The 55,631-nt window shown below is 74.2% G+C and carries 53 protein-coding genes, 1 tRNA gene and 2 pseudogenes (2 of these 56 only partly in view); 24 read left to right on the top strand and 32 right to left on the bottom strand.

The annotated features are described in order from the left end of the window. A protein-coding gene (locus ACFHW0_RS22365) for a hypothetical protein (protein ID WP_416610485.1) crosses the window boundary here: on the bottom strand, positions 1 to 107 show its 5' portion. 37 nt of this gene lie to the left of the window's left edge; 107 of the gene's 144 nt are visible here — the first part of the coding sequence; its start codon is at positions 105 to 107; the stop codon falls past the left edge of the window. Between the two features lie 766 nt (positions 108 to 873). Here ACFHW0_RS22365 and ACFHW0_RS22370 point away from each other — a divergent pair. Further along, on the top strand, positions 874 to 1,182 hold the full coding sequence (locus tag ACFHW0_RS22370; protein WP_416610487.1) for a hypothetical protein: 309 nt from the start codon (positions 874 to 876) through the stop codon (positions 1,180 to 1,182). 247 nt (positions 1,183 to 1,429) lie between these two features. On the opposite strand, the gene ACFHW0_RS22375 is transcribed toward ACFHW0_RS22370, so the two are convergent. Further along, a complete protein-coding gene (locus ACFHW0_RS22375; protein WP_416610489.1) occupies positions 1,430 to 1,660 on the bottom strand; it encodes a hypothetical protein in 231 nt (76 codons plus the stop codon). 72 nt (positions 1,661 to 1,732) lie between these two features. Here ACFHW0_RS22375 and ACFHW0_RS22380 point away from each other — a divergent pair, with 72 nt between their 5' ends. Beyond that, positions 1,733 to 2,260, top strand: coding sequence for a PadR family transcriptional regulator (locus ACFHW0_RS22380; protein WP_416610491.1), 528 nt, complete (start codon positions 1,733 to 1,735; stop codon positions 2,258 to 2,260). A 190-nt stretch (positions 2,261 to 2,450) separates the two neighbouring features. On the opposite strand, the gene ACFHW0_RS22385 is transcribed toward ACFHW0_RS22380, so the two are convergent. From ACFHW0_RS22385 to ACFHW0_RS22400, 4 genes are all read right to left on the bottom strand, one after another. After that, positions 2,451 to 3,626 carry a Fic family protein gene (locus ACFHW0_RS22385; protein ID WP_416610493.1) on the bottom strand — a complete coding sequence of 392 codons (1,176 nt, stop codon included), beginning with the start codon at positions 3,624 to 3,626 and terminating at the stop codon, positions 2,451 to 2,453. A gap of 207 nt (positions 3,627 to 3,833) precedes the next feature. After that, on the bottom strand, positions 3,834 to 4,304 hold the full coding sequence (locus ACFHW0_RS22390; protein ID WP_416610495.1) for a tyrosine-type recombinase/integrase: 471 nt from the start codon (positions 4,302 to 4,304) through the stop codon (positions 3,834 to 3,836). Positions 4,305 to 4,401: 97 nt separating this feature from the next. After that, positions 4,402 to 4,950, bottom strand: a complete 549-nt coding sequence (locus tag ACFHW0_RS22395) for a TlpA family protein disulfide reductase (protein WP_416610497.1) — start codon at positions 4,948 to 4,950, stop codon at positions 4,402 to 4,404. Between the two features lie 201 nt (positions 4,951 to 5,151). After that, positions 5,152 to 5,235 (bottom strand) — tRNA-Tyr (locus tag ACFHW0_RS22400). A 148-nt stretch (positions 5,236 to 5,383) separates the two neighbouring features. Between ACFHW0_RS22400 and ACFHW0_RS22405 the strand changes: the two genes are divergently transcribed. Further along, positions 5,384 to 5,878, top strand: a complete 495-nt coding sequence (locus tag ACFHW0_RS22405; RefSeq protein WP_089003198.1) for a YajQ family cyclic di-GMP-binding protein — start codon at positions 5,384 to 5,386, stop codon at positions 5,876 to 5,878. A gap of 248 nt (positions 5,879 to 6,126) precedes the next feature. Here the strand turns inward: ACFHW0_RS22405 and ACFHW0_RS22410 are convergent, their stop codons facing one another. The 8 genes from ACFHW0_RS22410 to ACFHW0_RS22445 form a co-directional block, all read right to left on the bottom strand. Next, positions 6,127 to 7,386 carry an MFS transporter gene (locus ACFHW0_RS22410; protein ID WP_416610499.1) on the bottom strand — a complete coding sequence of 420 codons (1,260 nt, stop codon included), beginning with the start codon at positions 7,384 to 7,386 and terminating at the stop codon, positions 6,127 to 6,129. A 142-nt stretch (positions 7,387 to 7,528) separates the two neighbouring features. After that, positions 7,529 to 8,404 carry a zinc metalloprotease HtpX gene (gene htpX / locus ACFHW0_RS22415; RefSeq protein WP_416610502.1) on the bottom strand — a complete coding sequence of 292 codons (876 nt, stop codon included), beginning with the start codon at positions 8,402 to 8,404 and terminating at the stop codon, positions 7,529 to 7,531. Between the two features lie 170 nt (positions 8,405 to 8,574). Further along, on the bottom strand, positions 8,575 to 10,101 hold the full coding sequence (locus ACFHW0_RS22420) for an NADH-quinone oxidoreductase subunit N (protein WP_416610593.1): 1,527 nt from the start codon (positions 10,099 to 10,101) through the stop codon (positions 8,575 to 8,577). Positions 10,102 to 10,147: 46 nt separating this feature from the next. Continuing rightward, positions 10,148 to 11,653 carry a complex I subunit 4 family protein gene (locus ACFHW0_RS22425; RefSeq protein ID WP_416610504.1) on the bottom strand — a complete coding sequence of 502 codons (1,506 nt, stop codon included), beginning with the start codon at positions 11,651 to 11,653 and terminating at the stop codon, positions 10,148 to 10,150. Further along, positions 11,650 to 13,596 (bottom strand): NADH-quinone oxidoreductase subunit L, encoded by a 1,947-nt coding sequence (locus tag ACFHW0_RS22430; protein ID WP_416610506.1) that lies wholly within the window; start codon positions 13,594 to 13,596, stop codon positions 11,650 to 11,652. The genes ACFHW0_RS22425 and ACFHW0_RS22430 overlap by 4 nt, the downstream gene beginning before the upstream one ends. Further along, positions 13,593 to 13,916, bottom strand: a complete 324-nt coding sequence (gene nuoK, locus ACFHW0_RS22435; RefSeq protein ID WP_121399908.1) for an NADH-quinone oxidoreductase subunit NuoK — start codon at positions 13,914 to 13,916, stop codon at positions 13,593 to 13,595. Before nuoK ends, ACFHW0_RS22430 begins: the two co-directional genes overlap by 4 nt. Beyond that, positions 13,913 to 14,524: an NADH-quinone oxidoreductase subunit J gene (locus tag ACFHW0_RS22440; RefSeq protein WP_416610508.1), complete on the bottom strand. Its 612-nt coding sequence runs from the start codon at positions 14,522 to 14,524 to the stop codon at positions 13,913 to 13,915. Before ACFHW0_RS22440 ends, nuoK begins: the two co-directional genes overlap by 4 nt. Beyond that, positions 14,521 to 15,147, bottom strand: a complete 627-nt coding sequence (locus tag ACFHW0_RS22445) for a NuoI/complex I 23 kDa subunit family protein (protein WP_416610510.1) — start codon at positions 15,145 to 15,147, stop codon at positions 14,521 to 14,523. The genes ACFHW0_RS22440 and ACFHW0_RS22445 overlap by 4 nt, the downstream gene beginning before the upstream one ends. 93 nt (positions 15,148 to 15,240) lie before the next feature. Between ACFHW0_RS22445 and ACFHW0_RS22450 the strand changes: the two genes are divergently transcribed. Continuing rightward, positions 15,241 to 15,813, top strand: a complete 573-nt coding sequence (locus tag ACFHW0_RS22450; protein ID WP_416610512.1) for a Uma2 family endonuclease — start codon at positions 15,241 to 15,243, stop codon at positions 15,811 to 15,813. Here ACFHW0_RS22450 and ACFHW0_RS22455 read toward each other — a convergent pair. Next, on the bottom strand, positions 15,794 to 16,228 hold the full coding sequence (locus ACFHW0_RS22455; protein WP_416610514.1) for an ester cyclase: 435 nt from the start codon (positions 16,226 to 16,228) through the stop codon (positions 15,794 to 15,796). The two genes, ACFHW0_RS22450 and ACFHW0_RS22455, sit on opposite strands and share 20 nt — an antisense overlap. 222 nt (positions 16,229 to 16,450) lie before the next feature. Here ACFHW0_RS22455 and ACFHW0_RS22460 point away from each other — a divergent pair, with 222 nt between their 5' ends. Beyond that, positions 16,451 to 17,464 (top strand): glutathione S-transferase family protein, encoded by a 1,014-nt coding sequence (locus tag ACFHW0_RS22460; protein WP_416610595.1) that lies wholly within the window; start codon positions 16,451 to 16,453, stop codon positions 17,462 to 17,464. A 5-nt stretch (positions 17,465 to 17,469) separates the two neighbouring features. On the opposite strand, the gene ACFHW0_RS22465 is transcribed toward ACFHW0_RS22460, so the two are convergent. Together ACFHW0_RS22465 and ACFHW0_RS22470 are read right to left on the bottom strand one after the other, a co-directional pair. Next, positions 17,470 to 18,432: a complex I subunit 1/NuoH family protein gene (locus tag ACFHW0_RS22465; protein ID WP_357883232.1), complete on the bottom strand. Its 963-nt coding sequence runs from the start codon at positions 18,430 to 18,432 to the stop codon at positions 17,470 to 17,472. 287 nt (positions 18,433 to 18,719) lie between these two features. Further along, a pseudogene (locus ACFHW0_RS22470) lies at positions 18,720 to 19,316 on the bottom strand (NADH-quinone oxidoreductase subunit C); the annotation flags it as partial. Between the two features lie 346 nt (positions 19,317 to 19,662). Here ACFHW0_RS22470 and ACFHW0_RS22475 point away from each other — a divergent pair. Beyond that, positions 19,663 to 20,709 (top strand): glucose 1-dehydrogenase, encoded by a 1,047-nt coding sequence (locus ACFHW0_RS22475; protein ID WP_416610516.1) that lies wholly within the window; start codon positions 19,663 to 19,665, stop codon positions 20,707 to 20,709. Positions 20,710 to 20,716: 7 nt separating this feature from the next. Here ACFHW0_RS22475 and ACFHW0_RS22480 read toward each other — a convergent pair whose 3' ends face one another. After that, positions 20,717 to 22,033: a DUF2252 domain-containing protein gene (locus ACFHW0_RS22480; protein WP_416610518.1), complete on the bottom strand. Its 1,317-nt coding sequence runs from the start codon at positions 22,031 to 22,033 to the stop codon at positions 20,717 to 20,719. A gap of 59 nt (positions 22,034 to 22,092) precedes the next feature. After that, positions 22,093 to 22,683 (bottom strand): NADH-quinone oxidoreductase subunit B, encoded by a 591-nt coding sequence (locus ACFHW0_RS22485; protein WP_132231313.1) that lies wholly within the window; start codon positions 22,681 to 22,683, stop codon positions 22,093 to 22,095. 223 nt (positions 22,684 to 22,906) lie between these two features. On the opposite strand from ACFHW0_RS22485, the gene ACFHW0_RS22490 reads away from it, so the two are divergent. The 3 genes from ACFHW0_RS22490 (at position 22,907) to ACFHW0_RS22500 (ending at position 25,765) form a co-directional block, all read left to right on the top strand. Beyond that, positions 22,907 to 23,836, top strand: coding sequence for a hypothetical protein (locus ACFHW0_RS22490; protein ID WP_416610520.1), 930 nt, complete (start codon positions 22,907 to 22,909; stop codon positions 23,834 to 23,836). A 182-nt stretch (positions 23,837 to 24,018) separates the two neighbouring features. Further along, entirely contained in the window at positions 24,019 to 24,585 is a 567-nt protein-coding gene (locus ACFHW0_RS22495) for a SigE family RNA polymerase sigma factor (protein WP_416610522.1), read from the top strand. Beyond that, positions 24,578 to 25,765, top strand: coding sequence for a hypothetical protein (locus tag ACFHW0_RS22500; protein ID WP_416610524.1), 1,188 nt, complete (start codon positions 24,578 to 24,580; stop codon positions 25,763 to 25,765). The genes ACFHW0_RS22495 and ACFHW0_RS22500 overlap by 8 nt, the downstream gene beginning before the upstream one ends. 40 nt (positions 25,766 to 25,805) lie before the next feature. Here ACFHW0_RS22500 and ACFHW0_RS22505 read toward each other — a convergent pair whose 3' ends face one another. From ACFHW0_RS22505 to ACFHW0_RS22515, 3 genes are read right to left on the bottom strand one after another with little or no spacing between them, the layout of a single operon-like run. Further along, positions 25,806 to 27,341 carry a pyridoxal phosphate-dependent decarboxylase family protein gene (locus ACFHW0_RS22505; RefSeq protein ID WP_416610526.1) on the bottom strand — a complete coding sequence of 512 codons (1,536 nt, stop codon included), beginning with the start codon at positions 27,339 to 27,341 and terminating at the stop codon, positions 25,806 to 25,808. A 27-nt stretch (positions 27,342 to 27,368) separates the two neighbouring features. Further along, positions 27,369 to 28,772: an MFS transporter gene (locus ACFHW0_RS22510; protein WP_416610528.1), complete on the bottom strand. Its 1,404-nt coding sequence runs from the start codon at positions 28,770 to 28,772 to the stop codon at positions 27,369 to 27,371. A gap of 32 nt (positions 28,773 to 28,804) precedes the next feature. Further along, positions 28,805 to 29,116, bottom strand: a complete 312-nt coding sequence (locus ACFHW0_RS22515; RefSeq protein WP_416610530.1) for an MGMT family protein — start codon at positions 29,114 to 29,116, stop codon at positions 28,805 to 28,807. A gap of 13 nt (positions 29,117 to 29,129) precedes the next feature. Here ACFHW0_RS22515 and proB point away from each other — a divergent pair, with 13 nt between their 5' ends. The 8 genes from proB (at position 29,130) to ACFHW0_RS22555 (ending at position 34,746) form a co-directional block, all read left to right on the top strand. After that, a complete protein-coding gene (gene proB, locus ACFHW0_RS22520) occupies positions 29,130 to 30,287 on the top strand; it encodes a glutamate 5-kinase (RefSeq protein WP_416610532.1) in 1,158 nt (385 codons plus the stop codon). 11 nt (positions 30,288 to 30,298) lie between these two features. Beyond that, positions 30,299 to 31,543 carry a glutamate-5-semialdehyde dehydrogenase gene (locus tag ACFHW0_RS22525; RefSeq protein WP_416610534.1) on the top strand — a complete coding sequence of 415 codons (1,245 nt, stop codon included), beginning with the start codon at positions 30,299 to 30,301 and terminating at the stop codon, positions 31,541 to 31,543. Between the two features lie 129 nt (positions 31,544 to 31,672). Continuing rightward, positions 31,673 to 32,071, top strand: a complete 399-nt coding sequence (locus ACFHW0_RS22530; protein ID WP_416610536.1) for a YbaB/EbfC family nucleoid-associated protein — start codon at positions 31,673 to 31,675, stop codon at positions 32,069 to 32,071. Positions 32,072 to 32,073: 2 nt separating this feature from the next. Beyond that, positions 32,074 to 32,400, top strand: coding sequence for a WXG100 family type VII secretion target (locus ACFHW0_RS22535; protein WP_416610538.1), 327 nt, complete (start codon positions 32,074 to 32,076; stop codon positions 32,398 to 32,400). A gap of 27 nt (positions 32,401 to 32,427) precedes the next feature. Continuing rightward, on the top strand, positions 32,428 to 32,922 hold the full coding sequence (locus ACFHW0_RS22540; protein ID WP_121399926.1) for a hypothetical protein: 495 nt from the start codon (positions 32,428 to 32,430) through the stop codon (positions 32,920 to 32,922). Beyond that, positions 32,915 to 33,532: a hypothetical protein gene (locus ACFHW0_RS22545; protein ID WP_416610540.1), complete on the top strand. Its 618-nt coding sequence runs from the start codon at positions 32,915 to 32,917 to the stop codon at positions 33,530 to 33,532. Before ACFHW0_RS22540 ends, ACFHW0_RS22545 begins: the two co-directional genes overlap by 8 nt. After that, positions 33,529 to 34,149 carry a hypothetical protein gene (locus tag ACFHW0_RS22550; RefSeq protein ID WP_416610542.1) on the top strand — a complete coding sequence of 207 codons (621 nt, stop codon included), beginning with the start codon at positions 33,529 to 33,531 and terminating at the stop codon, positions 34,147 to 34,149. The genes ACFHW0_RS22545 and ACFHW0_RS22550 overlap by 4 nt, the downstream gene beginning before the upstream one ends. Before the next feature lie 81 nt (positions 34,150 to 34,230). After that, positions 34,231 to 34,746 (top strand): SUKH-4 family immunity protein, encoded by a 516-nt coding sequence (locus ACFHW0_RS22555; protein ID WP_416610544.1) that lies wholly within the window; start codon positions 34,231 to 34,233, stop codon positions 34,744 to 34,746. 145 nt (positions 34,747 to 34,891) lie between these two features. Here ACFHW0_RS22555 and ACFHW0_RS22560 read toward each other — a convergent pair whose 3' ends face one another. From ACFHW0_RS22560 to ACFHW0_RS22585, 6 genes and pseudogenes are all read right to left on the bottom strand, one after another. After that, a complete protein-coding gene (locus ACFHW0_RS22560) occupies positions 34,892 to 35,782 on the bottom strand; it encodes a prenyltransferase/squalene oxidase repeat-containing protein (RefSeq protein ID WP_416610546.1) in 891 nt (296 codons plus the stop codon). A gap of 30 nt (positions 35,783 to 35,812) precedes the next feature. After that, positions 35,813 to 36,994, bottom strand: a complete 1,182-nt coding sequence (gene moeZ, locus ACFHW0_RS22565) for an adenylyltransferase/sulfurtransferase MoeZ (protein ID WP_416610548.1) — start codon at positions 36,992 to 36,994, stop codon at positions 35,813 to 35,815. A gap of 110 nt (positions 36,995 to 37,104) precedes the next feature. Then, positions 37,105 to 37,830, bottom strand: coding sequence for a DUF3152 domain-containing protein (locus ACFHW0_RS22570; protein WP_416610550.1), 726 nt, complete (start codon positions 37,828 to 37,830; stop codon positions 37,105 to 37,107). 238 nt (positions 37,831 to 38,068) lie between these two features. Then, positions 38,069 to 38,920: a DUF3152 domain-containing protein gene (locus tag ACFHW0_RS22575; protein WP_416610552.1), complete on the bottom strand. Its 852-nt coding sequence runs from the start codon at positions 38,918 to 38,920 to the stop codon at positions 38,069 to 38,071. Between the two features lie 104 nt (positions 38,921 to 39,024). Further along, positions 39,025 to 39,999: an alpha/beta fold hydrolase gene (locus ACFHW0_RS22580; protein ID WP_416610554.1), complete on the bottom strand. Its 975-nt coding sequence runs from the start codon at positions 39,997 to 39,999 to the stop codon at positions 39,025 to 39,027. Between the two features lie 38 nt (positions 40,000 to 40,037). Further along, positions 40,038 to 41,411 (bottom strand): annotated as a pseudogene (locus tag ACFHW0_RS22585) (hypothetical protein); the annotation flags it as partial. A 2,007-nt stretch (positions 41,412 to 43,418) separates the two neighbouring features. Between ACFHW0_RS22585 and ACFHW0_RS22590 the strand changes: the two are divergent. Both ACFHW0_RS22590 and ACFHW0_RS22595 read left to right on the top strand, forming a co-directional pair. Continuing rightward, positions 43,419 to 44,057: a TetR/AcrR family transcriptional regulator gene (locus ACFHW0_RS22590; protein ID WP_088998297.1), complete on the top strand. Its 639-nt coding sequence runs from the start codon at positions 43,419 to 43,421 to the stop codon at positions 44,055 to 44,057. 65 nt (positions 44,058 to 44,122) lie between these two features. Further along, on the top strand, positions 44,123 to 44,350 hold the full coding sequence (locus ACFHW0_RS22595; protein ID WP_088960194.1) for a DUF3107 domain-containing protein: 228 nt from the start codon (positions 44,123 to 44,125) through the stop codon (positions 44,348 to 44,350). A 60-nt stretch (positions 44,351 to 44,410) separates the two neighbouring features. Here the strand turns inward: ACFHW0_RS22595 and ACFHW0_RS22600 are convergent, their stop codons facing one another. Then, on the bottom strand, positions 44,411 to 45,064 hold the full coding sequence (locus ACFHW0_RS22600; RefSeq protein ID WP_416610556.1) for a ferritin-like fold-containing protein: 654 nt from the start codon (positions 45,062 to 45,064) through the stop codon (positions 44,411 to 44,413). A 316-nt stretch (positions 45,065 to 45,380) separates the two neighbouring features. Between ACFHW0_RS22600 and ACFHW0_RS22605 the strand changes: the two genes are divergently transcribed. The 4 genes from ACFHW0_RS22605 to ACFHW0_RS22620 all read left to right on the top strand — a co-directional run bounded on the left by ACFHW0_RS22605 (position 45,381) and on the right by ACFHW0_RS22620 (position 49,967). Beyond that, positions 45,381 to 47,042 carry a DEAD/DEAH box helicase gene (locus tag ACFHW0_RS22605; protein WP_416610558.1) on the top strand — a complete coding sequence of 554 codons (1,662 nt, stop codon included), beginning with the start codon at positions 45,381 to 45,383 and terminating at the stop codon, positions 47,040 to 47,042. Positions 47,043 to 47,217: 175 nt separating this feature from the next. Beyond that, positions 47,218 to 48,420: a class I SAM-dependent methyltransferase gene (locus ACFHW0_RS22610; protein ID WP_416610560.1), complete on the top strand. Its 1,203-nt coding sequence runs from the start codon at positions 47,218 to 47,220 to the stop codon at positions 48,418 to 48,420. Between the two features lie 112 nt (positions 48,421 to 48,532). Continuing rightward, positions 48,533 to 49,378: a DUF4328 domain-containing protein gene (locus tag ACFHW0_RS22615; protein WP_416610562.1), complete on the top strand. Its 846-nt coding sequence runs from the start codon at positions 48,533 to 48,535 to the stop codon at positions 49,376 to 49,378. Positions 49,379 to 49,550: 172 nt separating this feature from the next. After that, positions 49,551 to 49,967 (top strand): helix-turn-helix domain-containing protein, encoded by a 417-nt coding sequence (locus ACFHW0_RS22620; protein WP_091627481.1) that lies wholly within the window; start codon positions 49,551 to 49,553, stop codon positions 49,965 to 49,967. Positions 49,968 to 50,153: 186 nt separating this feature from the next. Here ACFHW0_RS22620 and ACFHW0_RS22625 read toward each other — a convergent pair whose 3' ends face one another. Beyond that, positions 50,154 to 51,233 (bottom strand): hypothetical protein, encoded by a 1,080-nt coding sequence (locus tag ACFHW0_RS22625; RefSeq protein ID WP_416610564.1) that lies wholly within the window; start codon positions 51,231 to 51,233, stop codon positions 50,154 to 50,156. Between the two features lie 264 nt (positions 51,234 to 51,497). Further along, positions 51,498 to 53,696 (bottom strand): DEAD/DEAH box helicase, encoded by a 2,199-nt coding sequence (locus tag ACFHW0_RS22630; RefSeq protein ID WP_416610566.1) that lies wholly within the window; start codon positions 53,694 to 53,696, stop codon positions 51,498 to 51,500. 287 nt (positions 53,697 to 53,983) lie between these two features. On the opposite strand from ACFHW0_RS22630, the gene ACFHW0_RS22635 reads away from it, so the two are divergent. After that, positions 53,984 to 54,829, top strand: a complete 846-nt coding sequence (locus ACFHW0_RS22635) for a hypothetical protein (protein WP_416610597.1) — start codon at positions 53,984 to 53,986, stop codon at positions 54,827 to 54,829. Positions 54,830 to 54,987: 158 nt separating this feature from the next. On the opposite strand, the gene ACFHW0_RS22640 is transcribed toward ACFHW0_RS22635, so the two are convergent. Then, positions 54,988 to 55,631, bottom strand: the 3' portion of a protein-coding gene (locus ACFHW0_RS22640) for a branched-chain amino acid ABC transporter permease (RefSeq protein ID WP_416610568.1). 484 nt of this gene lie beyond the right edge of the window; the window shows 644 of its 1,128 coding nt (coding positions 485–1,128); the start codon falls outside the window, past its right edge; the stop codon is at positions 54,988 to 54,990.

Consider the following 55,631-nt stretch of genomic DNA (forward strand, 5'->3'; position numbering starts at 1 on the left):
GTCTGGAGGTCTCCGGTGTCCAAGAGGTCACCGCCCAGGGCGACGCTCGCGAGAGCGGCGAGTGCGAAAAGCGAGCCAAGCAGCCGGCCCAGCCTTCGACCAGACATGTTTGCTCCTGTCGGGGAAGTGTCACGGGGATGGTGGAGGTTCCACGATCGTGCCACAAGGCAGGTACCCAGAAAAGCGGTGCGCGTACCGCCGGACCGAGCGTCGGCGACGTTCCGCCGTTCGGCCCAGGGGCCGCCCCGACCGAGCCCTGATCACGGGGGCTGAGTGGGCACCGTGCACTTCGCACATTGCGGATTGCGACCTTCCACGCAATTGGGGGAAGGTCCGGGAGTCCGGGCGTACCCACCTTCACCGTGGGTGACCCCCTGCGCAGGAGGAGGTTCGACCGGACATCGACCACCATACTCGTTCTGCGCCAGCACGCCAGGGTTGAGACGACGGACCGACAGAGCTTCTCCGCGAGCCCGCGCCGACGCCGGGTCCGACGCCGGTGGCGACCGCGCCCCGACGAGCGGCTCATCCTCCGGTCGAACTCGCGGCCGTACGCCTCGTGGGCCGCTGCCGACCCGGGGCCGGCGGTCCGGCGCGACGCTGCGGTGCGGCACGGCACGGCACCGCCGCCGGCATCGGCGGCGAAGGCAGCCGATGCCGGCGTTGTCAGGCCCACCATTCCGGGCGATGCGGACCCTTCATGAAGCGGGTCCAGGCTCGATCGACTGAGGAGACCGGGTCTCGAAGGCCGCGATGGCGTACGGATGGCAGCGGGACCGGGGGCGCTCCGGCACGGTGGAGCCCAGCGAGGATCAGGGTCCCGCGGTGCTTCCCGCCGACTGAGATCCGACAACCACAGCGGAGGGGGGCCGGATGGAGACGTGGCGTGTCCTGGCGGCAGTCGTCACGGGCCCGGCGGTGAGCCTCGTAGGCGTCGCCCTGGCCACCAACTTCCGCGGCGTGACGGAGTGGCACGTGCGGCGGTCGATGTCCACCGCGAGTGCGCTGCGGCGGGTTCCCCCTTGGCGGTGGCTACCAGAAGTCCCGCACGAGGAGCGTCTTGCCCGCTTCGTCCTGCTGGAACGGGTGATTGGCGTGGCCTTCGCAGTGCTCGGCGTCATGATCTTGGTGACCGTCGGCCACAGCATCTTGACCGGCCAGCCGATGCGTACGGTGAAGTAGCCCCCGCCGCGATCAGTCCTTGACCTCCATTGGAGCAACGGGACGGCAGCAGGTGAGCCCTCGTGGGCTGCTATCTGCCGCAGGCTGAGCACCGCTCGTGCACCGGTACCGCCGGAGTATCGGCCGTCGCGCGGGAACGTGCGCGGATCGCGAGCGCCGCAGCCAGAGGCGTCGCGCCCGTGATGAAGACGGCGACGGCGGTCGGCGGCGGCCCAGAAGCCAGCGAGAGCGATCGCGGTGAGGTAGCTCAGAACAGCGGCGAGGCGTACGCCGGGGATGAGGTCGGCAACGCCGGCAGCGCGCAGGCGCTCATGGCCACCCCCAGCCAGGACGTCCACCACGTCGAGGATCGATGGCCAGCGGCGGTCGGGTCCGGCCAGGTCGAGGTACGTACCCACGATCTCGCCGCCCGTGCCCGGCGGTAGCCGGCGGGGTACGCCCGCAGCAGTTGCCGGTAACGGCGTTCCAGCTCCCTCACGCCAGTCCTCCCAAGGCACGCGGGGTGATGGGCCGGGCGGCGGGCGCCTTCGTAGCCGATACATTCCGAGTCGTGGACACACCGCTGCGGGAACCGACCTTCTGGATCCTGGCCGCTCTCGCCGGCCCACCGCCGCACGGCTACGGGATCATCAGGACAGCGGCTACCGTGTCCGAGGGCCGGCTGTCCATGCGGCCTGGCACCTTGTACGGCGCGCCTGATCGGTTGGCGGAGGCGGGCCTCATCGAGGTCGACCGAGCGGAGGTCGTCGGCGGCCGCCTGCGCCGCTACTACCGCCTCTCCGCCACCGGAAATGCCACCCTCGCCGGTGCGGCCGACCGCCTGCGGCGCAACGTGGAGGCGGCGACCGCCAGCCGGAGCAACCTGGCCATTCGACCGCGGAACGGCCATAGCCGGGCGTTGGGTGTGCGTCAATCGCGCCTTGACGGCGTTGCCACAGGAGCCCTCAGCGGCAAGATCGACCGTCCACAACCAGTCATGATCCGCTGGACTGAGCCGGACTCGGCCGGGCAGACGACAACGGCCCCCGATCAGCATTCCTGCTGGTCAGGGGCCGTTGGTGCTCCTGGTGGCGGGTAGAGGATTCGAACCTCTGTAGCTTTCGCAACGGATTTACAGGGCACCCGCGATCATGGCAGCGCCTACACCCGTGACCTGGTGTTTCAGTCCCTCAAGCGGGGGCCGTCCGGTCTACCGCCCACCATCTGCCCACGCCCACGGGTTCCCGTTCCGTCAGTCGCCCCTTGGCCGCGGCCACACGTTCCGGTGTCTATCGAGCATCGATGATGCGGAGTACGTCCTTAGCGGCGAAGACGCGAGCGTAACGTCGCCCAGTCCGCTCCTGCAGGATCCCCAGGCCTTCCAGCCGACGGATGGCGGTGTTCACGGCTGGATAGGAGACGCCGTACATCTGGGAGGCAGTCGTCGGGGTGATCATCGGGTAGCCGATCAGATCTTCCACGATCCGGGCGGCCACTCCACGTACATTCGCCTCCCTGAGTCGCTCAAGCGCATGCTCCTTCCAATCGAGAAGGGCATCGATGCGCTCAACGGCCAGAACGGCCTGCGCTCGTACCGCCTCTGAGAAGAATCGGATCCATGGATCGAAGCTGCCCGTCATGCTGATGCGCAGGAGATGGTCCTGATACTCACGCCGCCGCACCTCAAGCCATGGCGAGATGTTCAGAACGGGCACTCGCAGCTCACCCTCTGCGGCCAACTGAAGCACGCAGACCAGTCGCCCAAGCCGACCGTTTCCGTCATTGAACGGATGTAACGTCTCAAACTGGTAGTGGCCGAGCGCCATCTTCACGATCAGCGGGAAGTCGTCCTTGGCGTTGATCCAGGCCTCCCACGCCTCAAAACCCGCCGTCAGCTGGTCCCCCGGCGGCGGAGGGACAAAACGAGCCTCCTTGACCCGACCGGCGCTGAGACCGATGAAGACCTGGATGCTCCTAACATCGCCAGCGTCGGCCGTGTCGCCGCGGGTTCCCCTCACGAGAACCTTCTGAAGCTGCCGAAGCATGCCGATGGTGATCGGCCGTTCCTTGATCCACTCATACGCCATCTCTGCGGCGCGGACGTAGTTCACGACCTCAGCGACTGGCGCTGAGACCTCACCCGCCTCCAGGAAGTCAGCCTCAAGCACGTCATCCAAAGCGGCGTACGTGCCCTCAAGGGCGGAGGTGCTGACAGCCTCGCGCCGGATCGCTGGCCTGGCCAGGAGCATGGGATTGGGAAGCCGGATCGCCGCCTGATCAAGCCTCGCGACCGCAGCCGTCGCCATAGTCAGGTCTCGGAACGTCTCCTGCTGAAGGTCAACCCGGCTGGGCAAGGGGTTCGGCAGGAACGCCTTGTGATCGTAGGGCTCGTCGTACCGAGCGTCATGTCCGTTGATCGGCACCAGGACACCAGCGGGAGACGAAGCGAACGCCTCAAGATCCACGGTTTGTAAGCCATCCTCTGAAAACTTTAATTCCAGCGCTGTAATTCAAAGTCTAGCTCTGCATCCGAGGCAGATCTAAAGCACCTGGCCCCAAACTTACATTTGGAACCTCGGTTTGTAACTACGGAGCGCTAGCACGACACCCACAGTCGCGCAGGTTCAGCTACTCTACGTGTCCACCGCTGGGTTGAAAGTCCTAGCTTCTACTCATCCGAGCGCGTCGCCGATCTTGTCGTTCATGGTGTCGTCTCCCCCGTCGATGCAGTCGGCGTACACGCGGAGCAGGACGGCGACGCCGTGGCCCAGGCGTCGGGCGACCTCGGTCGGCGGGACGCCGGCATTCAGCCAGAGCGAGGCCGCCGCGTGCCGCAGGTCGTAGGGACGGCGTACGAGGGGCGGAGCGACCTGCGATTCAGTCAGTGCCTTCTCGCGGGCGAGCTTCCACCACCGGTCGTACACCGACTCGGAGAGCGGCCCGCCGTGCAGGCCACGGAAGAACCGACCATCCGGCCCGACGCCGTGATTCTCGACGTGCGCGCACAGCAGTTCGACGAGCCGAGGCGGGATCGGGACCGTGCGGGTTTCCTGCCGGCCCCGGTGCTTGAGGCCGCGTCGCTCGTGCGATCCGCCGTCATCGGTCCAGTGCGACCCGGCGCGCGGAGCCGTCCCGGCGAGCACCAGGCGACCCCACCGATATTCGATCTTCTCGTGATCGCAGGACGCCGAGCCTGGCCCGCTCCGCGGTATGGGGTCGGCGGTAGACGGGGTGGCAGCGTTAGTTGCGCTCGGTGGCGAGCTGCGCCACGACTTGTTCCAGCTCCGACTGGACAACGGCTCTGCGAATCACCACGGCGATACGCCCTTTGCGATCGAGGATCACGGTTGCGGGGATCGTGTTGGGCGGTAGATCACGGAATTGCAGCGCCACCCGACCAGGTGGATCGAACAAGCTGGGATAGGTCACCCTTCCCTGGGCAAACGCGCTCGCGGCGTCCTTGCCGTCACGGGTGTTGATCCCAAGGAACGCCACTCCAGCCTCGCGAGTGGCCCGGTACACCGCTTCCAAGTCGTCAGTCTCAGCCCGGCACGGCGCGCACCACGAGGCCCAGAAGTTGGCAACGACAACGTTCCCTCTCAGGGGTGCCCAATCGAAGCGCGACCCGTCGAGCAGCGTGCCGACTAACTCCGGGCCAGGGAGACGCTCCTGAACCGGAAACTCGACCCTTGGCAGGGTGGCGTCGCCGCGGTCGACGGCTTGACCGCACCCGACGGCTGTTGTGGCCAACATGGCCATCGTTCCGATGATCACGGTTCGACGGTGCATCGGTACCTCTGTCTGCTGACGCGCTAGCACTCTCCATGTCCTGGCAGGCCCTTTGCCATCCTACGGCCGCCACAAGATCAAGCGTTCCCGCCATGTTCCCGCAGACGCCGGTCTAGCGCCGGATCGAGCTGGACTCTGCTGGACTGAACGAGAACGGCCCCGTGAGCGCGTTTCCGCAGCTCGCGGGGCCGTTCGTGCACCTGGTGGCGGGTAGAGGATTCGAACCTCTGTAGCTTTCGCGACGGATTTACAGTCCGCTCCCATTGGCCGCTCGGGCAACCCGCCAGGGCACCCCACCGCGTCGTAACGCGGCAGCGGAAGCAAGGATAGCGGCTGCCCCCGGCATCGGCGCAACCGGGTACCGTCAGGGGGTCGTACCGCTGGTCAGCGGGGGACGAAGGACCACAGACCGCCGGACAGCAGGAGCATGAGCATGGCAGCGAACCCGTCGTTCGACATCGTGAGCAAGGTCGACCGCCAGGAGGTCGACAACGCTCTCCGCCAGGCGGAGAAGGAGCTCGCGACGCGGTTCGACTTCCGGGGCACCGGCGCCGAGATCTCCTGGTCGGGCGAGGAGGCCATCAGCCTCCAGGCGGAGACCGAGGAGCGGGTGCGGGCGGCGCTGGAGGTCTTCAAGGAGAAGGTCATCAAGCGGAACATCTCGCTGAAGTCGCTGGACGCCGGCGACCCCCGGTCGTCGGGCAAGATCTTCAAGATCGACTGCAAGGTGATCCAGGGCATCGACTCGGACAAGGCCAAGGCGATCAGCAAGAAGATCCGCGACGAGGGCCCGAAGGGCGTCCAGGCCCAGATCCAGGGCGACCAGCTTCGGGTCACCGGCAAGAAGAGGGACGACCTCCAGGCCGTCATCGCGCTACTCAAGGGCGAGGACTTCGGCGTCGCCCTCCAGTTCACCAACTACCGCTGACGGGTTCCCGGTCGGCCCTGCCGCGACAGGGCCGACCGGACGAGCGGGGCACCGCGATCGACGCCGAGGCCTGATCGGCCCGACTCCCGGCCCAGAGAGGATCCCGCCGGGTCAGCGGGAGAAGACGAGCAGCAGCACCACCGTCAGGATCGCGCTGATGAGCAGCGAGCCGAGGCAGCCCACCCGGTTCGAGAAGAAGACGAACATGACCGGGTGGTACCCCGCCAAGGCGGCGGGAATCCGGGGCCTCAGGCCGGCAGCAGCTCTTCGGTGCGTACCGCCGTGGCCTCCGCGCGGGCGATGGGCCCGGCGGGCAGGGCCGCGACCCCGGCCCCGACGGCGACCGCGGCCCCGGCGAAGACGAACGCCCAGGGCACGCCGCCGGCGTGGTCGACGATCAGGCCGGCCACCGCGCCGCCGGCGGCGCTGGCCCCCACCGACATGGTCACCACCCAGGTGTACGCCTCGTTCAGCATGCTGGTCGGGGAGATCCGCCCGACCAGGGTGTTCTCCAGGGTGAGTGCGGGCGCGATCGTGGCGCCCCCGATCACCAGGGCGGTGCCCAGCGCCACGGGGGTGGGCATCACCGCGAAGACGGCGAAGCTGGCGGCCACCGCGCCCAGCAGCAGCGAGAACTGCCGGGTCATGTTCCGGGCCGGCTTGCGGACACCGAACCAGAAACCGCCCACGGCGCTGCCGACGCCCCAGACGGCCAGCAGCACCCCGGCGAGGCTGTCGGGGTCGTCGGCGGTGTAGGCGGTGGCGAACGCCGGCACGGTCACGCCGGCCGCGCCGAAGGCGATGCCCAGGCTGGCGACGCAGAGCAGCAGCGCCGGGAAGCCGGGCACGCGCAGCGGGCCGAGCCCCCTGGTCTGGTGCTCGCGCGGGTGCGGTCGCCAGCCGCGCATGACCCGGCCGAGGGCCACCGCCATGGTGCCGACCAGGGTCACCACGGCCGAACCGACCAGGGCGGCCCCGGCGTCGGCGAACAGGATGAAGCCGGCGACCAGCAGCGGACCGAGCACGAAGACGATCTCGAAGAGCGTGGTCTCGGCGGCGAGGGCGGTGTTGCGCAGGTGCCACCGGCCGGACGACGGCGAGGTCAGCTCGTTCCAGGCGCCCCGGATCGCGGCGGTCAGCGGCGGGTAGGTGGCGCCGGCGACCCCGGAGGCCACGAAGACCAGCGCCAGGCTGCCGGCGTCGGAGCGGGCGGACCAGAGCAGGCCGAGCAGGGCGAACGGGTGGGCGACGGCGGTGCCGACGAGCACCGGGGTGGGGCCGATCCGGTCGGCGATCCGGCCGGCCACGGGGCTGAGCGCGGCACCGGAGAGGGCGTAGATGCCCCCGGCGACGGCCGCCAGCGAGTAGCGGCCGGTGACCTGCTCGACGACCAGCAGCAGCGCCAGCGGCGTCATGCCGATCCCGAGCCTGCCGATGATGCCGGTGAGCAGCAGCATCGGCGCTCCGGGGATCCGCCAGACGCCCAGGTACTGGCGCAGTGCGGCCACGATCGACCTCCAGGGGATGTAACGAGCGGGGAACCTTTCGACCCTAACGCCGCCGGAGGCGTGGAAGGAACGGTTAACGCGCTCACACGGCGTTCCGCCCGTGTCCGGCGGACCGGACACGGGCGGAAAGGTGATCAGCGCCTCAGCGCTGGAACTGCACGGGGCCGCTGTTGGCGGCCATCCGCTCCAGCCGCGCGACCCGCTCCTCCATCTTGGGATGGGTGGAGAAGAGCGCCGCCACGCCGCCGCCCTTGAACGGGTTGGCGATCATCAGGTGGGCGGTGCTGGTGAGCTGCCCCTGGGCCGGCAGCGGCCGGCGCTGGGCACCCAGGTGGATCTTCTTCAGGGCGCTGGCCAGGGCCAGCGGGTCCTTCGTGAGCCGGGCGCCGGAGGCGTCCGCCTGGAACTCCCGGCTGCGGCTGATCGCCAGCTGGATGACGGTGGCCGCGATCGGCCCCAGGATGATGGTGAGCAGCAGCACGGCCGGGTTCGGGGAGTCCTCGTCGTCGCCCCCGCCCAGCGGGATGAACCAGGCGATGTTCGCCAGCATGGTGATGATGCCGGCCAGACCGGCCGCCACGCTGGAGATGAGGATGTCGCGGTTGTAGACGTGCGACAGCTCGTGTCCGATCACGCCCCGCAGCTCGCGGTAGTCGAGGATCTCGGTGATCCCCTGGGTGACGCAGACGGCCGCGTGCTGCGGGTTCCGCCCGGTGGCGAACGCGTTGGGCTGCGACGTCGGGCTCACGTAGAGGCGCGGCATGGGCTGCCCGGCCTCGGTGGCCAGCTCGCGGACCATCCGGTACAGCTCGGGGAACTCTGCCTCGCTGACCGGTTGCGCCCGCATCGAGCGCAGGGCGAGCTTGTCGGAGTAGAAGTAGGTGACGCCGTTCATGACCAGTGAGACGACGACGGCGATGACCAGGCCGCCACTGCCGCCGAACCAGTAGCCCACCGCCAGGATCAGCGAGGTGAGCAGGCCGAGCAGCGCGGCGGTCTTCAGACGGTTGTGGTGCACGATCACTCCTTCGGTGCAGCACGGATCGCGCGGGATCCGCTGACCGGTTCAACAACCCGGTACCCGCCAACCATCCGTCTCATGACTGTGAGTTGCCTGGGATGTCCGAAGTGCCCGTCGGGCCTACCGCCCCGGAAAGTGGGAAGCACCGCCCCGGCGGAACCGCCGCGTCAGCGGGCGGCGACGTCGAGCACGAGCTGCGGGGCGAAGCCGAGCACCAGCGCCGCCGCCGTCGCCACGGCCAGCACCACGCCGACCGTCCGGGCCCGCACGGGGACCACGGCCGGGGCGCCGCCGGACCCGCCGTCCGGCGCGGCGACCCCGCCCACCGGAACGGCCCGTCCGTCGGCCGGTGCGGCCCACAGGGCGGCGGTGAGGCGCAGGTAGTAGGCGAGGCCGATCACCGCGTTCACGGCCACCACCACGGCGAGCCAGCCCGCGCCGCCGTCCAGCAGCGAACGGACCACGGTCACCTTCGCGAAGAGGCCGGCCAGGCCCGGCGGCAGGCCGGCGAGCCCGATCAGCGCCAGCCCGAGCGCCGCAGCCCGCCACGGGTGTCGCCGGGCCGCCCCGCGCAGGTCGTCGACGGTGCCGCCGTCCGCGCCCGCCGGGCGCAACGCCACCACGGCTGCGAAGGCCGCCAGCTCCAGCACCACGAAGAAGACGGCGTACGCGACGGCGGCCGCGTACGCGGCGGTGCGGGCGTCGGCGGTGCGCCCCGAGGCCAGCGCCAGCGCGCCGAGCGGGGCGAGGATGTAGCCGGCCTGGGCGACCGAGGACCAGGCGAGCAGCCGGACCGTACGCCGCTGGCGCAGCGCCACCAGGTTGCCGACGGTCATCGTCAGCGCCGCGAGCAGGGCGAGCACCGGACCGGTCACGTCGGCCGGCAGCGCGTACTGCACCACGGCGAGCAGGGCCACCACGCCGCCCAGCTTGGAGGCGGTGGAGAGGTACGCCGCCACCGGCAGCGGCGCGCCGTCGTAGGCGGCCGGCGCCCAGGCGTGGAACGGCACCGCCGCCACCTTGAACGCCAGCCCCAGCACCACCAGCGCCACGGCGGCCGTGGTGAGCGGCAGGTCCAGCAGGTCCGGCCGGTCGGCGAGGATCGCGCCGATCCGGCCCAGGTGCAGCCCGCCGGTGGCCGCGTAGAGCAGCGCCGCACCGAGCAGCGTCAGCGTGGTGGCGACCACGCTGACCACGAAGAAGGTGACGGCCGCCTCGGCGCTGGTCAGGCTGTCCCGGCGCAGCCCGACGAGGACGTACAGCGGGAGGGTGAGCGTCTCCAGCGCCACGATCAGGGTGATCAGGTCGCCGGCCGCGCCGAGCACCACGCCGCCCGTCATCGAGCAGGCGAGCAGGAAGCAGTACTCCCCCGCCGGCGACTGCCCCGCCCGCAGCAGTGGGCCGGACAGCGCGAGCACGCCGAGGGTCAGCAGCGCGACGACGACGGCGACCAGGGCGGCCCGGCCGCCGAAGACGTACGAGCAGTCGGGGCCCACGCAGAACGTCCGGCGCTCGTTCCCGGCGCCGACCAGGGCCGCGCCCAGCGCCGTGGCCGTCGCGCCCACGGCGGCCGTCGCCAGCGTGACCCGGGCACGGGCCACCAGCAGGTCGGCGAGCAGCACCAGCACGGCCGTGCCGGCGGCCAGGTACGCCGGGAGCAGCGCCACGTTGTCGACGCTCTGCACCACGCTCATGCTCATGCCGGCACCCCCGCACGTCCGTACCGCCGGCCCGGTTCGCTCACCGCAGCACCTCCACGAGGGCGTCGACGGGGGCCTCGGCGACGCCGAGCACCAGGGTCGGGGCCAGGCCGACCGCGAGGGCGAGCAGCACCAGCGGCGCCCACGCGACCAGTTCCGCGCCGGCCAGGCCCGGGGTGAGCCGCCCGACCGCCGGGCTGGGCCGCCCGTGCGTCACCCGGCGCAGCAGCCGCAGCAGGTACGCGGCGGTGAGCGCCCCGCCGATCGCCGCCAGCACGCCCAGGGTGGTCCAGAGCGCCCCGCCCACCTCGACGGCGGCGACCACGGCGAACGCCTCGCCCCAGAAGCCGGCCAGCCCGGGCAGGCCGAGCGAGGCGACGGCGGCGAAGCCGAGCAGTCCGGCGAGTCGGGGGGCGGTCTCCCGCAGCCCGGACAGCTCGTCCAGCGACCCGGTGTGCGTACGGTCCTTGATCGCGCCGGCGAGGAAGAAGAGCAGGCCGGTGATCACCCCGTGCGCGACGTTGCCGATCAGGGCCGCCTGGATGCCGGTGGTGGTGAGCGTGGCGACCCCGAGCAGCACGAAGCCCATGTGCCCGACGCTGGAGTACGCGATCAGCCGCTTCAGCTCGCGCTGCGCGAGGCAGACCAGCGACCCGATCAGGATGGCCGCCACCGCCAGCACGCCGAGCACCGGGGCGGCCCAGCGGGCGCCCTCCGGGGCCACCCCGACCGCGATCCGGATCAGCCCGTACGTGCCCATCTTGAGCAGCACGCCGGCGAGGACCACGCTGCCGACGGTGGGCGCCTGCGTGTGCGCGTCGGGCAGCCAGGAGTGCAGCGGCCAGAGCGGGCTCTTCACCGCGAAGGCCAGCGCGAGCAGCGTGAACGCCGCGAGCTGGGTGCCCCGGGACAGCCCGGTCCCGCCGGTGAGCGCCACCACGTCGGCCGTCCCGGCGGCGGCCACCACCACGTAGACGCCGACCAGCAGCAGCACCGAGCCGAGCAGCGTGTAGAGGGCGAACTTGCGGGCCGCCCGCCGCCGGTCCGCGCCGCCCCAGCCGGCGATGATCGCGTACATGGGGAGCAGGACGACCTCGAAGAAGACGAAGAAGAGCACGAGGTCGAGGGCGAGGAAGGTGCCGAGGATGCCGACCTCGACGACCAGCAGCAGGGCCACCAGCGCCCGCCCGCTGCCGCCGTCGGGCACCTTCCACAGGGTGTAGGCGCAGCAGAGCAGGGTGAGCAGGGCGGTGAGCACGACCAGCGGCCAGGAGATGCCGTCCACCCCGAGGTGGAAGCGCAGGTCGAGGCCGGGCACCCAGGGCAGGTCGAGCCGGTGCCACGGGCGCACGGCGGGGGCGTCGGCCGCGTAGGTGGTCCAGCCGCGGTCGCCGAGGAAGAGCAGCGCGGCGGCCAGCAGGGTCAGCGCGGCGACGGCAGTGCCGACCGCCCGGGCCGCGCGGTCCCGGGGCGTCGCCGCCACCGCCAGCGCGCCGAGCGCCGGCAGCGCCAGCACCGCCACCAGCAGGAACTCCCCCGTGGTCATGCGGAAACTCCGATCACGACGGCCGCCAGGCCGATCAGCAGCGCCCCGGCCAGCACGCCGACCGCCGCGCGCGGCAGCGCCGCGCGGTGCAGCGCCGCCAGGCCGCCGCCGAGGCCGAGCGCGGCCCGGCCGCTGCCCTCGACCGCGCCGTCCACCACCACCTCGTCGGCGGTACGCGTCGCGCGCGCCAGCGCCTTCGTCGGGCGTACGACCAGGGCACGCTGGGCGTCGTCGAGCCGGAACGCGGCGGCGAAGACCGGCCGCAGCGGACCCAGCGCGGTCGCCGGGTCGGCGGCCGGCTCCCGCCGCCAGCGGAGCCAGGCGAGCCCCGCCCCGGCGGCCAGCAACGCCAGCGGCAGCAGCAGTTCCGGGCCCACGTGGATCAGCAGGTGCTCCCCGGCCGGCGCACCGGAGGTGGGCGTCAGCAGCAGCCGGCGGGCGAAGGCCTGGACGAAACCGGCGAGGCCGAGCAGGGCGGCCGGCACGGCGAGCAGCAGCAGCGGCCAGCGCATCACGGCGGGCGGGTCGTGCGGGTGGGCCAGCGGCATCCGCGCCTCGCCGAGGAAGGTGCGCAGCAGCAGGCGGGTGGCGTACCAGGCGGTGACCGCGACCCCGACCAGCCCGGCCAGCCAGACCAGCCAGCCGACCCAGGACGGGGCCGGACCGGTCCCGTGCAGGGCGGCGTCCCCGGCGACGGTGAGTACGCCGTCCTTGCTCCAGAAGCCCGACAGCGGCGGCACCCCCGCCAGGGCGCCCAGCCCGACCACCGTGCACCAGAAGGTGACCGGCATGCCCCGGCGCAGCCCGCCCATCCGCGACATCAGTGTGGTGCCGACCGCGTGGATCACCGCGCCGGCGGCGAGGAAGAGCAGCGCCTTGAAGGCGGCGTGGGTGAGCAGGTGGAACAGCGCGGCCGGCGGCGAGCCGACCGCGAGCGCGCCCGTCATGTAGCCGATCTGCGAGACCGTCGACCAGGCCAGCACGCGCTTGAGGTCGTCCTGGGCGGTGGCGGCGAACGCGCCGAGCAGCAGGGTGACCGAGGCCATCACGCCGAGCACGGCCAGCGCCACCGGGGTCGCCCCGAACAGCGGGTAGAGCCGGGTCACCGCGTACACGCCGGCGGCGACCATGGTGGCGGCGTGGATCAGCGCCGAGATCGGCGTCGGGCCGGCCATCGCGTCCGGCAGCCAGGTGTGCAGCGGGAACTGGGCGCTCTTGCCGGCCACCCCGGCCAGCAGCAGCAGGCAGGCGGCGGTCAGCGTGCCGGCGGCGTGGTCGTGGGCGAGCACGTCGGCGATCCGGAAGCTGCCGGCCGAGACGCCGAGGAGCGCGATGCCGAGCAGGAAGCCGACGTCGCCGACCCGGGTCACCAGGAACGCCTTCATCGCGGCGGCCGGCGCCTCCGGCAGCCGTCGGTCGTGGGCGATGAGCAGGTAGGAGCAGATGCCCATCACCTCCCAGCCGACCAGCAGCAGGATCAGGTCGCCGGCGACCACCACCAGCAGCATGGCGGCGGTGAAGAGGCTGATCTGCGCCGCGTACGGGGGGTAGCGGTGGTCGGTGTCGACGTCGTCGTGCGGGCCCCGGCGCAGGTAGCCGACCGAGTAGACCTGCACGGCCAGGGCCACCGCGGCGACCGCGACGGCGACCAGGGCGGCGGCGGAGTCCAGCCGCACCCCGAGGCTCACGGTCAGCCCACCCAGGTCCACCCAGGTGGTGGACGCCTCGGCGGGCCGGTCGAGGGTGACCAGCAGGGCGACGGCGAGCGCCAGCGCACCGGCCGCACCGGCCACGCCGAGCCAGATCGCCACCCGCCGGGCCCGGTCCTCCCCGGTCCGGACCCCGTCGGCGTCGCGCGGGGCCGGCGGCAGCAGCAGGCCGGCCAGACCCGCCACCAGCGGTACGGCCGGCAGCAGCGCGCCGAGCAGGGTGGTCGTGCTCACCGTTCCCCCTCCGGGCGCTCGGTCAGCGGCACCTCGTCGACGGCGACGGTGGTCCGCAGCCGGTAGAGCTGGAGCACGATCGCCAGGCCCACCCCGATCTCGGCGGCGGCCAGCACGATCACGAAGAGCGCGAAGACCTGCCCGCCGTGCGGCAGTTGCGCGCGCACGGTGGTGTCGGCGGTGACCAGGATCAGGTTGACCGCGTTGAGCATCAGCTCGACGGCCATCAGCACCAGCACCGCGTTGCGCCGGCGCAGCACGCCGTAGACGCCGAGGCCGAACAGCAGCGCGGCGGTGACGTACGGGATGACGGGTCTCACCGCGACCGCCCGCCGTCGTCGTTCGGACCTCCGTCGACGACGGCCGCGCCCGACCGTCCGGCGCCCGGTCCGCCGGTGCGGGACCGGTCGGTGCCCGACCCACCGGTCCTCGGCCGGCCGATGTCGGGGCGGGAGATCACGATGGCGCCGACCAGGGCGGAGAGCAGCAGCACCGAGAGCACCTCGAAGGGCAGCACCCAGCTGCGGAAGATCTGGTCGCCCAGGCGTTCGGCGGTGCCCGCGTCGGGCAGCTCCACGGCCGTCCACCGGTACGCGTCGACCAGCAGGGCGGCCAGCCCGAGCCCGGTGCCGCCACCGACCAGCGCCGCCGCCCAGCCGGGCCGGTCCAGGTCGTCGGAGGCGCCGATCGGGGCGCGGGTGAGCATCACCGCGAAGAGCAGCAGCACCACCACCGCGCCGACGTAGATCAGCACCTGCACCCAGGCCACCAGCTCGGCGGTGAGCACCAGGTACATCCCGGCCAGCGCGCCGAGGCAGAGCACCAGGTAGAGGCCGGCCCGGACCAGGTGCCGGGTGGCCACCACCAGCACCCCCGAACCGACCGCCAGCGCGCCGAGGGCGAGCAGCAGCACGTCCGCACCGGTCATGCGCCGGCCTCGGGCTCGGGGCGTACGGGCGAGGCGGCGGGACGGGCGGCGGACGCGGCCGGGACCGCGGCCTTGCGCGCGGCGGCGGTCTCCTCCTTCGCCGGCTCACCGTTCGGATCGTGCGCGGGCGGCGGCGGCACGGTGCCCATCCACTGCCCGAGGTGCTCCTTGTCGTGCAGCAGGTCCTTGATGTCGTACTCGGAGTATTCGAACTCCGGCGACCAGTAGAGGGCGTCGAAGGGGCAGACCTCCACGCAGATGCCGCAGTACATGCAGAGCGAGAAGTCGATGTCGAACTTGTCGAGCACGTTGCGCTGGCGGGGGCGGGCGGCGCCGGGCACCGCCACCTCCTCCTTGTGCGAGTCGATGTAGATGCACCAGTCCGGACACTCCCGGGCGCAGAGCATGCAGACCGTGCAGTTCTCCTCCAGCAGCGCGATCACCCCGCGCGAGCGGGGCGGCAGCTCGGGGGCGACGTCCGGGTACTGCTGGGTGGTCGAGCGGCGGGTCATCGTCTTCAACGTGACCGCGAGCCCCTTCACCAGGCCCGCGCCCGGCAGGCCACGGTCTGCGCCGGCGCCGCCCGGCTCGCTGCGCTCGCTGCGGTCGGTCATGCCGACCATCCTGCCCTGTGGCCGCGGCGCGCGCGACCACCACCCGGGGTCTGCCGGCGGTACCGTGAGGCGGGGAGAACGACGCACCGGAAAGGGCCCGCCATGACCGCCGCGCTGCAGGGCGACCATCCGCCGCCGGGCGGGTGGACGGTCGACGACCTCGACCGCCTGCCCGACGACGGCCGCCGCCCCGAACTCCTGGACGGAAACCTCATCGTGTCGCCCTCCCCCACGCGACTCCACCAGTCCATCGCCGGTCGCCTCATGGCCGCGCTCGACGAGACCTGCCCGCTCGACCTGGACGTCACGCAGGGCGTCGAGGTGCGGCTCTCCCGCACCCGGGCCTTCATCCCCGACGTGCTGGTCACGGAGCTGGACGCGGCCTCGCGCAACCCCTCGCACTACCGGCCCCACGAGGTGATGCTGGTGGTCGAGATCGTCTCCGAGGGATCGCGGAGCATCGACCGGGTGCTCAAGCCCGCGCTCTACGCCGAGGCGGACATCCCCTACTTCTGGCGGATCGAGACCGAGTCGGGGATCGTCGTGCACGCCCACAAGCTCGACCCGGCCAAGCGGGTCTACGTCGAGCAGGCCCGGATGACCGACGGCATCCTCGTCCCGGAGCCGTGGGAGATCGACATCCCGCTCGCCAGGATCACGCCCCGGTCCCGCTGATCCCGCCCGCCGTGGGCGGGAGCATCTCGACGCCGAGCTGCTGGAGGAGCTGGAAGAGCTCGTTGCAGCTCCACACGTCGATGATCTGGCCCGCGTCGTCGAAGCGCAGGAAGCTCGCCCCCGAGTAGCTGACCACCTGCCCGGTCGGCGGCACCGGGCCGAACGGCCCGGCCTGGGTCCCGGCGGCCCGCCAGTGCACCGCCACCCGGTCCCCGGCGGCCACCACGTCCACGATCTTGTAGCGCAGGTCGGGGAAGGCCGCGCGGCGTTCCCGGTGCCACGCCAGCGTCGCCTCCGGGCCGGCCCCGCCGAGCCCCGGGCAATCCGGCCCGACCAGTTCGTACGCGGACTCCTCCCGCCGGGCGTTCCACACGTCGGCGATAAAGCGCCGGGCCGCCGCCTCCACATCGATCATCGCGGCAGCCTATCCGCCGGCCGGGGCCGAGCCTGGGCGGCGGAGTCGGCACTCGGCGCGCCCGAGGGCGGCGCAGCCGCCATGATGGGACGAGCGACGGGCGACGGCGGAGGGGCGGGCATGGGCGGCACGACCGAAGGCGGCACGACCGGAGGCGGCGCGGCGGGCGGCGGCGCGGCGGCACACGCGGGCGGCACCGCCGGCGGCGGCGACGAGGTGCTGATGCGCACGGGCGGCAGGTACGTCGAGCCGGGCCGCGAGTTCACCCGGGACCAGCGCTACATCGCCACCCGGATCACCGCCGACGGCCGCGACGGCTGGCCGGTGGAGCCCGGCCGGTACCGACTGGCGGTCAGCCGCGCCTGCCCCTGGGCGAACCGGCTGATCATCGTCCGGCGGCTGCTCGGGCTGGAGGACGCGATCTCGATGGCGGTGGCCGGCCCGACCCACGACAAGCGGAGCTGGACGTTCGACCTCGACCCGGGCGGGCGCGACCCGGTGCTCGGCATCGAGCGGCTGGCCGAGGCGTACTTCGCCCGCTTCCCCGGCTACGAGCGGGGCATCACCGTGCCGGCGATCGTGGACGTGCCGTCCGGTCAGGTGGTCACCAACGACTTCGGGCGGATGAGCCTCGACCTCTCCACCGAGTGGACGGCGTACCACCGCGACGGGGCGCCCGACCTCTATCCGGAGCGGCTGCGCGACGAGATCGACGAGGTGAGCGCGCTGCTGTTCCGGGACGTCAACAACGGCGTCTACCGGTGCGGTTTCGCGGGCGACCAGGCGGCGTACGAGAAGGCGTACCACCGGCTGTTCGACCGGCTGGACTGGCTGGGCGAGCGGCTGGCCGGACGGCGTTACCTCGTCGGGGACACCATCACCGAGGCGGACGTGCGGCTGTTCACCACGCTGGTCCGCTTCGACCCGGTCTACCACGGGCACTTCAAGTGCAACCGGAGCAAGCTGACCGAGATGCCGGTGCTCTGGGCGTACGCCCGGGACCTGTTCCAGACGCCGGGCTTCGGCGACACGGTCGACTTCGACCACATCAGGCGGCACTACTACGAGGTGCACCGCGACATCAACCCGACCGGGATCGTGCCGCTCGGCCCCGACCTGGCGAACTGGCTGACCCCGCACGGCCGGGAGGCCCTCGGCGGCCGTCCCTTCGGCGACGGCACCCCGCCGCCCCCGCCCGCCGAGCGCGTCGACCCCGCCCACACCCCGCTGCGCTGACTGCCCTACAGCGCGACGCGGACGGCGGCGGTGAGGACCAGCTGGCCCAGGGAGACGGGGACCAGGACCAGCCAGCAGAGGCGCTGGAGCTGGTCCTCGCGCAGGCGGGGGTAGGACACCCGGAGCCAGATGATCAGGAACGAGACGGCGAAGACCTTCAGCAGGGTCCACAGCCAGCCGAGCTGCGCGTCCGCGAACGGGCCCTGCCAGCCGCCGAGGAAGAGCACGGTGGTCAGCGCGGCGATCACCACGATGCCGACGTACTCGGCGAGGAGGAAGAACGCGAACCGCAGGCCCGTGTACTCCGTCATGTAGCCGAAGACCAGCTCCGAGTCGGCGACCGGCATGTCGAACGGCGGGCGGCGGATCTCGGCGAGCCCGGCGAGGAAGAAGACGACCATGGCGGGGGCCTGCCAGAGCAGCCACCACGGCTGCCACGCCTCGACGATGCCGGAGAGGCTGAGCGTGCCGGCCGCCATCGCCACCGACGCGGCGGCCAGCACCAGCGGCAGCTCGTAGCCGAGCAGCTGGGCCGCCCCGCGCAGGCCGCCGAGGAGGCTGTACTTGTTGGCCGACGCCCACGCCGACATCAGCACCGCCACGACGCCCACGCCCACGACGGCCAGCACGAAGAACAGGCCGATGTCCAGCGGCTGCCCGACCAGGTCGTCCGGGCCGAGCGGGATCACCAGCAGGACCAGCAGGTAGGGCACGAGGGCGACCGCCGGGGCGAGCCGGAAAACCGCCCGGTCCGCCTCCCGGGGCGTGACGTCCTCCTTCTGCACGAACTTCACGCCGTCGGCGACGAGCTGGGCCCAGCCGTGGAAGCCGCCCGCGTACATCGGACCGAGCCGGCCCTGCATGTGCGCCATCACCTTGTGCTCGGCCTGCCCGACGAGCAGCGGCAGGGTGAGGAAGGCGACGAGCACGCCCCCCACCCGGATGACCAGCTCCAACCACAGTGGCATCAGGGCGTACCTCCGTCGTCGCCGGAACGCTCCGACGCCGGCCCCTCCGGTGCGGGCCGGTCCGCCGCCGGGTCGGAGCGGGCGGTCCGGCCGCCGGGCGCGCCGGGCGGCGGACCGGCGTCGGCCGCCGGGTCGGCGGGTCCGGTGGCCGCCGGGTCGGCCGGCGCCGGGCCGTCGGCGGTGGCGGCGGGCCGGGCGGTACGGGGTGGACGGGCCCCCGGGGCCGGCCGGGCGGGCCGCTCCCGGGCCGGACGGGCCGGCGTGCCGCCGCGCGGCCCCTCCCCGACCCCGCCCGCACCGGCAGGTGTCGGCGTCGTCCCCCACTCCCCCGGCGCGGGTACGCCCGGCGGGCGGATCGGCCGGCGCCCGCCGCCGGCCTCGGACTCGCCCGGTTCCTTCGCGCCCGGCCAGGGCTTCGCCACCCGGGAGGCGAGCACGAACTCCTTGCGCAGCGGGTGCCCCTCGAACTCGGGCGGCAGCAGCAGCGGCGCCAGCCCGGGGTGGCCGGGAAAGTCGATGCCGAACATCTCGTGCGTCTCCCGCTCGTGCCATGCGGCACCCGGGTAGACGTCGACCACCGAGGCGACCGCCGGGGCCTCCCGGGGCACCCGGGTGCGCAGCAGCAGCCCGTGCCGGCGGGTGGTCGACCAGAGGTGCGCCACCACGTCGAAGCCGCCGGCGAGCTCGTCGACGGCGGAGAGCCAGTCGAAGTAGTCGCAGGCCAGCCCGGCGTCGTCGCGGGCCGCGCGGAGCGCGTCCGGCCAGTTCGCCGGGGGTACGTCGACGGTGGCGCGGGCGTGCGCCTGGCCGCCGGAGACCGACGGGGTCACCTCGGCGGGCGCGAGCAGCGCCACCATCCGCTGCCCGACCTCTTCCGGAGTCATGCCGCTGATCCTAGGTCCTGCCCCGCGCCCCCCACCCAACCGAACGCCCCACCACCCCCACCCACCCACCCCCCGCCCCCACCCCACTCCCCTCCCGGGACACCCCCCACCCGGCCGATCATGCAGTCGTGGTGCCCACTTCAGCCCGGTACGCGACCTCCGTCCCCCACCACAACTGCATGATCGCGGGGGTGGGGGCGGGGGGTGAGGGCGGGGAGGTGGGGGGTGGGGAGGTGGGGGGGAGGTGGGGGGTGGGCGGGAGCGGGGAGGTGGGGGTGGGCGGGGGCGGGAGGGGGATGTGAGCGCTTTGGCGGCGGGAGGGCGGGTGGCGGGGAAGGATGGGGGCGTGCGCGCTGTGACTGTCAACCCGGGGGTCGCCGACTCCCTGCGGCTGGCCGACGACCATCCGGAACCGCCGCCCGAGGAGGGCGCGATCCTGGTCGAGGCGCTGGCGGTGGGGATCTGCGGCACCGACCACGAGATCATCGCCGGTGAGTACGGCGAGGCGCCGCCCGGCGCGGACCGGCTGGTGCTGGGGCACGAGTCGCTGGGCCGGGTGCTGGAGGACCCGTCGGGCACGCTGCAACCCGGCGACCTGGTGGCGGGCGTCGTCCGGCACCCCGACCCGGTGCCCTGCCCGAACTGCGCGGTCGGCGAGTGGGACATGTGCCGCAACGGTCGGTTCACCGAGCACGGCATCAAGGCCCTGCCCGGCTTCGCCCGGGACCGCTGGCGGCTGCAACCCCGGTTCGCCGTGGGACTGGACCGGGCCCTCGCCTCGGTCGGCATGCTGCTGGAGCCGACCAGCGTGGTGGCGAAGGCGTGGGAGCACATCGAGCGCATCGGTGCCCGCGCCGAGTGGCAGCCGCGGACCGTACTGGTCACCGGGGCCGGGCCGATCGGCCTGCTGGCCGCGCTGCTGGCCACACAGCGCGGGCTCGCCGTGCACGTGCTGGACCGCAACACCACCGGGCCGAAGCCGGACCTGGTCCGGGCGCTCGGGGCGACCTACCACACGGTGCCCGTCGGCGAGCTGGACTTCGAGCCCGACGTGGTGCTGGAGTGCACCGGGGCGCCGGTCGTCGTCCTCGACGTGATGTACAAGGCCGCGCCGACCGGCATCGTCTGCCTGACCGGCGTCTCCAGCGGCGGGCGGACCATCGACCTCGACGCCGGGGCGCTCAACCGCGCGCTCGTGCTGGAGAACAACGTGGTGTTCGGCTCGGTGAACGCCAACCGCCGGCACTGGGACCTCGCCGCCGCGGCGCTGGCCCGCGCCGACCGGTCGTGGCTCGACTCGCTGATCACCCGCCGGGTGCCGGTGGAGGCGTACGCCGAGGCGTACACCTCCGAGCCGGACGACATCAAGGTGGTGCTGGAGTTCGGCTCCTGACTTCCGCTCAGAGGCCGGGCAGCCGGCCGTTGCGGAACAGGTCGACGAAGAGCTGGTGGTCCTGCCGGGCGCGGACGCCGTACGCGTGGGCGAAGTCGACCAGGTGCGCCACGAAGCCCGCCTCGTCGGCGTCCACCGCCGCGACGATCGCCTCCTCGGTGGAGTAGTCGACCAGGTCGTGGCTGGACTCGTCGTCGGCCACCGAGTGCATCCGGGCCACCGCCCGGCCCAGGTCGGCCAGCACGCCGGCCAGCTCCTCCGGCTCGTTCACGTCGGCCCAGTCGAGGTCGGCCGCGTACGGGGAGACCTCGGCGACGAGCTGGCCGGCCCCGTCCAGCTCGGTGAAGCCCAGCCACGGGTCGGCGTGCGCCTGGAGCGCGCGCTGCGACTCGGCGGTGCGGTGCCCCTGGTGCTGGAAGTAGCCCGCGACCGTCTCGTCGGCGATGTGCCGGGCCACCGCCGGCACCTGGGCCTGCTTCATGTAGATGACGACGTCGTTCTCCAGCGCCTGGGTGTGCCCCTCCAGCAGCAGGTTGTACGACGGCAGCCCGGCCGAGCCGATGCCCACCCCCTTGCGCAGCACCACGTCCTTGATCTGCGTGGCGACGGGACGGAACCGGGCGGAGGAGGCGGGCAGCGTGCCGAGGTAGTCCTCGAACGCGGCGCAGACCCGCTCCCGGGTCTCGGCGTCGATCTCGAAGACGCCGTCGCCCAGCGAGAACCGGCGTTCGTAGTTGTCGATGGTGGTCTGCGTGGCGAGCAGGTCGACCCGGGTGTTGAGCCGCGCCTGCTGGAGCACCCGGCGGAGCACCCCGTCGGCGTTGTCCAGGGTGATCGAGCCGATCGCCTCCTCGCCACCGGCGGCGATGGCGCGCAGCTCGGTCAGGTACGACCCCGCGAAGCCGGCGACCAGGCCGCTGATCGCCCGGTCCGAGAGCGCCTTGGCGTAGCCGAGCAGCGCCACGCTCGCCGCCAGCCGCTTCAGGTCCCAGCTGAACGGCCCCACGTACGCCTCGTCGAAGTCGTTGACGTTGAACACGAGCTGCCCGGACGCGTTCATGTACGTGCCGAAGTTCTCCGCGTGCAGGTCGCCGTGGATCCACACCCGGCTGGTCCGGTCGCCGAGGAACCGGTCGTCGGCGAAGTCGCCGACCTGGTCGGCGTAGAAGAGCGAGGCGCTGCCCCGGTAGAAGGCGAACGGCGACGCGGCCATCTTGCGGAACTTGCGCCGGAAGGCGGCCGGGTCGAGAGCCATCGACGCGCCGAACTCCTCGGTGAGCACGTCGACGATGTGGGCGGAACGCTGGTCGGCGGAGTGGTTCATGGTGCGCAGGCTAGCCCTCACCGGCCAACCGGGGCCCTCGTCCGACCGGACGGTACGGCTCAGGGGGTGGGCGGGCGGACCGGCGGGGCGGTCAGCGACTCCGCCGAGCGCGGGAGCACCCCGGTGGAGCCGGCGTCGGCCGGCGGGGCGTCGACCGGCGGGGCGAGCGCGTCCGGCCGGGGCACCCCGCCGATCCCGGACTGCTCGGCGGCGATCTTCTCCTGGAGGCGCAGGATGCCGTGCAGCAGCGCCTCGGGCCGGGGCGGGCAGCCGGGCACGTAGACGTCGACCGGGATGAGCTGGTCGACACCCTTGGTCACCGAGTACGAGTCCCAGTAGGGGCCGCCGCAGTTGGAGCACGCGCCGAACGAGATGACGTACTTCGGCTCGGGCATCTGGTCGTAGAGCCGCTTGATGGCGGGCGCCATCTTGTCGGTGACCGTCCCGGAGACGACCATGAGGTCGGCCTGCCGGGGCCCGTGCGCGAACGGGATCACGCCGAGGCGCATGAAGTCGTGCCGGCCCATGCTGGTGGCGATGAACTCGATCGCGCAGCAGGCCAGGCCGAAGTTGAAGACCCAGAGCGAGTAGCGGCGGCCCCAGTTCAGCACGAACCGGATCGGCTCACCGAGCACTCCCGGCACCTGCACGACCGCCCCCTTCCCGAGCATTGCCACCAGTCAACCACAGCCGCCGTCGACGCCGACCGGTCGCTCGGTCCGCGCGACCCCGGCCACAGCGCCGTCGGGTGAGCGACACCGGTTCATGTCCATCGCTCGCAACCGCTCCCGGCGGTGAGGGGTGTCCTACCCGTACCACCGCCCGGCGGCAGAGGCTGCGGGCGGAACCACGGGGATCTGGAGGACACGCACAATGGCACGTACCATCGCCCGCCGGCTCGCTGCCGGCGTCCTGGGCGCGGGGCTCGCCCTGCTCGGCATGGCGGCGCCCGCCGCGCAGGCCGCCGCGCCGGCCGACACGTCGGTGTCGGTCGGCCGGCTGGTGCTCAACCCGACCGACCGGGGGTACGTCGGCAGCCTGCCGGTGACCGTCGACTACCGAGGGGAGCAGCCGGCGTACCTCGACCTGACCGTGACCGAGCCGGTGCCGGGCGCCAACACCGGCATGACCCCGTCGGCACCCTGCATGTACGGCCGCGAGCAGCCGCTGCGGAACATCTACTGCACGGTCCCGGGTGACGCCCTGCAACCGGGTGAACGGCGTCGGTTCACGATCGAATTCCAGGTGCTGACCACCCCGCGGGCCCACGCCATGTCCACCCCCGGCGGCCGGGTGACGGTCGGGACCGGGGACGCGAACCCGGCCGACGACAGCCGGGCGTTCGACACCCTGTTCCGCTCCACCTCCGGCTCGCTGCGCCACCCACGGCCGTACGTCTGGGACACGCGGACCGACGCGTCGCTGACGGTCGGACCGGCGGCCGTCCTCGCCCGGCAGGGGGACGGAAGCTGGCTGGGCCGGCTGCCGGTGACCGTGCGGGTCGCGGGCGACGCCGCGCACGACGGGTACTCCCTGGATCCGACGCTGCCGGCCGGGGTGCACGTCGCCGGCATCGAGCCGGTGGACGTCTGCACCGGCACCTGCTCCGTGCCGGGCGGGCGGTTCATGCCGGGCGAGGAGCGCTCGGTCTCGCTGCTGCTCCGCGCGCCCGCCGAGGTCACCCCGGGCGACCTGGGCACGGGCTCGTTGCGGCTGTACGCGATGTTCGGCTGGAACAACGAACTGGTCGACGTCGACCCGGCCGACAACACCGCCGCGTTCACCGTCAGCGCCACCGGCTGACGAACCACGGATCAGGCGGACGCGCGGCCGTGGGCGACCCCCACGGCCGCGCGCCGCTTCCCGCGCGACCCGTCGTCGGCCGCCCGCCGTCGGATCCACGACCGCGCGGGCCGCAACCGGCCGCGGCCCGGTGGAGTGTTACCGCCGCCAGACGCCCACGGTGGCTCGAACGGGGAGGGACAGTGACAGTGACGATGGGGGCCCGCGCCAACGAACCACCTCCGACGGTCGACGCGCCGGCCGGCGGGGGCGGGGCGGCGATCACCTTCGACGACTTCTACCACGCGCACTTCCGGAGCGTGACCGCGCAGCTCTGCGCGTACACGGGAGACCTGGGCCAGGCCCAGGACCTGGCCCAGGAGGCGTTCTGCCGGGCGCTCGCCCGGTGGGACCGGCTGGTCCGCTACGACGACCCGGTGGCCTGGGTCCGGCGGGTGGCCTGGAACCTCGCCCGCAGCCGGTGGCGTCGCCTGCGTACCGCCCGCAGTCACCTGCTGCGGCAGCGGCGGGTGGAGACGCAGGTGCCGGGCCCGACGCCGGACCGGGTGGCCATCGACAGGGCGCTCGCGGCGCTGCCCGAGAAACACCGGCGGGCCGTCGTCCTGCACTACCTCGCCGACATGTCCGTCGCCCAGATCGCCGTGCAGGAGGGGGTGGCCGAGGGAACGGTCAAGTCGTGGCTGCACCGGGGCCGCGCCGTCCTGGCCACCCTGCTCGACGAGAACCCGGAGGGAGTCGGTCATGCCTGAGCAGGACCCGCTGCGGGCGCGCTTCGCCGCGTACCGCGGAGACGTGACGGACCGGATCGACGGTCCGGGCCCGGACGCGGCCCGGCGTACGCTGCGACGTCGCCGCCGCGCCACCGTCGCGACCGGGGCGCTCGCCGTCGCGCTGGTGGTGGCCCCGATCGCCGCTGTCGCGGCACTGCGGGAGACCCCGCCGCCGGGACCGCCGGCGGCCACGCCGACGGCCGACCCGAGCTGGTCCCCGTCGCCCGAGCCCTCTCCCGACGCGTCGCGGTCGCCGTCGTCGCCGACCGCGCCGGACGGCCGGATCACCGAACGGCAGCTGCGCGCCGCCGCGCTCGACCTGCCGGCCTGGGCCGGCCGCAACTGCGCCGACACCACGCGGGTCTCCCTGCTGCCGGCCACCACGACGGAGGTGGACCGGCCCTACCTGATCAGCGTCACGCAGGGCGACGTCGACGCCGACGGCGCCACCGAGACGCTGGCCCTGCTCGGCTGCCGCATCGGCGAGGCGTCGGCGAAGCAGGTGGTCGCCTTCGACCGGGACGCCGCCGGGCGGATCGTCACGCTGGGGCGGGTGGCCCGGACGCACGAGGGGGGTGACGGCGGCTTCGAGGACGTCCGCACGGTCGCCGTGGCCGGTGGGAAGGTCCGCGTCCAGGTCGCCGACATCCAGCCCTGTTGCAGCATCCCGGCGTACTGGGCGCGCCAGCAGTGGCGGACGTACGGCTGGGACGGCGAACGGTTCGCCCAGACCGACGGGCCGACCACCTGGGGGCGGGACACCCGGCTCACCGACCTCGCGATCTCGGCCGGGCCGCTCGTCCTCGGCGCGGCGGACCAGCTCGGCCGGCGGCAGGCCACGGTGACCTTGACCGTGACCAACCGGGGACCGGTCGACGCGGACCACGTCGCCTTCCACGAACTGGAGGGCGTCGGCACGCCGGACGGCGGCGACTGGGACCGGTGCGAGCCGGCCCGGGGACGGTCGGACTGGCCGCCGTGCCTGACCGACGGGGTGCCGGCCGGGGAGCGCCGGAGCTGGACCTTCCGTTTCCGCGTCGGACCGGAGGGTCCCGGGGCGGACGTGTCTGCCCGGGTGGTCCACCACGGCGCCGATCACCGCCACTGGCCGGACCTCGCACCCGGCAACAACCAGGTCGACGTCCGCGTGGAGGGGTGATCCGGCGGCGGCGTCCACCCGACGGGGTGGACGCCGCCGCTCACCAGGTGGGACGTTGCAGCAGGCCGACGAACTCCACCAGCAGGCGTTCCCGCAGCGCCGGCGGCGCGGCGTCGAGCAGGGTGTTCACCACCGCCATCCGCCCGGGCGGCGAACCGCCGGGACCGGCCGCGTCGGCGGAACCGGCGGGACCGGCCGCTCCGGCGGGGGTGGGGCCGGTCAGGCCCAGGCCGGCGGCCAGGCCCGCGACCAGGTCCGGGGTGAGCGCGTCGGGGGTGAGCGTGGTCGCGAGGGCGAGCAGCTCGGCGGGGAGCGTCACCGGCCCGGCGGCCCGCGTGGCGGCCACGGCGTCGGCCAGGTCCGGGCCGAACTCGGCCACCCGGGGCGCCACCGCCGCGGTCACCGTCAGGTGCACGCTCGGCGGCAGGTCGGCGTACGACAGCTGGGGCTGGGTGTGCCAGCCGCGGGCGGCCAGCTCGTCGACCAGGGCGAAGAGGTCGAGGCCCGGATCGGTGGCGGTGAAGCAGACGACGGTCGACTCCGGCTCGGCCATCAGCCGCAGACCGTCGACCGCGCGGACGGCGTCGGCCAGGCCGGCGACGGCGTCCCGCGTGGCCGCCGCGAGCCGCAGGTACCCGTCGTCGCCGAGGTGCCGCAGGGTGGCGTACGCGGCGGCGATCGGCCCACCGGAGCGGGTGGAGGCGATGACCGGGTTGACCATCGTGTAGCCGGGCCAGTCCGCGTACGCGAAGTACTGCGGGGCGCGCAGCGCCGGATCGCGGTGCAGCAGCACCGACACGCCCTTCGGGGCGTACGCGTACTTGTGCAGGTCCACCGAGATCGAGGTGACCCCCGCGACCGCGAAGTCGAACGGCGGCACGTCCGCCCCGAGGCGGCGCAGGTACGGCAGGGTCCAGCCCCCGAAGCACGCGTCCACGTGGCAGCGCACCCCGGCGGCGGCGGCCGCTCCGGCGATCTCGGCGACCGGATCGACCACGCCGTGCGCGTACGAGGGGGCGGAGCAGGCCACCAGCACGGTCTCCGGGCCGATGGCGGCGGCCACGTCGGCGGCGGCCGGCCGGAGGGTCAGCGCCGACACGGGCACCGTGTCCACGGCGACCCGCAGGTAGTGCGCCGCCTTGGCGAACGCGGCGTGGGCGCTGGCCGGCACCACGATCCGGGGTGCCTCGATCTCCGGGTGGGCGTCCCGGGCGGCCTTGACGGCGAGGATCAGCGACTCCGTGCCGCCGCTGGTGACGCTGCCGACGACGTCCGGCGCGGCCCTGCCGGGGCCGCCGCCGAGCAGCCGGGCGGCCGCACCGACCAGCGCGTTCTCCATCGCCAGCAGCGACGGGAAGGCGGTCGGGTCGAGCCCGTTGACGTGGGCGCTGCCGGCGTACGCGGTGGCGGCCAGCTCGTCCAGCCCCGGCACCGCGGGGTCGTAGACGTACGCGAACAGCCGCCCCCCGTGCGTGGGCCGGTCGCCGCCCCGCAGGGCGCGCACCTCCGCCAGCACCCGCTCGGCGGGCAGCCCGTTGCCGGGCAGCGCCCGCCGGTCAGCTTCGTCGTCGATCATGGAGTCGTGGTGCCCTTTCCATGGGGTTCAGCGGCTTTCGTCCCCCACCACAACCGCATGATCGGCGGGGTGGGTACGGGCGGCGGCCAGGCGGGCCGGGGTGAGGTCGTAGGGGCGCAGGGCGAGGACCGCCAGGCCCACCAGGAGGGCGGGGAGGACGGTGAAGCCGATCAGGATGCCCAGCCGGGCGGTGTCGGACTGGGTGGCCGCCGTGCCGGTGTCGGAGGAGACGTAGCCGCTGAGCTGGAGCACCAGGCCGAAGATGCCCGGCCCGAGGGCCAGCCCGAAGGTCTCCCCGGCCGTCCAGAGCCCGGTGAAGACGCCGGCCTGCCGCCGGCCGGTGCGCGCCGTGTCGTACGCGATGCAGTCCGGGAGCATGGCGAGGGCGAACACCTGCTGCCCGGCGTAGCCGACGCCGATCAGCGCGACCAGCAGGTAGACCGCGGGCGGGGGCAGCACCGGGGCGGCGACCAGGGCCAGCGCACCCACCGCGAAGATCAGCGAGGCGGCGACCAGGGCGGCGAGCTTGCCGACCCGTGCCCCGACCCGGGTCCAGAGCGGCATCACCAGCAGCGCGGGCCCGACGAAGCAGGCGAACAGGACGGTCGGCCCGCCCTTGGGATCGCGCAGGATCTGGTCGGCGAAGTAGTTGACCCCGGCAAGGACGGTGGCCACCCCGGCGGACTGCACCACGAAGCAGACCAGCAGCGCCCGGAACGGCCGGTTACGGGCGGCGACGGCGAGCTGGGCGCGCAGCGTCGGCTCGCTCTCCCCCACCGTGCCGCCGGGCGCGGAGCGGGTGCCGAGGAACGCGCCGAGCGCGCCGAGCACGATCAGCGCGGCGACGAAGAGCCCCATCCAGCGGTGCCCGGGGACGCCTCCCCCGCCCGCGTCGCGCACCAGCGGAGCCACCGCGCCGGAGACCAGGATGGCCAGCGCCAGCACCGCGATCCGCCAGCTCATCAGCCGGGTACGTTCGGCGTAGTCGCCGGTCAGCTCCGCCGGCATCGCCACGTACGGCACCTGGAAGAAGGCGAACGCGGTGGCGGTGGCGAGGAAGGCCACCGCCACGTACGCCCCGGCGGCCGGCCCGGCGCCGAACGGCGCGGCGAAGATGGCGGCGAAGAGCACGCCGAGGGCGAGCCCGGCGCCCAGCAGGTACGGCCGGCGGGCGCCCCAGCGCGACCGGGTGCGGTCGGAGATCCGGCCGGCGACCGGGTTCACCAGCACGTCCCACGCCTTCGGCAGGAGCACCAGCAGGGCCGCCGCGCCCGCCGCGACGCCGAGGGTGTCGGTCAGGTACGGCAGCAGGAGCAGGCCGGGCACGGTGCCGAACGCGCCCGTGGCCAGCGATCCGAGCGCATAACCGGCGTGCACCCGGCGCGGCAGCACGCCAGCGACCGGAGCAGCTCCACCCGAGGGCGCGTCCATGACGCCGAATGTTACTCACGTTATGGCACGGGTCACATCCCCTCCCCGGGGGACCAGCTCGCCCTCATGTCCACCCCGTCGCCGCGCAGCGGCGTCCCCTCGGCGCGCAGCCGGTCCCGCGCCTCCCGCTCGTGACCGGGTGGCAGGCGGCCGGCCGCGTTCACCACCCGGTGCCACGGCACGCCCCCGCCGTGCCGCGCCATGATCGAACCGACCAGCCGGGCCGACGCCCGCCCCGAGCGTTCGGCCAGCGCGTCGGCCACCGCCCCGTACGACATCACCCGGCCCGGCGGGATCCGCTCGACCAGTTCCAGCACCGCCTCGACGTACTCGTCAGGTCTCACGACCGGCCACGATATGAGAACGCGCCGGGGCGCGCCGGCACCGACCACGCAGAATGGGCGGGTGCGCGACATGGTCACGGCGGCCCGGCGGGTCGTCGTCAAGATCGGTTCCTCCTCGTTGACCACCGCCGAAGGCGGGTTGGACGACGGGCGGGTCGACGCGCTCGTCGGCACCCTGGGCGCGCTCGCCGCCGGGGGCCGGGAGGTCGTGCTGGTCAGTTCCGGCGCGATCGCGGCCGGCCTCGCGCCGCTGGGGCTGTCCCGGCGCCCGCGCGACCTGGCCACCCAGCAGGCCGCCGCCAGCGTCGGGCAGGGCCTGCTGATCGGCCGGTACGCCGCCGCCTTCGCCCGGCACGGGCTCACCGTCGGGCAGGTCCTGCTCACCGTCGACGACGTGACCCGGCGGGCGCACTACCGCAACGCGTACCGCACCCTGCGCAAGCTGCTCGACCTGCGGGCGGTGCCGATCGTCAACGAGAACGACACGGTCGCCACCGAGGAGATCCGGTTCGGCGACAACGACCGGCTGGCCGCCCTCGTCGCCGCACTGGTCCACGCCGACCTGCTGGTGCTCCTCTCCGACGTGGACGCCCTCTGGACCGGCGACCCCACCCGCCCGGGCTCCAGCCGGATCAGCGAGGTGCTCGACGAGCGGGACCTGACCGGGGTCGACATCGGCGGCGCCGGCCGGGCCGGCGTGGGCACCGGCGGCATGGTGACGAAGGTGGAGGCGGCCCGGATCGCGACCGGATTCGGCATCCCGGTGGTGCTGACCGCCGCGCCCCTGGCCGCCCCGGCGCTGGCCGGCGAGCCCGTCGGCACCCTGTTCCACCCGAGCCGCCGGCGCCCGACGGCCCGGCTCTTCTGGCTGGCCCACGCCACCACCCCCCGGGGGCGGCTGCACCTCGACCCGGGCGCGGTCGCGGCGGTGGTGGGCCGGCGCAAGTCCCTGCTGCCCGCCGGGATCACGGCCGTGGACGGGGCGTTCACCGCCGGCGACCCGGTCGACCTGGTGGACGTCGAGGGCGCGCCGGTCGCCCGGGGACTGGTCAACTACGACGCGGTCGAGCTGCCCGGGCTGCTCGGCCGGTCCACCACGGAACTCGCCGCGGCGCTCGGCCCGGCGTACGAACGGGAGGTCGTCCACCGCGACGACCTCGTACTGCTGTGAGGAGTGCGGCGATGAGCGTGAGCGAACAGGCCCGACGGGCGCGTACGGCGGCGGAGGCGCTGGCCGTCGCCACGCGTACGGCCAAGGACGCCGCGCTGGTGGCGATGGCCGACGCGCTGGTGGCGCGTACGCCGGAGATCCTGGCCGCGAACGCGACGGACCTGGCGGCCGGGCGCGAGGCCGGGCTGAGCGAGGCCGTGCTGGACCGGCTGGCCCTCGACGCGGCGCGGGTGGCCGGCATCGCCGACGCGCTGCGGCAGATGGCCGCGCTGCCGGACCCGGTGGGCGAGGTGGTCCGGGGCTCGACCCTGCCCAACGGGCTGGAGCTGCGCCAGATCCGGGTGCCGTTCGGCGTGGTGGGCATCGTCTACGAGGCCCGGCCGAACGTGACGGTCGACGCCGCCGGCATCTGCCTGAAGTCCGGCAACGCGGCGCTGCTGCGCGGCTCCTCGTCGGCGGCCAACTCCAACGCCGCCCTGGTCGCCGTGCTGCGGGACGCGGTGGGCGACGCGGGCCTGCCGGCGGACGCGGTGCAACTGCTCGACGCCACCAGCCGCGACTCGGTCAAGGAGCTGATGCGCGCCCGGGGCCTGGTCGACGTGCTGATCCCGCGCGGCGGCGCGTCCCTGATCCGCACGGTGGTGGAGGAGTCCACCGTGCCGGTGATCGAGACCGGCGTGGGCAACTGCCACGTCTACGTCGACGCCGCCGCCGACCTGTCGAAGGCCGTCGCCGTCGCGCTGAACGCGAAGACCCAGCGGCTCTCCACCTGCAACACCGCCGAGTCGCTGCTCGTGCACGCGGCGGTCGCCGACGCCTTCCTGCCGCCGATGCTGGCCGCCTTCGCCGAGGCCGGCGTCACCGTGCACGGCGACGACCGGGTCGCCGCCCACTCCACCGCGGTGCGGCCCGCCACCGACGAGGACTTCGCCACCGAGTACCTCTCGGCCGACATCTCGGTCGCCGTCGTCGACTCGCTCGACGCGGCGGTCGCACACATCCGGCGGTACGGCACCGGGCACACCGAGGCGATCGTCACCGACTCGGCCACCGCCGCCCGGGAGTTCGTGGCCCGGGTGGACGCGGCGGCCGTGATGGTCAACGCCTCGACCCGGTTCACGGACGGGGGCGAGTTCGGCTTCGGCGCCGAGATCGGCATCTCCACGCAGAAGCTGCACGCCCGCGGCCCGATGGGCCTGCCCGAGCTGACCTCCACCAAGTACGTGGTGACCGGGAACGGCCACCTGCGCGGCTGACCCTCCCCGCGACGCTCGCATGTGCCCGGACGGCCGGAGACGTGACCGCCGGGCGGCGGGGCCACCGCCGGATTGCGGGTGACCGCTAGTCTGGGTCGGGTTCGGCACGGCTTGTCTTGGGGAGGCGGCATGCTGGGCGAGAGTGCCCTGGAACAGCAACTGGCGCAGGCGCGGGCCGCGCTGCGCGAGGTCGGTGGCGCCGCCGCACCCCGGGAGCGTTCGGAGTCGGTGGCCGAGGCCGCCGACGGGCGGATCCGGGTCACGCTCGGCACCGACGGCCGGGTCAGCGCCGTCGACATCGACCCGCGGGTGCTCCGGGAGGGCTCGGAATACCTCGCCGCCGAGCTGCGCCAGGCGGTCAACGCCGCGCTCGACGGCCAGGACGACGGGGCCGCCGCCACCGAACCGATGCCCGACCTCGCCGCGATGACCGCCACCATCGAACGCCTCCAGGACCAGGGCCTGCGGCAGATGCGGGAGATCAGCCAGGCCGTCAGCGAGACAATGCGGAAACTGCACGGGAGCTGAGCGTGGAGAGCCTCGACGTCGACATCGACGCGCTGGGTCGCGGCGCGGACGAGCTGGAGCAGGCCAAGGAGTCCGTCCGCCAGGTCTTCGAGAGCTTCCAGGCGGCGGTCGGCGGCTACGCCGCGGCCTTCGGCGGCGACGACATCGGGTCGCTGCTGGGCGTCGCCCACCAGGCGTGCGTGGACGCGCTGGCCGAGTGCCTCGGCACCAACATCACCGAGCTGGAGAGCTACGTCGACGGCCTGCGCGGGATGGCCGACGGCTACCGCGCCGCCGAGGAGAACGCGGCCGCGTCCTTCCGCTCGATCCTCGGCTCGCTGGGCGGCTGAGCCGCCCGACCTACGAAAGGAGTCGCGGTGGGCCTGACGCTCCCGGGTGAGCTCGCCTCCCTGCTCTCGATGCTCGGCTACGAGTGGCCCCAGTCGGACGAGACGGCGATCTTCCAGCTCGCCGGGGAGTGGACCGGCATGGCCGGCCAGATCTCCGGCTCGGTCGCGCAGCTGGAGTCGGCGGCGCGCACGGTGCTCGACAACAACCGGGGCGAGAGCTTCACCGCCTTCGCCGGCGAGTGGAACGACAAGGAGTCGGCCGCCCGCAACGTCGCCGACGTCGCCCGCCCGGCCACCGTCATCGGCGTCGGGCTGATGGTCGCGGCGGGCGTGGTGCTGGCCCTGAAGATCCAGGTGATCGTCCAACTGGCCCTGCTGGCGATCCAGATCGCGCAGGCGATCGTGACGGCGGCGGTCACCTTCGGGGCGTCCCTCCTCCAGATCCCGATCTTCAAGATGATCACCGGTCTCATCATCGACCAGCTCATCGGCATGGCCGTCGAGACGGTGCTCAATGGCTAGGAAGCGGACCAGCCCGCCCCGGCAGACGCAGGCCAAGGGCGCCCGCGTCGTCTCGGCCTACCTGGAGAACGCCGACGTCTTCCGCACCGCCAAGTCGGTTGGCACGAAGCCGAAGGGCCCGGCGGTGCTGGTGCTGAAGAACCGGCCGGACTTCGACAGGCGGGACTTCGACCGCAAGGCCCGCGACCTGCAACGGCTCGGCCAGGACGGGGCGCTGAAGAAGGCGCCGTCGGACCGGGACAGCAACAAGGTCTACGACCCCGCCACGGGCAAGCGACGCACCCGCACCAACGTCTACCGGGACCGGATGATCCGCAGCCTGACCAAGGACGGCCGTCTCACCCAGGACATGGGCACCCCGGAGACGAACAAGTACCTGGCCAACAAGAACGTGGTCGAGCGCCTCTACGCGGGCAAGGGGCCGATCACCGCCCGGGGCCAGGGTTACGACCCCGACCACATCCAGGAGCTGCAACTGGACGGAACGGACACGTACGATAATCTCAGGCCGATGGACGCCTGGACGAATCGCCAGCTCGGCAGCGACATCTCCGTCGCGCTGCGGGACGTTCCCGAGGGCACCCCGGTCATCGTGAAGGTGATCCCGTGACCGGCCCGCAGGACCCGGCGCGCCTCGACCGCATCCGCGAGAAGCTCGCGCTGCTGCGGCGCCTGGAGGCCGAGCGCGGTTTCGGCGTGGTCATCGGCGAGCCGACCCCGCTGGAGCCGATCCCCGACCTGCCCGGCGTGGCCGAGGTCTACGCTCTCTTCGGCCGGCTGGCCGGCGACAACTTCCGGTTCGAGACGCCCGAGGAGATCCGCAGCCCGGCGGCCTGGGCGGCCCGCACGGTGGACGAGGACGACCCGATGGGCAGCCCGCTCGCGGTCGGCCACGAGGTGCACAGCATCCCGCCCCGGCTGCGCGGCGAGATCGGGGCGGGGGCGCCGATCCGCCTCGACACCGAGGATCTCGACGTCTACTGGATGGAGCCGGACGACTACGTCTTCCAGTACGAGCACCCCGACGAGGACGTGGAGTTCACCGTCATCGCACCCGACGTGGCCACGTTCTTCGACGAGCACGTGCTCGGTCCCGCCTACCCGGAGCTGGTCGCCGTCGTCCTCGGGCCCGGCGTCCGGGACCAGCGGCTCCGCAAGGGCCGGCACGCCGGTGAGTACGCCGACAACTGGCGGCGCCTGCTGATCGCCGCCGACCTGTCGTCCTGACGCCGCCACGCACCCGGCGTCCCGGCGCCGCAGCTCGCGGCGCCCGCACACCGTCCACACCCGAGACGCGAAGGACCAACGATGGCCGCTGACCCCCGGTTCCGCTCACTGTGGAACGAGGACGAGCTCATCCCGTACCCGCGCGAGGCGTGGCTGGAGGGGGGCTTCGATCCCGACATGCTGCCCGCCGGCGACGAGATCCCGCTCGACGTGGCGGTCGTCTACACGGCCTTCCTCGAAGGCGACATCGAGCTGTTCGACACGATCCAGCTCAGCACCGAGGACGGCTCGCTGGACATCCGGCTGATCGTGGTGGGCGCGGTCGCCGACAACCCCGACCTGCTCTACGTGCTCGACCCGGGCACCGGCGAGATCCTCCAGTTCGACCTGGAGCAGCAGGACGTCCAGGCCGTCAACAGCAACTTCCGCACCTTCGTCGAGTTCCTCTACCAGTTCGCGCTCTTCGTGGAGGCCGACGAGGGCAAGCCGGGCCGGGCCGAGCGGGCGGAGACGCTGCGCACCGTCCTGGAGAGCATCGACCGCGCCGCGTTCGCCCCGGACGCCTGGTGGCCGCTGGTGATCAGCCAGCTCAGGTGAGGCCGGGCGGTCCCGCGCCCGGCTGACCGGGAGTGCGTTCCGGGGGTCCACGCCGGCGACGCCGACGTGCGCCACCCCGGGCCGGCGACGCCGACGTGCGCCACCCGCGGCGACCCGGCCGGGCCGACGGCCGGCGGATCGAGGCTCAGCGGCAGGCCCGGATCGCGCTCAGCGTGGCGTGCACGTCGAACTGGTGCCCGTCGTCACTGGACCACCCGCCGTCGCTGCGCTGGGTCTCGGCCAGCCGCCGCCGCGCCCGCGCCAGCAGCCACTCGTCGCCCTCGATGCCGACGCGGCGCAGCGTCGCGGCCAGCCAGGCCACGTCGCCGGGAGACATCTCCGGCACCCGCTCCGCGAGTATCACCTGGATCCGCGCCGCCTCGTGCAACATGTCCTGCCGGTGCAGGACCGCCGCGCTGAGCCAGCCGGCGGGCAGGAAGGACGGCCAGCCGCCGTCCGGGCGCAGCCGGGCGACGAGCGACTGCGCGGCGGCGTGCACGACGCCCGCGTACGCGCCGCCGACGCGGTGGTCGAGCGGTCCGGCCGCCCGCGCGTCCAGGCCGGCGACGGTCAGCCAGAACCCGGCGTTCGCGGTCAGGTGGAACCCCGCCTCGGGGTCGCCCGGCCGGGCCCACTCGGGGGCGGCGTCGGCCAGCGCCGGGTCCTCCTCCCAGCCGCCGTCGGACAACTGCCGCGCGGCCAGCCAGTCCAGGGCCCGGCGGGCGGCCGGACGGCCGAGCGCACCGAGATCGTCCAGCTCGGACAGGCGGAAACACGTGGCGTCCACGGAGGAGATCTCCCCGCCCAGCGTCGCCGGCCAGCCGCCGTCGGGCGCCTGGCCGACCTCGGCGGCGTCGAGCAGTTCGGAAGGTGACGGCGCGCCGGTGCGCAGCCGGGACAGACGGGCGCGGTCCACCGCGTCCCCGTGTGCCACGACGAACCCGACCGCCGCATCGATGTCGACCACGGCGGCAACGCTACCTGCGGAAACGTGATCGCGCCTCGGCGAATCGGCCGAGGTCGCGGGGGTCGGCACGGCCCGCCGCGACCTCGGCCGACGGCGCGGTCAGTACGCCGGCAGCGACGGGTCGATCTGCTTGATCCAGGAGAGCACGCCGCCCTGCACGTGCACCGCGTCGCGGAAGCCGGCCGCCTTGAGCGCGGCGAGCGCCTCCGCCGAGCGGACCCCGGACTTGCAGTGCAGCACGATCTGCCGGTCCTGCGGGAGCTTGGCGAGCGCCTCGCCCGAGATGATCTCGCCCTTGGGGATCAGCGTCGCGCCGGGGATCCGGACGATCTCGTACTCGGCCGGCTCGCGGACGTCGACGAGGAAGATGTCCTTGCCCGCGTCCTGCCACTCCTTGAGCTCCAGCGCGGTGATGGTCGCGTCCACCACCGCCTCCTGGGCCTCCACCGACACCGCGCCGCAGAAGTCCTCGTAGTCCTCCAGCAGGTCGGTGACCGTGGGGTTCTCGCCGCAGAGCACGCAGTTCGGGTCCTTGCGGACCTTGATCTTGCGGTAGCTCATCTCCAGGGCGTCGTAGACCATCAGCCGGCCCACCAGCGGCTCCCCGATGCCGGCGAGCAGCTTGATCGCCTCGTTGACCTGGATGGAGCCGATCGACGCGCAGAGCACGCCGAGCACGCCACCCTCGGCGCAGGAGGGGACCATGCCGGGCGGCGGGGGCTCGGGGTAGAGGCAGCGGTAGCAGGGGCCGTGCTCGGCCCAGAACACCGACGCCTGGCCGTCGAAGCGGTAGATCGACCCCCAGACGTACGGCTTGCCGAGCAGCACCGCCGCGTCGTTGACCATGTAGCGGGTGGCGAAGTTGTCGGTGCCGTCGACGATCAGGTCGTAGCGGGAGAAGATGTCCCGCACGTTCTCCCGGTCCAGCGCCGTGTTGTGGATCTCCACGTGCACCAGCGGGTTGATCTCGCGGATCGAGGACGCGGCCGACTCGGCCTTGGAGCGGCCGACGTCGGAGACGCCGTGGATGATCTGGCGCTGGAGGTTGGACTCGTCGACGGTGTCGAAGTCGATGATGCCGAGCGTGCCGACCCCGGCGGCGGCGAGGTACATCAGGGCCGGCGAGCCGAGGCCGCCGGCGCCGACACAGAGCACCCGGGCGTTCTTCAGCCGCTTCTGCCCCTCGACCCCGACGTCCGGGATGATCAGGTGGCGCGAGTAGCGGCGGATCTCGTCAACGGTCAGCTCGGCGGCGGGCTCGACGAGCGGGGGCAACGACACGGTGGACTCCCCGGGATCGGCTGAAGGCGAACCGAGCCATTGTCGCTCGCACCGACCTCGATCGGCCATGAGGAGCGACACGTCGCCCGAACTGCGGGAAGGGGAATAACTCAGGTTCCGGGAACGACCTCGCCGTCGTAGCGCGAGCCGTCGACGTACGGCCAGGCGTTGGCGGCGCAGCCGTCCAGCCCGTACGTCTGCTGCTGCATCACCGGGGCCGGCTCGCCGGGCCCCGGGCAGGCCTGGTGCACCTCGCCCAGCTCGTGGCCCACCTCGTGGTTGACCACGTAGGCGCGGTAGATCTCCAGCGGCGCCCCGTAGTCGGGGACCGCCTCCAGCCAGCGCGCCAGGTTGATGATCACCTCTCCGGGAAGCCGGCAGGAGGTGTAGCCCTCGGTGCTCAGCCCGCCCTCGGCGCACATCCGCTCCGAGGTGCCCGGGGTGGCGAGGTAGACGGTGAAGTCGGCGTCGGCCGCCTCCGCCACCCGCCGCAGCCGCAGCTCCTCCGAGGCGATCCAGCTGCGGGGGTCGCCCAGCACCTCGTCCACGGTGGCGGCGAAGGCGGCGACGTCCTGGCCGGTGCCCCGCTCCACGGCCACCCGGTAGTACCGGACCGGCCCGTCGGTGCCCCGCACGGGAGAGTCGCCGGGCGCGGCGGTGAAGTCGCCCGTACCCGTGCGGGGGTAGGCGGGCGGCCGTGCGGGCTTGTCCGCCCCCGCCCCGTACGACGTCCGGCTCCCGTCGCCGGAGGTCGGCACAGCCGCGCGGTCGCCGGCCCGGGTCAGCGTCACGGCGGCCGTCGCCGCGAGCAGCAGGGTCACGCCGAGCCCCACCACCCGCCGGTCCCGGAGCGGGGCCGGCGGTCGCCGCCACCGCGCCGGCACGTGTGACGATGGCCGGGGTGGCGTCGGGCGGCGTGCCGGGCCAGGCGGGCCGGAAGGGGACGACGACGTCATGAACCGAGCGTCCCAACCAATCGGGCATTACGCCGCGAAAACGCGAATTACGCTCATCCCCGAGGGTGGATCCGGGCCGTTCCTCCCGGCCCGCGCCCGATGCGCGATCGCCGCCGGATCAGAGCCGCGGGCCCGCGTACCGGCGACCGTCGCGGTACGGCCAGGGATTGGCCACGCAGCCGTTGAGGAAGAGCGTCTGCTGCATCATCACCGGCGCCACCCGGCCCCTGCCGGGGCAGCGCTCGTGCCGGTGCCCCAACTGGTGCCCGACCTCGTGGTTCACCACGTACGTCCGGTAGACCGAGAGCGGCACCTTCGCGCTGACGTAGTGCGGCACCGAGAGCCGCCAGCGGTCCAGGTTGATGATCACCTTCCCGGGCGCCCGGCACGACGTGTAGGGCCGCCCGCCCACCCGGATGTCCACCCCTCCGGCGGCACAGAGCCGGCCCGCCGTCTTCGCCGTGGCGAGGTAGACCGTGAAGTCGTGCCGGGAGGCGGCGCGTACCTGCTGCAACCGCAGCCCGCCGTCGACCCAGCTCCCCGGCCCGGTGAGCGCCCGCTCGACGGCGGCGGCGAACTCGCCCGCGTCCTCGCCGGCGCCCGACTCCACGGCGACCCGGTAGCGGCGCAGCGTGCCCGCGTCACCCAGCACCGGGCCCACCCGGTCGTCGTAGCCGAAGCTGCCCCGGCCGGCCGACGGCACCGGCCCGGGCAGCCGGAGCACGGCCGGCGGGGGCTCGACGGCCGAGGGCGACGCGGCGGGCGACGACGGCAGCGGCGAGGCCGCCCCCGGCGCGAGCATCGGCGCGGAAGCCAACTCCTCGGCGGTGAGCGTCTCCGCGCCGACGTCGGCGCCCCGCCGGTCGGCGATCACCGCCACCGCCGCGCCGACCGCGAGCACCAGCGCGACCAGCTCCACGAGACGCCGCCGACGCGGCGGACGGCGGTGCCGCGGGCGGGTCAGATCCACGCCGCCGTCCCGTGGCGGCGACCCGGCCGGGGCACGACGGCGGCCCTCGGTGGGGGCCGGGGAATGGCGGGACGGGGTGGGGTGACGGGCAGGGGACATCCCGGTCAGCCTGCCATGTCGGACCGCCGGGCGGTGTCCCCCGTTTCGGTGAGCAGGCCCAGCACGGCCCTGGCCACCAGGCGCGGCACCTCCAGTTGCGCCACGTGGCCGACCCCGTCGAGCATCAGCAGCCGGCTGTCCGGGACGACGCGGGCCGTCTGCGGGGCCACCCGCACGTCCACCAGCCGGTCGGCCCGCCCGCCGACGACCAGGGTGGGCGCCTCGACCGTCGCGGCGAGCCGCCACAGCGACCCCGACCCCGGCAGGTACGACCGCAGGAAGCTGGAGACCAGGCCCCGGAACGTCCGGACGTACGCGGCGGCGTAGTGCGCGGCCTCGTGCCGCACCCGGATCTCCTCCAGCGCCTCCTCCCGGCGCTGGTCGCAGATCCGGCTGAGGTCGGCGACGCAGGACTCCATCACCTGCTGGGCCATCACCTCGGGCGCGATCTGGGCCAGCCGCCAGGCGGCGAGGCGCTCGCCCCGGGGGATCGCCAGCAGCGGCAGCATCCGGCCCTGCAACGAGCGCCGGAAGTCCAGGAACGGCAGCGCCGGCGAGATCAGGGTCAGGCTCCGGACCAGGTCCGGCCGCGTCCCCGCCACCTGCACCGAGATGGCCCCGCCCAGCGAGTTGCCGAACAGGTGCACCGGCCCCCGGCCGGAGTGTTCGATCCAGCGGATCACCCGGTCGGCGAAGGCCGGGACGGTGTACCGGCGACCCGGCTCGCTGCGGCCGAACCCCGGCAGGTCGATGGCCTGCCCGTCGAGGTGGTCGGCGAGCAGGTACGCCAGGTCGGTCCAGTTCTGCGACGAACCGCCGAGCCCGTGCACGTAGAGCGCCGGCTCCGCGCCGGGCGCGGTGGCCGGGGTGTCCCGGACGTACGTCACCGTGCCGTCGAGGCGTACCTCCCGCCCCGGCCAGGGCGGTGGGACGGAGTGCTCGGGAAGGAGGTGGTCCGGCCGGAGGGTGGCGCGCTTCATGACTCCAGTCTGCCCGGGGCCGCAACGACCGGCAGCGCTCAGGCCAGCAGCGCCTCGAGCCGGCGGTTGACCGCGGCCAGGGTGGCCCGGACGACCGCCTGCCGGGGGTCACCGGCGACCAGCGCGGAGCCGACGAGCTGCTCCACCCAGCCGTCGCAGACCAGCAGCACCACGACCGTGGCCACGTCGCAGTTGCCGAAGGGCACCACGGCGGCGTGCTCCACGAAGCAGCGTCCACGGTCGGGGCCGGCGTCGGGGCCGGGCTCGCCGCCGCGCAGCAGCTCGTCCACCGCCGCCGCCGCGGCCACCGCGCAGAGCCGCAGCACGTACCCGTCGACGGCCGGCCCGGTCGAGTAGCCGGCGGCGCTCTCCCCACCGGCGAGCAGGCGCACCTCCACGGTGGCGTCGAGCCCGAAGGTGCTCACCTGGACGTGGTCGATCACCACCCGGGGGCCCACCGCGCCGCCGGTGTCCAACGGCCGGGACGGCGCGGTCTCCGTCGTGGTCACCTGCCCACCGGAGTACGACGTGCCGACGGTCGCCGGGGCACCGGCCGGAGTCCCGGCCGGGGCGGCGGAGACCGAGCCGGGCTCCTCCACCGTGGCCCGGCCCCGGTGCGGGGCGACGGGTTGCCGGCGCCGGCGCGGGGTCTCGGGCGCCGCCTCGGGCCGCTGTTCGGCGCGGGTCGCGGCGGCCTCCGACGCGCTGCCGGGCACCCTGCCGCCGGGCACCCGGGGCTCGGCGGAGGACGGCTCGGCGGGGCGTGCCGCGACGCCCGCCGACCTGGGATCGGCGTCGCGCGGCTCCGCCGAGCGACGGCGCACCGGCGGGGCGGGGGCGGGCGGCACGCCGGGCAGGTTCTGCGGCGCGGCGGCCAGCCCCATCCGGTCCTGGAGCAGGCGGGCGACCTGCCGACTCACCTCGGCCGGGTCGGCCCCGTCGGCGAGGTCGAGCCGCAGGCTGTGCGCGCCGGCCGGGGTACGGCGCAGCGCCGCGCCGCGGACGCCGGCCACGCCGCGGACGGCGTCGAGGATGGCGTTGACGTCGAAGCCCTCCGGGCGCTCCCGCAGCGGGGCGGGCTCGTCGTCGCGACGCAGATGGGTGGCGATGCGGGCGAGTTCGGGGGTCTCGGCGGGTGGCTCCACGGCTGGCGGCTCCGGCACGACGGGCACGTCCGGCTCGGCGGGGACGCGCTGCGGCAACACCGCCGATGCGGGGTCCGGCGCCTGGTCGACGGCGGCCGGCTGGGCCGCCGGTGCCGGTTCGGGGGCGGACCGGCGGGCCGCGTACGGGGGCGCGCTCGCCGGGGCGGGCGCGGGCGGAGTGGACTCACGCCGCCCGAACCCGCTGGTGGCGGCCTCGGCGACGGGTCCGGCGGCGCTCTGCGGGCCGCCCGGGGACCTCGGGGCCGGCTCCGCGCTCTCCGGCCGGAGCCGGAACGGCCGGGTGACCCCCCGGTCCGGGGTGTCCTCGGCGCGGGGCGCCGTGGCGGCGCCTTCCGGGGCGTACGCGAGCGGGGGCGCGCCCGCCGGCGCGGGGACCGACCCGCCCGACGCCCAGGCCGGTCGCTCGGTCGGGGCCGACGGTTCGGCCTCGGGCCCCGTGGGCCGGTCGACGGGGGCGGGCGGTCGCTCGTACGCCGGCCGGGGCACCGGCGCGGTCTGGGCGACGTCGTAGGGGCGGCCGGGCTCGCGGGGCGGGTCGTAGGGACGGGGAGACTCGCCGCGCGGCGGCTCGTGCGGTTGCTGCGGCTCGCCGGCCCAGGCCGGCGGCTGTTCCTCGCGCCACCGGCGACCGACGGGCTCCGGCTCCTCGCGGGACCGGCGACCGACCGGCTCGGCCTCCTCGCGGGACCGGCGACCGACCGGCTCCGGCTCCTCCCGGACGCGCCGACCGGCAGGCTCGGCCTCCTCCCGGGACCAGGGCGGCGCCCACGCGGCACCCCAGCTCGGGCGGTTCCAGTTCGGGCCGGTCCAGTCCGGTTCGGTGCTCGGCGGCCACTCGGCGGCCGACTGTCGCGAGCCGCCCGGTTCCGACCGCGACGACGGTTCCCGGTCGCCGCCCGGAACGTGCTGCGCACCGGCCGCCGGCTCGGCGGCCGGGGACCGGTCGGCACCCGGCTCCGCGCCGAAGCCACGCCCGCCCCGCTCGTGTCCGCTGGCACCCGCCGTGCGGTCCTGATCGAACCCACCCGCCGTGCGGTCCTGGTCGAAGCCGCCACCCGTGTGTTCCTGGCCGAAGCCGCCCGCCGTGCGGTCCTGGTCGGTGGCGCCCGGCGTCCGTTCGGCGCGGGGGGCGCCCGGGGCGCGGTCCTGGCCCGGCCCGCCGGAGGCCCGTTCCTGGCCGAACTCCCCCGCTGCGTCGTCCGCGCCGGAGGCGACCGGGGCGGGGCCCCGGTCCTCGCGGAAGGCACGGTCCGCGCCCAGCGCGCGGTCGACGCCGGCGACCCGGTCGCCGGTGGTCGCGCGGTCGCCGGTGGCGGGCGCGACATCGACCGGGCGCTCGATGGGCGGGCGCTCGGTGGGCGGCGGGAAGTGGCGTGGGTCGGACGCCGACGGCTCCGGCGCGTAGTGGTCGCTCCAACCGCGCGTCGGGCCGGCGGCCGACGGCGGCTCGTCGGCGGCGGCACGGTCACCCGTCGGGGCGTGGAAGCCGGGCGGCACCTCGAAGCCGCTGGCGGCGGTGCCCACCGGCGGGACCTGGACGGCGGGGGGCGCCGACGTCGGCAGGCCCGGCTCCGACCAGCGGTTCTGGCGGCCGGCCGACGGGCCCTCGGAGGAACGCCGGACCGGACCGGACTCGGGGTCGGTGAACCCGTGCTGCGCCCGCGGCGGCTGCTCGGCCGTCGGCGCCGGGCGCTGCGCCGGCACCACCAGCCGGTCGTTGCCCGGGTCGCGGCGCTGTTCGCCGAGGACGCCGGGCGGGGCGCTCACCGGGGCCTGGCGGTTGACCGGCGCGTCGTCGGCGGCATGGTCGACGCCGTTGGCGTGGTGGCCGTTGACCCGGGCCGGCGGCTCGGCCCCGGGCGGCAGGCCGGGCAGCGGTGGCGGCAGGTCGCCGTGCCGGGGCGACGAGGCGGCCCAGCCGGGGGTCGGCTCGGGCGGACCCCACGGCGAGGCCGGCTCGCGAGGGCTGGAGGTCTCCCCGCCCCGGGACCAACTGGCCGCCGGGGGCGCCCACCCGCTGCCGGAACGGGCCAGGTCGTCCTGCGGACCCGTCCCGTCGCCGTGCTCTCCCGGGGTGGCGGCACCGGGTTGCCCTGTTTCACTCACCGCGCGCTCCTTGGTCGCCCCCGCTGAGGCTACCGTGTGGTGACAGTGGCGATAAGTTACAGCGGCGGGCCAATTCCGCGACGGGTCCCCGGGCCCCGACCGGTTCGGGTGAATTGCCGGCTCGTACGAAGAGACTCGGAGGTTCCCATGACCGCTGTGGGGAACGGTGCCCAGACCGCCGGCCGGCCCACCCGCCTGCCCCGTTCCGCGCGCCGCAAGCAGCTGCTCGCAGCGGCCCAGGAGGTGTTCGTCGCCCAGGGCTACCACGCGGCCGCGATGGACGACATCGCCGAGCGGGCGGGAGTCTCCAAGCCCGTGCTCTACCAGCACTTCCCCGGCAAGATGGAGCTCTACCTCGCCCTGTTGGACACGCACTGTGACGCGATCCTCGCGAAGGTCGACGACGCCATGCGCGGCACCAACGACAACAAGGAGCGGGTCGGCGCGTCGGTGCGCGCGTACTTCGACTTCGTCGACCACGAGAGCGAGGCGTTCCGCCTCGTCTTCGAGTCGGACCTGCGCAACGACCCGGCGGTGCGCCAGCGCGTCGAGCGGGTGGAGCAGGGCTGCATCGCGGCGATCACCGACACCATCATCTCGGACACCGGGATCAGCCGGGCGCACGCCGAACTGCTCGCCTCCGGCCTGGTCGGCGCCGCCGAGACCGCCGCGCAGTTCTGGCTGGCCCGTGGGCGGCAGCTGCCCAAGGCCGAGGCGGAGGCACTGGTCGCGGCGCTCTCCTGGCGGGGCATCGCCAGCTTCCCGCTGCAAGGTGAGTCAGCCTGAACATCCGGCCCCGAGATCGGATAGCCTTCCCATCGGCGGCTCTTTCGCCCGAATGAGGAGGCACAGTGGAGGTCAAGATCGGCGTGCAGTACGCGCCCCGCGAGCTGGTCCTGGAGAGCGCGCAGTCGCCGGCCGAGATCGAGCAGATCGTGACCGACGCCTTCGGCAAGGACGAGGGCACCCTCTCCCTGACCGACGAGAAGGGCCGGCGGGTGATCGTGCCGGTCAACAAGGTCGCCTACGTCGAGATCGCCGAGGCGTCGCCGCGCGCGGTCGGGTTCACCGTCCGCTGAGTGGTCCGGTCGGCCGCGACGGGTGACCCGACGATCGCCCGTCGCGGACGCCGGCCGCGGTCAGTTGTTCAGCCCGGCGGCGGCCATCCGCGTGGCGTGCGCCGCGGTCAGCCGCCCGAACAGCCCCGGCACGTCCACCCGGCCGCTCTGTGCCACGAGTGCGGTGAGCGTCCCCCGCTCGGCGGCGGCCACCCGGCCGGCCTGCGACAGCGCCTCGCCGACCAGTCGCCGCGCCCACATCGAGAGCCGGCCGGCCACCCTCGGATCGGCCTCGACGGCCGCCCGGATCTCGGCGACGGCGAAGTCGGCGTACGACGAGGGGTGCAGCACGTCGAGGACGAGCTGACGGTCCGGCTCGGCCAGGGCCGCGGCGATCTCCCGCAGGAAGTCGTCGGTGATGGCGTCGCCCACGTACGCCTTCGTCACCGCCTCCGCCCAGTCCCTCGGCTCGGTCGAGTCGTGGTACGCCTGGAGCGGCTCGACGTACGGCGCCATGGCGTCGTCGGGAAGCACGCCGAGCGCGGCCAGCCGGTCGGCCAGCCGCCGGTAGTTGCCGATCTCGGCGGCGGCCATCTCGCCCAGCGCAGCCCGCCGGCGCAGGTCGGGGGCGAGCCGGGCGTCGACGGCCATCCGTTCGAAGGCGAGCAGCTCACCGAAGGCCACCAGGCCGAGCAGGTCGACGACGGCGCGGTGGGGCAGATCGGTCGCGGACACGAGCGCAGGCTACCGTCCGCCGGCAACCGGGCTGAAAGTGACACAGTTCACACGGTTGACCCCCGGCGTGGCGCGTGCACATGGAATCGGGACGCCTCCAGGTCGGTTCAGGTAGCATGGAGCAGTTGCCACGGGCGCCGACCTGACCAAGGCTGATCCCAGCGATCAGCCGGCCCGGTCGAAGTGTGAGGCCCGCGGCGCGCGTGCGGCCCGGTCCGGCGAGGCATTCAGCCGCCGACCGTGTGGCCCGCGCCACACCGAACGCGCCCTGAGGACATGACGGGGCGCACCCACGAGAGGGCACCCCCAAATCCATATGAGCGAGCTGACTCAAGACCTCATGGACGGCCAGGAACTGGCCGCCACCGCTCCGGTGCGCCCGGAGGCACCCACCTTCGCCGAGCTGGGCGCGCGTCAGGAGACCGTCGACGCGCTGGCCGCGGCCGGCATCACCCGCGCCTTCGCCATCCAGGAGTACGCGATCCCGATCGCGCTGCGCGGCATCGACATGATCGGCCAGGCGCCCACCGGCACCGGCAAGACCCTCGGCTTCGGCGTACCGCTGCTGGAGCGGGTGTTCGCGCCGGGCGAGGGCAGCGACGGCGTGCCGCAGGCCCTGGTCGTCGTACCCACCCGTGAGCTGGGCATCCAGGTGGCCAAGGACCTCGCCGCCGCGGGCCGGACCCGGGGCGTCCGGGTGCTGCCGATCTACGGTGGCGTGGCGTACGAGCCGCAGATCGACGCGCTGCGCAAGGGCGTGGAGATCCTGGTCGGCACCCCCGGCCGCCTGATGGACCTGCAGAAGCAGAAGCACCTGCGGCTGGACCGGGTCCGCGCGCTGGTGCTGGACGAGGCCGACCGGATGCTCGACCTGGGCTTCCTCGACGACGTCGAGAAGATCCTGGCGATGCTGCCGGAGGACCGGCAGACCATGCTCTTCTCGGCGACCATGCCGGATCCGATCGTCACCCTGTCCCGGCGCTTCCTGCGCCAGCCGATGACGATCCACGCCGGGCACACCGCCGAGACCGGGCCGTCGCCGCAGACCGAGCAGCTGGTCTACCGCACCCACTCGATGAACAAGGTCGAGATCGTGGCCCGGATCCTCCAGGCGGAGGGGCGCGGGTTGACCATGATCTTCACCCGCACCAAGCGGGCCGCCGACCGGGTCGCCGAGGACCTCGACTTCCGGGGCTTCGCGGTCGCCGCCGTGCACGGTGACCTCGGGCAGGGCGCGCGCGAGCGGGCGCTGCGGGCGTTCCGCGCCGGCAAGATCGACATTCTGGTCGCCACCGACGTGGCGGCGCGTGGGCTCGACGTCAGCGGCGTGACCCACGTCATCAACTACGACTGCCCCGAGGACCAGGACACCTACACCCACCGGATCGGTCGTACCGGCCGGGCCGGGGCGACGGGCGTCGCGGTGACCTTCGTCGACTGGGACGACATGCCCCGCTGGCGGATCATCGACAAGACGCTGGGCCTGGAGATGCCGGAGCCCGCGGAGACGTACCACACGTCCCCGCACCTCTACACCGACCTGCACATCCCCACCGACGTCAGCGGCACCCTGCCGACCGCCGAGCGCACCCGCGCCGGGCTGTCGGCCGAGGTCGAGGAGGACCTCGGCGGCGGACGGTCCCGTCGGGGCGAGGGCGCCCGGGGTTCCCGGCGCGGCGAGCGCGGTGAGAGCCGTGGTCGTGGCGAGCGCCGCGCGGGCCGCGCCGGCGGTGCGACCGACGCGCCGGAGGCCGACGCGCCGGCCGACGCCGCCGAGGAGGGCTCCCGCGTCCCGCGTCGCCGTCGGCGTCGCCGCGTTGGCGAGACCGTCGCGGGCGAGCCGACCACGGTGATCACCGCCGAGGCCACCGACGCCCCGGCCGCCGCCGAGGGCGAGGCCCCGAAGCCCCGCCGCCGTCGGCGCCGTCGTGGTGGTGGTTCCGGCGCCGGTACGCCGGCCGAGGCGACCGCCGACTGACCGACGAAGTCACCCGAGATCCCCCGGACCGGTGCACCCGGTGCCGGGGGATCTCCTCGTCCGGGCCGTGACCCGCCGGCCGGGCGGACGCGACACCACACCGGCAGGCCTGCGTCGGACACCGCCGCCGGACCGCGTGCCGGGAAGACCGCCGGTCGACCAGGAAGATGGAGCAATGCCCGAACCGCTGGACGCCGCCCTGACCGAGGTCCGGGCACTGCTGCTCGACCCGGCGCTCACCCGTGCGGTGGCCGCCGGACGCCGCCGTGGACACCGCCCCTCGGTGGTCCGCGCCGAACTGCGGCCGGTCGCGCTCAAGGCGGGCCCCCGGTTGCAGATCTCCACCTCCGACGGCTCCCGCCCGTACACCCGCAACGTGGCCCCCGGCCCGGAGGCCGACGCGGCGGTGGACGCGCTGCTGGCCGAGCCGTTCGGCAACTGGCACGTGGAGACGGCCGCCGCGACGCTCCAGCTGCGGGTCACCAAGTCCGGCGAGGCGCAGGTGCACCGGGCCGCCGCCGTCCGGCCCGCCGCCGAGCCGGGCGGGCACGACCGGGCGAAGGAGTACCTGCTCGATCCCGGCGACCCGATCTTCGCCGAGATCGGCGGCTCGGCGGCGAAGCGCCGCCAGGTCGACGCGTTCCTGCGGGCGCTGGCGGCGACCCTCCCGGACGACCTGACCGGCCCGCTGCGGGTGGTCGACCTGGGCTGCGGCAACGCGTACCTGACCTTCGCCGCGTACCGGTGGCTGGCGCAGCGGGGCGTCGACGTCGAGCTGGTCGGCGTGGACGTCCGGGAGGACCAGCGGCGACGCAACACCGAGCTGGCCGAGCGGCTGGGCTGGGCCGACCGGGTCAGCTTCGTGGCCGGCACGATCGCCGACGCCGTCGTGGAGCCCGCCCCCGACCTGGTGCTGGCCCTGCACGCCTGCGACACCGCCACCGACGAGGCGCTGGCCCGGGCGGTGCGCTGGCAGGCCCGCTGGGTGCTCGCCGCGCCGTGCTGCCACCACGACGTCGCGGCCCAGCTGCGTGCCCGGCCGGCCCCGGCCCCGTACGAGCTGCTGACCCGGCAGGGCATCCTCCGGGAGCGCTTCGCGGACGTCCTCACCGACGCGCTGCGGGCCGGTCTGCTCCGGCTGCACGGCTACCGGGCCGAGGTGGTGGAGTTCGTCGACTCCCGGCACACCCCCCGCAACCTGCTCATCCGGGCACGACGCACCGGCACCGCGCCGACCGCCGCCCAGCGGACTGAGTACCGGGAACTGGTCGAGCAGTGGGCGGTCACCCCACGGCTGGAGGCGCTGCTGCCGCCGGCGCCCGCGGCGAACACCGCCTCCGGCGCCCCGGTGCCCGACGACGTCGCGGCCGCCCGCTGACCGGACGCCACCCGAACCGCCCGCCGGTCAGCGCGTGGTTCGTCGGGGCCGCCGTCCAGCCCATGATCGTCTAGTCTGCGGCGTCACCTCCGCCTCTTCCTGGACGGCCACCATGCGATGCCAGACCTGTGGGGACGCCACGTCCCCCGCCATCAACGAGTGCCAGCGCTGCCGGACACCGCTCGGCCAGCCGGCGATCGCGCCGGGGGTGCCCACCTATTCCGTCGGGGGCCTGGGCAGGGCCGCCGCGATCGCGGTCGGGGCGGCCAGCCTGCTCTACCTCCCCGGCGGGCTGTTCCCCGTGCTCGGCGTACGGATGGCCCGCGCAGCCGCCGAACGCAGCGACCGCGACCTCCTGCTGGGCGCGGTGGTCGCCGAGGTGCTGCTCACCCTGGTCTACCTGCCGGCGGTGCTGACCGCCACGGTACTGGTGATCATCTGGACCTGGCGGGTACGGACGAACCTGGAGGCGTTCCCGGGAGCTGTGCCGACGCTGAGCCCGGCCTGGGCCATCGCCGGTTGGCTGGTGCCGCTCGCCAACCTCGTCGTGCCGGCCCGGGTGGTGTCCGACGTGGCTCGCAACAGCCTCTGGCGGCGAACCACACCGGCGCTGGTCGGGCTGTGGTGGACTGCGTGTCTGGTGTTCGTCGGCGGGGAACGGATCGTCACCTACCTCGACGAACAGCGGTACAGCCGGCTGACCGAGTGGCCCCGCAGCGAGACGGAGTTCGCCACGTACGTCCGCTACTACCAGGACGCGCTCGGCCCGCGCGTGATCCCCGTGGTCGCCTGCCTGATCGCGGGGGCCTCGTTCATCGTGCTGATCCGCCGGATCTCCGCCGCCCAGCAGGAACGGATTGCGAAGGCAGTCCCGCTCCGGCCCGGCCGTCCCGGCGGGATCGTGCCGGATCCGGCCTCGGCGACGCCGCCGGCGGTGGCTGGCACGACCGGGACATGACGGAACTGGCCGGCCCGAGCGGCGGCCTCCGGGTGTGATCCGCGCCATTCCGGAGGGCGGAACATCCCATACACGAGACGGTCTGGTCGGTCAGTCAATTGTTTCCTTACCTTTCCGTACTACCCTCAAGGGCGCACCGCCGGGTGCCGGCCGGGAGGGAAGACCCGCAGGGATGGGTTCCGTAGAGGTTTCGCCGCAGATGGCCTTCGCACGTTTCGTGCGGCGCGCCATCGACGACGCCCGCGAGGAACGCGGCTGGACCGTCACCGACCTGGCGTCCCACACGGGCGTCGGTCGGTCGACCGTGTTCCGTTGGCTCGCCGGGGACTGGCAGGACTACCCCGAACTGGCGAAGGTGCGCGGCTTCTGCGCGGCACTGGACCTGCCGGTCGCGGCGGCGTTCCGCGCGCTCGGCCTGCCCGACGCCGGTCCCGCGCCCCGCCGGCGCGTCGACGACGGCCCGGTCGAGGCGGACGTCCGGGTGATCCTGCAACGGCTGGCCGACCCCACCGTGCCGGCCGAGGAGAAGCACCACATCCGCGACCTGCTGCGCTACCTGGCCCGCCGCCCCATCCGCCGCGCCGGCTGAACACTCCACCGGCGCAAACGCGCCCCACCCGATCCACCGTGCCGCCGATCCACCGTGCCGCCGCCAGGCCCCCTCCCCGGCTTTCCCCCGGTGATCAGGACGCCATGGACGCTACCCGGCGCTCTCGACGTCCACGGCGTCCTGATCACCTTGGCTGATGCGGCCCCGGGCCGGCACCCGGCGAGGTCAGGGCACGGTGAGCGTGAACTCGGCGGTCCGCACCACGCCGGCGACCTGGAAGTCCAGGTAGAGCCGGTACCGGCCCGGGTCGGGGGCGGTCACCCAGAACGTCACCGCGCCGTCGACCGGCTGCGGTTCGGGGTGGACGTGCAGGTAGCCGAGATCCCCCTCGCGCAGGGCGACCAGGTGCCCGTACGCGCCGAGGTAGCGCTCCAGCGCCGGACGCCCGCCGGCCGAGTCGACGCGGAAGGTCAGCGGAACGGTCACGCCGGCCTGCGGGGTGCCCTGGTAGCTGACGGTGAACCCGTCGACCGTGGCCGAGGACGCCGGTGCCGGCAGCGGCCTCGGCTGGTAGCCGCCCGGCGCGGCCAGGTCGACCCCGAGGGTCACGGCGGTCTGCCGGCCGTCGTCGGCGAGCGCGGTGAAGTCGGCGTACGCCCGCCAGACCCCCGGCTGCGGCAGGGTCAGCGGCACCGACCAGGTGCCGTCGGCCGCCATCGTCGGGTGCAGGTGCTGGTAGCCGGTCAGGTCGCGGCGCACCACGATCAGGTGCATCGGCTTGTCGTGCACGACCGCGAACCGGGTCACCGGGCGGCGTTGCGCGTCGCGCACCAGGAAGCGCAGTTCGCCCGCGCGGCCGGCGGTGAACGCGGTGGCCACGGGGGTGAGCGTGTAGCCCGCCGAGCTGATCGAGAGGCCGGCGGCCTGCGCCGCCGCGGCCTGGTCGACGCCGTGCTCGTGGGCGCCCGTGCCGGGCGCGTGGCTGTGGCCGGTGAGGGCGCTGTCCGCTCCCGCCGCCCCGGGCGGGCCGCCGCCGTCGAGGCGACCGAGGCCGAAGCCGAGCAGGACGGCGAGCACCAACCCGCCGACGACCAGCGCCAGCCGGACGGTGCTCCGGTCCGGCACGGCCGACACGTACTCCGCCTCGGCGGGCGCCTGCTCCGACGAGGCCGGGGCAGCACCCGACGCGACCGGCGCAGCGCTCGGCGCGGTCGGCACGCGGTCCGGCGCGGCCGACGCGTGGTCCGGCGCGGCCGACACCCGGTCAGGCACCGCCGCCGTCCCGGTCGCGAACGGGCTGCTCATCGGTCATGCCGCCCACGCTACCGCCCGTGGGCACCGCACCGGCCCGCCGGTGGCGCGGCGTGGCGACGGTCGCAGTCCGCCCTCGCCGGGAACTTTCCCTGCCGGTCCGGCCACGACGTCGCCGCCGCTCGGGCCCTCTGCGCGGCGGCATCGGCGGGTCGGGCACGGCCGACAGCCGACGGGCGGCCGGCAATCCGGCGCCGGGCGGCGCCGGGCAGTGGGCGGACGACCGGCGCCGGGCTGTGGCGGGCGGCGAGGGGTGACTCAGCCGGCCACGGCCAGCGCGAGCGGGAGCACGTCGGGGGCGCCGGCCCGGCGCAGCTCCCGGGCCACCATCGTCATCGTCCAGCCCGAGTCGACCAGGTCGTCGACGAGGAGCACCGGTCCGTCGAGCCCGGCGAGGGCGTCGGCCAGCTCGTCCGGCACGGCGAAGGCGCCGTGCAGGGCGCGTACCCGCTGGGCGCTGTTGCCGCGCGGGCCGCCGGCCGGCGCGCCCGTCGGCGTCACCTGGCCGAGCAGCGACAGCCGGCCCACGGCGGCGATCCGCTCGGCCAGCGAGCCGACCAGCCGGGGCCGGCGGCGCGAGCCGACCGCGACCACACCGACCGGGCGGCGCGGCCACCGCTCGTCGCCGTGCGCCCACGCCTTCAGCACCTCGACCACGGCGGCGGCCACGTCGTCGGGGACGACGGCGTCCGCCGCCTCCGGCCCGGCCAGGTCGCGCAGCCGGCCACCCCACCCCAGGTCGGACAGCCGCCCGACCGCACGCCCCGGCAGCGCCTGCTCCGCCGGGGCGATCCGCCCCTTCAGGGGTACGCCCACCGCCTCCAGCCCGGTCGGCCAGAGCTTCTTCGGCGTGATCTCCACCCCGGGCCGGCCGAGGAAGGTCTGCGCGGCGGTCAGCGCCACATCCGACACGTCGGCCGTGAACAGCGGGCCGGCGCAACGGTCGCACCGGCCGCAGTCGGCGGCCCCGGCGTCGTCCAGGCACTCGCGCAGGTAGCGCAGCCGGCAGTCGGGGGTCCTCGCGTACTCCCGCATGGCCTGCTGCTCGGCGGTGCGCGCCTCGGCGACGCGGCGCAGCCGGGCCTCGTCGTAGACCCAGGGTTCCCCGGTGGCGAGCCAGCCGCCGCGCACCCGGCGGACCGCGCCGTCGACGTCGAGCACCTTGAGCATCAGCTCCAGGCGGGCCCGGCGCAGGTCGACGATCGGTTCGAGCGCCTGGGTGGAGAGCGGGCGGTCGGTGCGCAGGGCGGCCAGGACGGCGCGGACCTGCTCCTCTGGTGGGAAGGCGAGCGAGGCGAAGTAGCGCCAGATGGCGGCGTCCTCGGTGCCGGGCAGCAGCAGCACCTCGGCGTGCGCGACGGCCCGGCCGGCGCGGCCGACCTGCTGGTAGTACGCGATCGGCGACGGCGGCGCGCCGAGGTGCACCACGAAGCCGAGGTCGGGCTTGTCGAAGCCCATGCCCAGCGCGCTCGTGGCCACCAACGCCTTGATCTTGTTGTCCAGCAGGTCCTGCTCGGCGGCCCGCCGGTCGGCGTCCTCGGCCTGCCCCGTGTAGGAGGCGACGGCGTAGCCCCGGGAACGCAGGAACTCCGCGGTCTCGCCCGCCGCGGCGACCGTCAGCGTGTAGATGATGCCCGAGCCGGGGAGCCGGTCCAGGTGGTCGGCGAGCCACGCCAGCCGGTACGCCGGGCTCGGCAGCTCGACCACGCCGAGGCGCAGCGACTCCCGGTCCAGGCTGCCGCGCAGCACGAGGGCGTCGCCCAACTGCTCCGCCACGTCGGCGGTGACCCGGGCGTTGGCGGTGGCCGTGGTGGCCAGCACCGGGGTGCGCTCGGGCAGGTTGCCCAGGAAGGTACGCAGCCGCCGGTAGTCCGGCCGGAAGTCGTGCCCCCAGTCGGAGACGCAGTGCGCCTCGTCGACCACCAGCAGGCCGGTGGTGGCCGCCAGCTTCGGCAGCACGGTGTCGCGGAAGTCCGGATTGTTGAGCCGCTCCGGGCTGATCAGCAGCACGTCCACGGCGCCGGCGTGGATCTCGGCGGTGATCTCGTCCCACTCGTCGAGGTTGGCGGAGTTGATGGTGCGGGCCCGGATGCCGGCCCGGGCCGCCGACTCGACCTGGTTGCGCATGAGCGCCAGCAGCGGCGAGACGATCACGGTGGGCCCGGCGACGCCGTCGCCGGGCTGCGCCCGCTCGCGCGGCGGCGCGGAGGCACCGCCCTGGTCGCCCCCGGGCGGCGGGGCGGCGCCCTGGTCGCGCTCGCGCAGCAGGGCGGTGGCCACGAAGTAGACCGCCGACTTGCCCCACCCGGTGCGCTGCACGCAGAGGACCCGACGGCGGTCGACCACCAGCGCCTCGATCGCCCGCCACTGGTCCTCCCGGAGCCGGGCGTGCTCGCCGGCCAACCGCCGCAGCACCGCCTCGGCCCGCTCCCGTACCGCCGTCCGATCCTGGCTCATCCGGCATTTCTACCAGCTACGACGGACGTTCCCGCCGGGCGAGAGCGGACGGGCGGCCAGGGACGTCGCGTCCGCGTCGGTCCGCCGGCCGGCGACGGCCGCGTCCGGCGTCGGGACGGGCACCCGGCACCCGGGGAGGAACCGCACGGCCGGCCGGAAGCCGGACCGACGGTGGTGATCCGCCGTTCCGGGCACGTACGGCCCCAGGGCGCAGGCCGGCGGCTGACGGTGACCTCGTGCCAAGATCTGCGGCGGCGACAGTCCAACTAGGAAAGAGAACAATGCGAATCACGCGACGAACCGGCACCGCCGGAAGGGTCCGGCGGGCCGCGACGGCCGCGGCCGCCCTGCTGGCCGTGACCTCCCTGGTGGCCGGATGTGGCGACGACGACGCCCAGGACACTCCGGCGGCCTCCTCGCCGGTCCCGTCGGCGTCCCCGTCGGCCAACCCGAAGAGCACGCTCCTGGCTGCGGTACCGGACGAGGAGGACCCGGCCTTCCGGTTCAGCGGCAGCGACCCGACCGGCGTCGTCACCGGCGTGGTGGACCCGGCGGGCAAGGGCATGGACCTCACCGTGACCGAGAAGGACGAGGAGCTCGACTTCACGATGAAGCTGTCCTTCCGCCTGATCGAGCAGCGTTCCTGGATGAAGGTGAGCTTCGACGGCGCCGACGAGCTCAGCAGCATGCTGAAGCTGCCGAAGAAGTGGATGGAACTGGACCACGCGAAGCTGACCGACCCGGCCAGCGTGCCCTACTACGAGGGCGCCGACCCGGGCAACACCGGCGCGATCCTCGGGGCGGCGGGAGACACCGTGACGGACCAGGGCGGCGGGACCTACACCGGGACCGTGGACCTGACCCACGGCGAGCACGTGCGCCAGGCCATGGCGGACGCCGTGGACGTCGACGCGCTCGGTGCCGCGGCGAAGACGATCCCGTTCACGGCCGTCGTCGGGGCGGACGGGAACCTCACCTCGCTCACCCTGGAGATCCCGGCGGCCGGCAAGAACAAGGCCACGAAGTACGTCGTGAAGTACTTCGACTTCGGCAAGGCCCCGAAGGTCGCCGTGCCGACGGGCAGCCAGGCGCAGAAGGCCCCGGCGTCGGCGTACGAGCTGCTGAACGGCTGACGTACGAGGACACGGGCAGACGGGGTCGCGGTCGCACGAGGGGGCCGCGGCCCCGTCGCGTACGCGTTGGCGCTCCCGTCCACGCGCAGGCCCCGCCGAGGACGAGGCGTCGCCGGGCGGCGGCAGCTTCGTCATCGGCGGGGCCTGAGCCCGCGCCGTCAGGGGCGGCGGGACGGGGCGCGCAGGGAGTGCCGCAGGAGCGCCAGGCGCGGGGCGAGGCTGGCCAGGCCGCCGGGGAAGAAGTAGACGGCCAGGATGAAGACCGTGCCGAGCACGAAGAGCGGCTGGGACAGCGGGTTGCTCAGGAACGCCGGCAGGGCCTCCACCGCGTCGGACGTGCCGAACGCGACCAGCCGGTGGTCCAGGTACATGTAGAGGATCCCGCCGATCACCGGGCCCCACCGGGTGCCCGGCCCGCCGAGCACGACCATGACCAGCAGCGCCAGGGTCCACTCGGAGGAGGTGATGTGCGGCGAGGCGCCGCCCACGATCAGGACGTAGACCGCGCCCCCGGCCGCCGCGAGGCCGCCGGCCAGGGTGAACGCCACCAGCTTGAACCGGTACGGGTCGAGGCCCAGCACGCCGATCCGCCGCTCGTCGTCGCGCAGGCCGGCGAGCACCCGCCCGGTCGGCGAGCCGGACACCCGGTGCACCACGAAGACCACCACGACCAGGTACGCCAGCGCCAGCCAGTAGAGGTTCACGGTGTTCGTGACCCCGACCAGCCCCTCGGGCAGCCCGGAGACGTCCAGCGGCAGCCCCTCCTCGCCGCCGGTGAGCCCGCCGAAGTCGCGGGCCACCA

The organism is Micromonospora sp. LOL_025 (assembly GCF_048060285.1).
GTDB lineage: Bacteria > Actinomycetota > Actinomycetes > Mycobacteriales > Micromonosporaceae > Micromonospora.

Excerpts from the sequence above, each read along its gene's own strand:
- ACFHW0_RS22580 (WP_416610554.1), bottom strand. The coding sequence starts at position 39,999 with ATGAAGCGCGCCACCCTCCGGCCGGACCACCTCCTTCCCGAGCACTCC.
- ACFHW0_RS22425 (WP_416610504.1), bottom strand. The coding sequence starts at position 11,653 with ATGACCACGGGGGAGTTCCTGCTGGTGGCGGTGCTGGCGCTGCCGGCG.
- ACFHW0_RS22620 (WP_091627481.1), top strand. The coding sequence starts at position 49,551 with ATGGGTTCCGTAGAGGTTTCGCCGCAGATGGCCTTCGCACGTTTCGTG.
- ACFHW0_RS22530 (WP_416610536.1), top strand. The coding sequence starts at position 31,673 with ATGCTGGGCGAGAGTGCCCTGGAACAGCAACTGGCGCAGGCGCGGGCC.
- ACFHW0_RS22605 (WP_416610558.1), top strand. The coding sequence starts at position 45,381 with ATGAGCGAGCTGACTCAAGACCTCATGGACGGCCAGGAACTGGCCGCC.
- ACFHW0_RS22460 (WP_416610595.1), top strand. The coding sequence starts at position 16,451 with ATGCGCACGGGCGGCAGGTACGTCGAGCCGGGCCGCGAGTTCACCCGG.
- proB (WP_416610532.1), top strand. The coding sequence starts at position 29,130 with ATGAGAACGCGCCGGGGCGCGCCGGCACCGACCACGCAGAATGGGCGG.
- ACFHW0_RS22615 (WP_416610562.1), top strand. The coding sequence starts at position 48,533 with ATGCGATGCCAGACCTGTGGGGACGCCACGTCCCCCGCCATCAACGAG.
- ACFHW0_RS22455 (WP_416610514.1), bottom strand. The coding sequence starts at position 16,228 with ATGATCGATGTGGAGGCGGCGGCCCGGCGCTTTATCGCCGACGTGTGG.
- ACFHW0_RS22630 (WP_416610566.1), bottom strand. The coding sequence starts at position 53,696 with ATGAGCCAGGATCGGACGGCGGTACGGGAGCGGGCCGAGGCGGTGCTG.
- ACFHW0_RS22500 (WP_416610524.1), top strand. The coding sequence starts at position 24,578 with ATGCCTGAGCAGGACCCGCTGCGGGCGCGCTTCGCCGCGTACCGCGGA.
- ACFHW0_RS22480 (WP_416610518.1), bottom strand. The coding sequence starts at position 22,033 with ATGAACCACTCCGCCGACCAGCGTTCCGCCCACATCGTCGACGTGCTC.
- ACFHW0_RS22625 (WP_416610564.1), bottom strand. The coding sequence starts at position 51,233 with ATGAGCAGCCCGTTCGCGACCGGGACGGCGGCGGTGCCTGACCGGGTG.
- ACFHW0_RS22440 (WP_416610508.1), bottom strand. The coding sequence starts at position 14,524 with ATGACCGGTGCGGACGTGCTGCTGCTCGCCCTCGGCGCGCTGGCGGTC.
- ACFHW0_RS22395 (WP_416610497.1), bottom strand. The coding sequence starts at position 4,950 with ATGCACCGTCGAACCGTGATCATCGGAACGATGGCCATGTTGGCCACA.
- ACFHW0_RS22545 (WP_416610540.1), top strand. The coding sequence starts at position 32,915 with ATGGCTAGGAAGCGGACCAGCCCGCCCCGGCAGACGCAGGCCAAGGGC.
- ACFHW0_RS22505 (WP_416610526.1), bottom strand. The coding sequence starts at position 27,341 with ATGATCGACGACGAAGCTGACCGGCGGGCGCTGCCCGGCAACGGGCTG.
- ACFHW0_RS22490 (WP_416610520.1), top strand. The coding sequence starts at position 22,907 with ATGGCACGTACCATCGCCCGCCGGCTCGCTGCCGGCGTCCTGGGCGCG.
- ACFHW0_RS22450 (WP_416610512.1), top strand. The coding sequence starts at position 15,241 with ATGACCGCCGCGCTGCAGGGCGACCATCCGCCGCCGGGCGGGTGGACG.
- ACFHW0_RS22590 (WP_088998297.1), top strand. The coding sequence starts at position 43,419 with ATGACCGCTGTGGGGAACGGTGCCCAGACCGCCGGCCGGCCCACCCGC.
- ACFHW0_RS22405 (WP_089003198.1), top strand. The coding sequence starts at position 5,384 with ATGGCAGCGAACCCGTCGTTCGACATCGTGAGCAAGGTCGACCGCCAG.
- ACFHW0_RS22525 (WP_416610534.1), top strand. The coding sequence starts at position 30,299 with ATGAGCGTGAGCGAACAGGCCCGACGGGCGCGTACGGCGGCGGAGGCG.
- ACFHW0_RS22370 (WP_416610487.1), top strand. The coding sequence starts at position 874 with ATGGAGACGTGGCGTGTCCTGGCGGCAGTCGTCACGGGCCCGGCGGTG.
- ACFHW0_RS22510 (WP_416610528.1), bottom strand. The coding sequence starts at position 28,772 with ATGGACGCGCCCTCGGGTGGAGCTGCTCCGGTCGCTGGCGTGCTGCCG.
- ACFHW0_RS22445 (WP_416610510.1), bottom strand. The coding sequence starts at position 15,147 with ATGGTCGGCATGACCGACCGCAGCGAGCGCAGCGAGCCGGGCGGCGCC.
- ACFHW0_RS22610 (WP_416610560.1), top strand. The coding sequence starts at position 47,218 with ATGCCCGAACCGCTGGACGCCGCCCTGACCGAGGTCCGGGCACTGCTG.
- ACFHW0_RS22420 (WP_416610593.1), bottom strand. The coding sequence starts at position 10,101 with ATGAGCGTGGTGCAGAGCGTCGACAACGTGGCGCTGCTCCCGGCGTAC.
- ACFHW0_RS22555 (WP_416610544.1), top strand. The coding sequence starts at position 34,231 with ATGGCCGCTGACCCCCGGTTCCGCTCACTGTGGAACGAGGACGAGCTC.
- ACFHW0_RS22465 (WP_357883232.1), bottom strand. The coding sequence starts at position 18,432 with ATGCCACTGTGGTTGGAGCTGGTCATCCGGGTGGGGGGCGTGCTCGTC.